The organism is Desulfatiglans anilini DSM 4660 (assembly GCF_000422285.1).
Taxonomy (GTDB): Bacteria; Desulfobacterota; DSM-4660; order Desulfatiglandales; family Desulfatiglandaceae; genus Desulfatiglans; species Desulfatiglans anilini.
This window is the reverse complement of sequence record NZ_AULM01000026.1, coordinates 1-55,326: the sequence shown is the minus strand read 5'-3', so window position 1 is coordinate 55,326 and position 55,326 is coordinate 1. Positions and strand designations below refer to the sequence as shown.

Sequence of the window (55,326 nt, the reverse complement as noted above, 5' to 3'; positions counted from 1 at the left end):
CGCCTGGTCGCCTCCTGCATCTACGAGATCTCCGAAGGGCTGGTGGTCGAAACGGATACCCCGCGCGTGCAGAACGTGCGCAGGCTGGTCATGGAGCTCCTGCTGGCGCGCAACCCCAAACACCCGGCGCTGCTTGCCATGGCGTCCCGAGTGGGGGTTCCCTCCTCGCGCTTCCCGGCCGAGGTGAAGGGATGCATCCTTTGCGGCCAGTGTGTCAGGGCCTGCCGCGAGGTCGTTGGCGTCTCCGCCATCGGGTTTGCAGGCAGGGGGGTGCACCGCGAGGTGACGACGCCGTTCGGTGAAGCGCCCGCGGACTGCATCGCATGCGGTTCATGTGCGTATGTCTGTCCGGTGGATGTGATTCGCATGGAGCAAAAGGACGGCGTTCGAAGGATATGGAATACGGACTTCGAAATGGTCCGGTGCGAAGCCACCGGGCGGGATATCGCACCGAAAAAACAACTGGAGTACATTTCCAGGATGACCGGGCTTTCCGTGGAGCATCTGGCGGCCCGCCACTGCAGGTGAACGTCCCCCGGTAGAACGAAGAAGGGGGCATCGGAAAGACAGATTTTTTCAAGCAGAGGGGACAGATTTATTTTTCGTGGGCGAGAAATAGATCTGTCCTTTTTTATGCGCTTATCGTCCTTCTTGATTCTGTTTGCCGAATAGCGGTATGGTTCTATGATGGGTAGCAGACATGGGGGCCGATGTCCACAAGGAGGAGAAGGGCATGGTGCCCCTATAATGGGTAGCAGACACTTACGGAGGCTCAGTTCTTGATGATACATTCGAAAGGAGGTAAAAAGGCGAGGTCATGCCGATTGCTTTCAAAAAGATCAAGGATTGTATGCGGCTGAAGAACCCCTTCAAGGGGTTTTCGATGGATGAAATCCCTTTCGAGATTCGCTGGGACCCCCTGACGGGCCACTCCACGCGGATCTTCGACCTGCCCTACCGGCCCATTCAGAGGCCGGATTTCGATGAACTGGTCAGAAGATCGCTCGAGACGCCCTGCCCCTTCTGTCCGGAATCGGTCGCGGCGTCGACGCCCCTCTATCCGGACGAACTCCTCCCCGGCGGAAGGATCCGCGAAGGGGACGCGTGGCTGTTCCCGAACCTTTTGCCCCTGGACCGCTACGCCGCGGTGTGCGTCATGGGGAGGGACCATTATATCGGACCCGGGGGCTTCACCCCGGCGATCATCAGGGACGGGTTCACGGCCGCGCGGAGCTTCGTTCGAAGTGTGGTCCGGCACGACCGGGATGTCCGGTTCTTCTCGATCAACTGGAACTACATGCCGCCCTCCGGATCGAGCATTGTCCACCCGCATCTCCAGGTGAACTGCGGGGAGGTCCCCACCGCGCAGCTCGGTGCGCAGACGGCGGAAAGCCTGGCCTATTTCCAGGAAAACGGCCGCCTGTTCTGGGATGACTTCATGGATGCCGAGAGGGCCTTCGGCGAGCGTTTTCTGGCGGAGATCGGCCCGACCTTCTGGACTTTGAACTTCGCCCCCCAGGGTGCGCTCCCGGATCTGTGGTGCATTTTCAAGCAGTGCCGGACGCTGCTGGAATGGAAGGATGAGGAGCGGGACGCCTTCCTGGAGGGGCTCGTGGCCGCTCTGCGGTATTTCGATCAGGAGGGCCTTTACAGCTTCAACGTGTCGGTGTTTTCGGGCAGGGAAAACGAGCACTTCCGCGTGAATGCCCGGGTTACGCCGCGCCTTCTCCTGCGGGAGATCGGGAACAGCGACCAGACATACGCGCAGGTGCTCCATCGGGAGCCCTGCTCCCTCCGGCCTCCGGAATCCGTCCGGGACACCGTGTCGAAGGCTTTCGAAGAGGCCCTTTCCGGGCTGTGAGATTCCACTGAAACGTTGGGAGGAGGGAGTGGATATGTTTTTCGAACTGCGTCAGTACCGTATCAAGGATGGCAAGCGGGAGCGCTGGGTCCGGCTGATGGAAGAGAAGATCATCCCCTTTCAGGTGTCGAAAGGCATGGTCTTCGTAGGCAGTTTTGTGGCTTTGGACGAGCCGGATCTCTACATCTGGATCCGCCGGTTCGAGAGTGAAGAAGAGGCCGAACGCCTCTATGAAGAGGTGTATCAGAGCGATTACTGGAAGACGGAAATCGCCCCGCTGGCCAAAGAGATGCTCGACCGCGACAAGATGGTGATCACCCGGATGAGCGCGACGGACAAATCCGTCATCCGTTGAGAAAGGAGCCATGACAAGCGGGGTTGCACTGGGTATTGCCCGATGCATGCTCGTGGGGATCCGGGGCGTTTCGAACTTTTTTCAGAGGAGGAAATCCTTGTGAATCGGATGGCCAACGAAGCGTACGCCTCCGTCGACATCTCCGATGCCGATGTCATGGAGGCCATGAAGGCGATGCAGGGCTATATCGACATCACTCCGGCCGATTTCAGGGAGGTCTACCAGGTGGCGTACGGCCTTGCGAGAGATCGTGTCATGAAAGGCTTGAAGGCCGGGCAGATCATGAGGACCCCGGTTCATGTGATCGAGACGGGTCAGGGGCTGGTCGAGGCGGCGGCCCTGCTGGCCCGGGAAGGGATCTCCGGGGCCCCCGTGGTCGATCGCGACGGCCGGGTCGTCGGCGTGGTTTCGGAAAAAGACTTCCTCCGAAAGATGGGCGCGGAGCCCGGGGGGTCCTTCATGCAGGTCATCGCCCTGTGTCTGCAGAACAAGGGGTGTGTGGCCGCTCCGATGCTCAAACGGACCGCGGGGGAAATCATGACGTCGCCGGCCGTTACTGCCACGGTGGATATCTCCATGGCGGACATATCGGCACTGCTGAGCGAGAAGGGCATCAATCGGCTCCCGATCGTGGGGGGCGACGGCAGACCCGTCGGCATCGTCACCCGCTCGGACCTAATCGAGGCCTTCTGCAGGATCGAATAAGGGATGGGGAAAATGAGCTATTTCACTAAAATGCGCGGGCATACCCAGAGCCCCCCCGCCGTCGGTCCTGCAGAGGTCCTGTGGTCCTGGGTCGGCAGTTTCCTGGGGATCTCGGCGGTAGGGCTGATCCACTATAAACTCCTGGACCACACGTCGCTGATCATGATCATCGGGTCCTTCGGGGCCTCCGCCGTGCTCATTTACGGCGCCATCCGCAGCCCGCTGGCCCAGCCGAGGAACTTGATCGGCGGCCATGTCCTGTCGGCGGCGATCGGGGTGACGGCCTTTCAGTTTTTGGGAGGAGAGACCTGGCTCACCGCAGCGGCCGCCGTTTCGACGGCCATCGCGGTGATGCACGTGACCAAGACCCTTCACCCTCCAGGGGGCGCTACGGCGCTGATCGCGGTGATCGGCGGCGATTCGGTGCATGGGCTGGGCTATCTCTACGTACTCGTACCGAGCGCCTTGGGTGCGGCGGTCATGCTGACCGTGGCCCTGATCGTCAACAATATACCCAAGAACCGGCGATACCCTGAATTCTGGATGTGAAGCTCGAAGCCTGACCGCATCGAATCCTGAAACCTTAACCCATGCTGGTATGAGGGCAGCATTGAGGAGGTTTGATGATGCACAAGAGACTTATCAAGGAAAAGATCTATTGGATGGGTGCCATCGATTGGGACAGGCGCCTTTTTGACTCGCTCATCCCGCTCCCGGACGGCACGACCTACAATGCCTATCTGGTCGAAGGCAGCGAAAAGACCGCTTTGCTGGACACGGTCGATCCACCCATGGCCGATGCCTGGGCGGCGCTCCTGGAGGATATCCCGAAACTGGACTTCATCGTCTCGCATCATGCGGAACAGGATCATTCCGGCAGCATCCCTCTCGTGCTCCAGAAGTTTCCCGAGGCGAAGGTGGTTGTTTCTCCCAAGGCCAAACCCATGTTGATCGATCTGCTGAAGATACCCGAAAGCGCCTTCTTGACGATGGAAGACGGTGCGACCTTGTCTCTGGGGGACAAGACGCTCCGGTTCCTGCACACGCCCTGGGTCCACTGGCCGGAGACCATGGTGACCTACCTGGAGGAGGACCGGATCCTTTTCAGCTGCGATTTTTTCGGGTCTCACATCGCGACGGCCGATCTGTACGTCACCGACGAGGGGCGTGTGTACGAGGCGGCCAAACGGTATTTCGCCGAGATCATGATGCCTTTCAGGAACGTGATCGAAAAGAACCTGGAAAAGCTCGCCCCGTATGATATCCAGATGATCGCCCCCAGCCACGGACAGATTCACGATCGTCCGGCCTGGATCATGGATGCCTACCGGCAGTGGGTAAGCGGTCCGCCGCGCAATCTGGTCGTTCTACCCTTTGTATCGATGCACGGGAGCACGAGGCAGATGGTCGATTACCTGGCCTCGACCCTCGTCAAGAAAGGGGTGCGGGTGGAGCTGTTCAATCTGCCTGTCACCGACATCGGAAAACTGGCCATGGCCTTGGTGGATGCCGCCACCGTCGTTGTGGGTACTCCGACCGTTCTGGCCGGTCCGCACCCGCTTGCGGCTTATGCCACCTTCCTGGCCAACGCCCTCAGGCCGAGGGTGCAGTTCCTTTCGATTATCGGCTCCTACGGGTGGGGAGGGAAAACCGTCGAGACCCTGGCGGGCATGATCCCCAATCTGAAGGTGGAGGTGTTGGAGCCCATTCTGGCCAAAGGGCTTGTTTCGGAGAGCCACATCGAGGCTTTGGAGCGCATGGCCGATACCATCGCCCGGAAGCATGAAGAGAAAGGTTTCGTTTGATCCCGGAACGACGTTTATCTTGAAAGAGGATCGCGGAGCCCGGACGGTTTTCAGAAACCGGCCGGGCCCCGGTCAATGGGTTTCCACACCAAAAATGCGGATATTTTGTGGATACCGGGAAGTATATTGGATTGGGTGCAGCGGCCGGCCCGCCGCTGCACCCAATGCCTTTCCGTCGAAGCGATTTTCCCAGCTAGTATCCATCCGGAAATGATTTCCCGGCAGAACCCGGTTCCCAATCCGGAAATGAGGATTTTTCTTCACACCCTTCGGGTGCTCAGTCCCACCCCTGCGGGGCGGGTCCTTGTTTGGCAAATACCAAGGAAATAAATCGTTTGCGTGGAGGCGACCTGCTGGTCCCCGCACAAGCAAACGTGCAGATTGGCGCCGAGATCGGCCGAAAAGACCATTTCCGGATGGAAACCAGCCAAAATTTTTCCTAAGAGGGAGCGCAGCGGGCCTGCAGTCGGGTTTGGCCCATACAGGGGATGAAGATGCAGAAAAATGTAGGATTCCTTTCGGATGCCCTCCTCTCCATGGGCTATGGGGTGATTGTCTGCGACAGGGAGGGAAATGTCGTCAGCCTCAATGCCATGGCCGAATCGCTGACGGGCTGGCCTGCGGCCCGGGCGGCCGGATGCCCCGTAAGCGAGGTCTTTCGAATTGTCGACCCAGATACCCGCGCCCCGGTTGATGACCCCGTCGCGCGGGTAATGCGCGGCGAGGCTGTCCGGGAACTGAGCGGCCGCCGCGTTCTCGTCTCGAGAGAGGGGCGTGAGTCCCGGATCTCCAGCAGCTGCGCTGCCGTCTGTGAGGGCGAGGGTGATATCACAGGGACTGTGTTGATGTTCAGCGATGCAACCGAGGAATACGAGCGCCAGAAGGAGGTTCAGGAAAACGAGCGCTTTTTGAGAACGGCCATCGACGCACTGTCCCACCCCTTTGCCGTCATCGATCCGGAGAGCTATCGGATTGAGATGGCGAATCAAGCCTATGGCGGATGGGCCGTGGTAGGGAAAACCTGCTATGCCGTGTCCCATCATCGGGAAAGCCCATGCAGCGGGAAGGACCATGTGTGCCCCGTCGATGCGGTTCGCAGGACACTGCATCCCGCCACCATGAGACACACGCATTACGACGCGCGAGGGATGGCCCGTCAAATCGAAATTCACGCGCATCCTGTCATTGATGAGCAGGGGCGTCTGGTGCGGGTTGTCGAACACTCGCTCGATATCACAGGGCGGCAGATGGCAGACGAACAGCTCCGGAGGAGCGAGACCCGGCTCAAGAGTCTTGTGAAGATATTGGAGGATCCGTCGGATACGGTCCAGGAGTTTCTCGACCATGCCCTGCACGAAGTCGTTCATCTCACAGAAAGCAAAATCGGATATATTTATTTCTATGATGAAGACCGCAGGCAGTTCGTCTTGAATACCTGGTCGAAGGATGTCATGCAGGAGTGCAGCGTCGCCGATCCGAAGACGGTCTACGACCTGGATAGGACCGGTATCTGGGGCGAGGCCGTCCGGCAGCGGCGGCCGATCCTGGTGAATGATTTCCAGGCGGAGAATCCGCTCAAGAGGGGGTATCCCCCGGGTCATGTCCATATCGAAAAATTTCTGACCATACCGATCTTCAGGGGAGATCAAATCATCGCGGTGGTGGGTGTGGCCAACAAGGCCGCCGACTATGACGAGTCGGACGCGATGCAGCTCAAGCTGCTGATGGATGCGGTATGGAAGTCGATCGATGTCAAACTGGCCGAAGAGGCCCTGCGGGAAAGCGAAGAGAAATACCGCCTGCTCGTGGACCATTCATCCGATTTGATATGGAGCCTGACGCCGGAAGGCGTCTTCACCTACGCTTCGCCCTCATGGCTCAAGATAACGGGACGCGATCCTGTCGAGGTCATCGGGAAATCGTTTCGTTCATTCGTTCATCCGGAAGACATCCAAATCTGCGCCGAATATCTTTCTCAGGTCGTTGAAGGCAAGACGTCTCTCCCCCATCCGGAATACCGGGTCAGACACGCCGACGGATCCTGGCATTGGCACAGTGCCGCAGGCAGCCTCGTAAAGGATGAGAACGGTGCCTTCAAGTCTTTTGTGGGCGTCTCGAGGGATATCACCGAGCGTAAAAACGTGGAGCAGGCTTTACTGGAGAGTGAAGAGCGTTTCAACAAGCTCGCCGAACAGAGCAGGACGGTCACTTGGGAGGTCGACGCCGAGGGTTTGTACACCTTTTTGAGTCCTCTGGCGGAAAATATCCTGGGCTACAAACCCGAAGAACTGGTCGGCAGGAAGTATTTTTACGACATTTGCCTGCCTGCCGATCAGGAAAAGGTCAAGGAATTCGGTCTGAGGGTGATGCGCCGCCGGGAGTCGCTGACCAACTTTGAAAATCGGCTCGTCACCAGGGATGGGCGGCCCTTTTGGGTGATGCGTAGCGGCATGACCTTGGTGGGGGCGGAAGGGGAAGTCCTTGGCTTCAGGGGTTCGGATACGGATATCGACGAGCGGATGCAATACGAGCGAAAACTTCTCAAAGCCAACCGCCAGTTCGAGGAGGCGACCGCCCGCGCCAACGAAATGGCCATGCACGCCGAGACCGCGAATCGAGCCAAAAGCGAATTCCTTGCCAACATGAGTCATGAGATTCGAACCCCTCTGAATGGAATCATAGGGATGACCGGGCTGCTGCTGGATACGGAACTGACAGCGGATCAGCAGCGCTATGCGGAGGTGGTGCGTGAAAGCGGGGAGTCGCTCCTGACCCTCATCAACGACATCCTCGATTTTTCGAAGATCGAAGCCAACAAACTCGATTTGGAGGAGGTCGACTTCAATCTGGTCGGCCTGCTGGATGATTTGACCGCCAACCTGGCTGTGCGGGCTCATGAAAAGGGGCTCGAGCTGCTTTGCAGCTGGGAGGAGCAGGTTCCCAAGATGCTGCGAGGCGACCCGGGGAGGCTTCGCCAGATCATCACCAATCTGGCCGGCAATGCCATCAAATTCACAGCGAGGGGGGAAGTTTCGATCCGCGTCAGCGTAACCTCGGAGTCGGACGAGGAGGCGACGCTGTGCTTCACGGTGCGGGACACAGGGATCGGTATCCCGGAAAACAAACTGGAACTCATCTTTCAGAAATTCAGCCAGGTAGATGCTTCGACCACGCGCCTCTACGGCGGCAGCGGTTTGGGGCTGGCCATAGCGAAGCAGCTGGTTGAGATGATGGGAGGGAGGATGGGGGTCAACAGCCGGGAGGGCAAGGGATCTGAGTTCTGGTTCACGGTGGACCTGCGTAAACAGCCGGAGCAAGGGGAACAGGAGCCGCCCGTTTATTCCGACCTGCGGGGGGTGAGGGTCCTGGTAGTGGATGACAACACCACCGGACGAGAGATTCTGACAGGGCGGTTGACCTCCTGGGGCATGCGGCCGGAGGAGTCGAAGGACGGCCCAGCGGCTATTGAGGCCCTGTTGCAGGCCAAGGAGGAAGGGGATCCGTTCCGTTTGGCGGTTATCGATATGCAGATGCCGGGTCTGGACGGAGAAACATTGGGCAGGATGATTCTGGCCGATGAACGGCTGGCCGATACCCGCCTGGTGATGCTCACCTCTCTGGGGAGCCGGGGAGATGCCCGGCGCTTTGCGAAGGCCGGGTTTGCCGCTTACCTGACCAAGCCCGTTCGCAACGAAGAGCTGCAGGTAGCGTTGTCTTTGTCGTTGATGGAGCGTTTGGGGGCGTTTGTGAAGCACCGGCCTATCACCACACGGCATTCGGCGCGTGAAGCGCTGATGATTTTTGCCGATCGTCCGGTGCGCATCCTGTTGGCCGAGGACAACGCCACCAACCGGCAGGTGGCTTTGGGCATCCTTAAAAAGCTGGGGCTGAAGGCCGATGCCGTTGCCAATGGCGCCGAGGCGATCGAAGCCTTGGAGCAGGTCGTTTACGACCTGGTGCTGATGGATGTCCAGATGCCGGTGATGGACGGTCTGGAGGCCACCAGGGCGATCCGCAGCTCCAGAAACCTGTCTGGCCCGAACACAGTCCCCATCATCGCCATGACGGCCCATGCCATGGCGGGGGACCGGGAAAGATGCCTGGCCGCCGGCATGAACGACTATGTGGCGAAGCCCGTGGGGCATTTGGCCCTGGCCGAAGTCCTCGAAAAGTGGCTGGCGGATGATGCGAGCAGGAGGGCAAAGACGCATCCAGGGGAGGGAGCGAAAGAAACGGAAAAACCGTCCCCTTCTGAGATGTCCGTTTGGGACAGGAGTGGCCTCCTCGATCGGTTGATGGGAGACCACGATCTGATGGAGGAGATTGCCGAGGCCTTTTTGTTGGACATCCCGCAGCAGATTCAACGTCTTGGAACGTTTCTTGAGAGCCGGGACGGTCCCGGTGCGGAGCGGTGGGCCCATACGATCAAAGGGGCCGCCGCGAGTGTGGGTGCAGAGGCGATACGGCATGAGGCCATGGAGATCGAAAAATCCGTTGGCAGAGGTGATGTGGACGCGGCACGGTCTCGATTGGCGGTGCTCGAAGATCGGTTGCGGGAAACGAAAGCAGTCATGGAGGCTTTCCTGAGCGAAAGATGATCGAGCCCTTGTCCAACACCCATCAGACGCGGCGAACCATAAGCGGCTGTATTGGACGCCTCCCGTTTCGTTAGGCTCGCTCCCATCTGGAAATGATTTCCCGGTAGAACCCGGTTTCCAATCCGGAAATGGTCTTTTTGGCCAATCTCGGCGTCAATCTACACGTTTGCTTGTGCGGCGACCTGCAGGTCGCTTCCGCGCGAACGCTTGATTTCCTTGATATGGGCCAAAAATCCTCATTTCCGGGTGGAAACTAGGCTCAGGCCCTTCGCTCAAGAAAATCGGAGCTGAATCCGGTCTCCGGTGCTTCCTCCGATCCGTTCCGCTCCTGGAAGGCCGCAAGCCTTTGTTTCCAACCGATAGTGGCGTTGACGAAATCTTCCATCATCGATTCGAAAAGGCGTCCGTCAACCGCCGCGATAGGTTTCTTTGCGGCCAGGATGATTTGTTTCGATTGTTTGTCGATGCCAAAGGTAGCCCCATGGGTCCCGCGGAAAAAGAAATTCGCTTCGAGGAGCATCTCGCAGAGGGCTTGGTGATCCGTTTCGGGCAGGTCTGCGATGCAGGCGTAAAAGAAGAATTCCTCCGAGCGTGGGGCGAATTCGATGTTGACGATGTGACCGTCAAACTCCAGGCAGCAGTACCCGTCTTCGTCCAGGTCGAGATCGGGAATCCCGATGGTTTCTCCGAATCTCTTGATCAGGGCATTGAAACGTTCCATTGAAGTTTTCCTTTAGGCAACGGATATGTTACATCCTGTGGGTAATGAAATCATGCGCATTGAGATTCAGCTTTTGTCGTGAGGAGGGTTTACATCCAGCCGCCTACGATTAAGCAAGAGATATGCCGGAAGACAAAACCGTTTTCATTTCCACCCCCGGCCCGAAACGCTTGCGGGTTGTCCGCCTTTGCTGCAACGCTATAATGGCGGGTTGCACAGGTATATGTGCATCGCTTTTTGAATATCCTCATGTTTCCCTGCTGTTGCCAGAGCATGGTCCTGCGATGCCGACAGGCTCCCTTGTGTGAAGAGTGAAAGGTCCGTGAGACTGTGATGGCTAGAACAGAAGCGTTCGACGCGTTTACCGATGCCTACGAGGATTGGTTCGACAGGCATCCTGCTTTTTATCACCTGGAACTCGAAGCGGTGCGCAGGCTGATTCCTCCCCTTGGCGCAAGAGGCATGGAGGTAGGCATCGGATCCGGGAAGTTCGCTGTCCCATTCGGTGTGAAGATCGGGGTCGACCCCTCTGAAAAGATGTCTGAGAAGGCCAGGGTGCTTGGCCTCGATGTCTGCCGGGGCGTGGCCGAGGCCCTGCCGTTCCGCACCGGTGTCTTCGATTTCGTGCTGATGGTGACCACGATTTGCTTCGTGGACGACATCCTTGCAACGTTCAGGGAGGCTGCGCGGGTCTTGAAGCGCGAGGGCTCCATCATCGTGGGTTTCGTGGACAGGCTGAGCGAACTCGGCAGAAGATATGCAGCCCACAAGGGAGAAAGCCGGTTTTACCGGGAGGCGACGTTCTTCTCGACCGACGAGGTGATGGAACATTTGCGGGAGACGGACTTCGACCCCGTGGAGATAAAACAGACCCTGATCCCGGGGGGGCTGCCCGGAACCGTGGAGGACGGGTTCGGAAAGGGCGCTTTTATCGCCATCAAGGCCGTGAAAAGGGGCTCCCGCGGATAAAAAGGCCAGGCTTTGACGAGATGGAGTCCTGCGGCGCGCCGTTACGCATGTCTGCGCAGTGATCACCACCCGGGCCGCCTGGGAGCGCGCTCTTCACAGCCGCTCCCAGGCCATCCGCCGACTCTAGGCGTGGACGTTGGCCAGTTCCTCGGCCATGCGCTTCCTGCTTTCGAGATCCGCTATGCGGTAAAGGACCATGATCTGGTTCTGGCTCGGGCCGGAGCCCTGATAGGTCCCGACCCCATGGAGTCCGGCGACCCAGTTCTGCAGGAACCGGATGATCCGCATCCGTTTGTGCGCCGGCGCCGCCGCGCCGAGATACTTCATGACGTAGTCCCTCGTTTCCGGGTTGTCGAGCTCCTTTTCGCTCGGCATGGTCACGGAGACGCCGCCGGCGATGTCCCCGGCGAGGGCCATGACCTCCCAGAAGCCGTCGTTGGTGTTGAGTTTGGCGATGTTGCTCATCGCCTCATCAGGCATGAAGACGCCCGAGCCGGCCGGCTCTTCTTTTCCCATGAAGGCGGCGGCCGTCGCGCAGGCGAGGGACGTGTCGTTCAACTGGAGCATCCGGGTGATCTTCTGGGCGATGTGCGAGACGTTGGGGAGGCCGTTGTATTCGGCGATCAACTGGGTCGCGCCGATGATCAGGTCCATGAAACCCACCTTGCAGGCCCCGCCGCAGTTCATCCGGTGGGTCTTGGCGAACCGGGTGATGAACTTCTGGGTGTACTCCACCTCACCGCACATGAAGACCCGTTCCCAGGGGACGAATACCCGGTCGAACACGACGAGGCACGTTTCGCGCTGTCCATAGACCGGGTTGCCGATCACCCGCAGGTCCGATTCGGACTCCCGCTCCGTGCTGAAGGCGTTGTATTGGCCGATGTAGGTCACCCCCTCGGCCCCGTTCGGGATCACGAACGCCAGGGCATAGTCCTCCTCGCCCTTTCGGCATGAGATCCCCGGCAGCACCAGCGTTTCGTCCGCCGCGTAAGCGCCTGTCGCATGCTGTTTCGCCCCGCTCACCACGATTCCGTCGGGCCGTTTTTCGACGACGTGGACATAGTAGTCGGGGTCCTGTTCGAGGGGCCGCTTGCTGCGATCCCCTTTCGGGTCGGTGACGGAGCCGCTCACCACCAGGTCGTTCTCCTGGGCATACTTCAGGTAGGCGTTGAAGCGCTGGTGGTATTCAGTGCCCTTGTCCTGATCGATCTCCCAGGTGGTCGAGGCGAGGGAGGGGAGCATCTCGTTGCCAGGGCAGCGGTAGTTGCAAGTGCCGAGCTTCTGGCTGCTCAGGCGCGCCATGTCGAGGCGCTTGAGGAGGTCCTCGCGGCTCTGGTGGATGTGCAGGGCCCGGCTGACCGGTTCTCCGGTCAGGTGCGAGACGCTCTGCATGGTGTCCTGGTAACGGGGATCCAGGGTCAGCTCGTAAACGCGCGCGGTCGCCTCGATGACGCTCCGGGTGACGGGGTGCGCGTTCAGGTCCTCGACCTTCCTGCCCCCGATGAAAAGCTTCGGCCTCAGTTTGGACACACGCTCCCGATACTCCTGTTCGGACTTGATAGCCATTTTCCCCTCCGCTTTGAGATGGACCGGACAATCGCTGTTGATTTGCCGATTTGCGGCGACACACCGCGAATCGCGTGCTGAATCTCTGAATTCATGTTGTTCAGGAAGGAAAGTCACCGAAATGCCGTGGCGAAGATTTAAATACTCAGGAAAGCGCTATAACCGACTGCCGGGTTTGCGTCAAGCGAAAAGGGGAAGAGCGTCAAGGCGCCTCTGTCCGGTCTGCCTCCGGAGATAGTCTCTTTCCCCGATGGCGGCGTCAATCTGCGCATTTGCTGCCGCAGCGCTTTACCACTAGCTTTTGCGCAAATGGTTGATTTATTTTAGAGTGATATAAGAATCCTCATTCTTGGCTCAGAGATGCAGCCGTGTTGGATAGTCGTTTCCAGGTCGGCCCTATGCACTGTCTACACTGAAATGACAATCCGGCGCGGCCGGGTTTTTAATCCGAAAAGAGCGTTTGTTTCGCAGGCGTCTTTGATCTGCACAGGAGAACTCGAAGAGGATACGGAACCGGTTTCGGTGATTACGGACCGATGCAGCAGCGTGTGGCAAGCGATTGGAAAATTTAAAAACGGATAATGCTTGACAATGATCATAGCAAAGGATAGCTTAAACACAGTAAACGGCTTTTTCCCAGGTAGACATGACAATAGCGTGAACCCCGGAATCGTTCCGGGGTTTTTTTTTGACCTTCAGAAAGAGAAAGAAGAATTTGATGGGTTTTGAAACATTTGGTTTGAATCGCAATCTGATGGCCGCAGTGGCGGCCGCGGGTTACACCACCCCCACTCCAATCCAGAAACAAGCCATCCCCTTGGTGATGCAGGGACGCGACGTCCTGGGGTTGGCCCAGACCGGCACCGGCAAGACCGCCGCGTTTGCGCTGCCCGTTCTGCAACGGTTTCTGCAGGCAAAGCCCGGCCCGGTGCGTGCCCTGGTCGTGGCTCCCACGCGCGAACTCGCCGAACAGATCCACGGAGAATTCCAGACCCTCGCGCGCGGGACTCGGATCCGCAGCACGGCAGTCTATGGCGGCGTCGGCTTCAACCCGCAGGCCTCGGCCTTCAAACGGGGGGTCGAGGTGGTCATCGCCTGCCCTGGCCGGCTCCTGGACCACCTCCGTCAAGGCACCCTGGATCTGGCGCATGTCGAAGTGCTGATCCTCGATGAGGCTGACTACCTGTTCGATATGGGCTTCCTGCCGGATGTCCGGCGGATTATCGGATATCTTCCGTCCAGGAGGCAGAATCTGCTCTTTTCCGCGACGATGCCAACCGAGATCAAACGCCTCGCCGGCGAGGTCCTGCGCGACCCGGCCACCTGCCGGATCGGGGCCGATGCGCCTGCCCATACGGTGAGCCACGCCCTCTACCCGGTCGCCCAGCATCTCAAGACGGCCCTGTTGATGGAACTGCTGGTCCAGGTTGGGAGCGGGCCTGTCCTCGTCTTCACCCGCACCAAGCACAGGGCGAAGCGTCTGGGCGAGCAGCTGGCCAAGGCCGGGCACCGGTCGGCCTCGCTGCAGGGGAACCTCTCTCAGGGGCGCCGTCAGGCGGCGCTGGACGGATTTCGCAGCGGCAGGTTCCAGGTCCTGGTGGCGACCGATATCGTCGCGCGCGGGATCGATATTTCCAAGGTGTCGCACGTGATCAACTACGACGTGCCGTCCACCCCGGAGGCCTACATCCACCGGATCGGGCGCACGGGGCGTGCCGGCTGCAGCGGTGCCGCCCTCACCCTCGTCACCCGGGAAGACAAGAGTGTGGTGTGCTCCATCGACCGGGTGATCGGGTCCCCGATCGAACGGCGGACCTTGAAAGACTTCGATTATGATCGCCCCGTGTCAGTGAGCGCAGATGTCCGGCCCCGGACGGGGCGTGGGTCTTTTCCCCGGCGAGGTGAATTCGATGCGCACGCCGGCAGGCACGGAAAGGCCGCCGGTGACAGGCCGAAGGCTTCGGCCGGGCGCAGGTAGGATCTGTCTGAAAAAGGATCCGGATCACCGTCTGCTGCAGCGACAGGTACACAAAAGCCCGTTTATGTGCTAATCCATTCCATCGGGACAGAGTTCGTCCCCCTCGGCCCAGGGGCGCTTGAGAGATCCCTTTTTCTGCGTATCAAAGGGTTTCTCGCCCCAGTCCCGCCTTGGCCGGAACGCCTTCAAGGGAGTGGATGGAACCGTGAAACACAAGGACGATGCAGGTGATCTGCGCAGGGAGATAGGCCTCTTTTCGGCTACCGTGCTCGTCATCGCCAATATGGTGGGCACGGGCATTTTCACGACCTCGGGCTTCATCATGGCCGAGGTCGGCTCGGCCAGGGCACTGCTCCTCTGCTGGCTCTGCGGCGGCGTGTTCGCCCTGTGCGGCGCCCTCTGCTACGGGGAGCTTGGGGCCCGCTATCCCCGGGCGGGCGGGGAATACACCTTTCTGAAGGAGAGCTTCGGCAAGGGTGTGGGGTTCCTCTCCGGTTGGATCTCTTTGATCGTGGGTTTTTCGGCCCCGATCGCCGCAGCGGCGATCGCCTTCGCCACCTACGCCTTCGACGCCTTCTCCATTCCCACGGGCGAACCATTGCTGAGCATCGCCGTGCGGGGTGTTCGCCTGGTCGAGGTTTCTCCTCTGACGGCGACGGCGATCGGGGTCGTGGTCCTTTTTTCCCTGGTCCACTACCAGAGCCTGGTGGCCGGCAGGAATGTACAGAACGGGCTGACCCTGTTCAAGATCGCCCTGATCGCAGCATTCATCCTGGGCGGGTTCTTTTTCGGGAAGGGATCGGCCTCGCATTATGCCGTCGAGGCCGGCGAGCCCTTGTCGGCCGAGGCATTCGCCGTGGCCCTCATCTTCGTCTCGTTCGCCTACAGCGGCTGGAACGCGGCGGCCTACATCGGGGCGGAGATCATCCGGCCGCAGCGCAACATCCCGATTGCCCTGATCTCCGGGACCATCGTCGTCATTGGCCTGTACCTGCTGCTGAACGGGGTTTATCTGTATGCCTTGCCGCCTGCGGAGATGTATGGGGTGCTCGAGATCGGCGCCCGTTCCGCCGTGGCCCTGTTCGGCCCCGGCATCAGCCGGGTCTTCAGCGGGGCGGTGGCGCTGGGCATCCTCTCGGTCCTGAGCGCGATGATCCTGACCGGTCCACGGATCTACTACGCTATGGCTCGGGACGGGGTCTTTTTCAGCTTGTTTGCGAGACTAAACCCGGCGCGCAGGACGCCGGCCGCTTCTATATTTTTGCAGGCGGTGCTGGCCGTGTTGATGGTGCTTTCCGCCTCGTTCGAGACCCTGCTGATCTACATCGGCTTTACGCTGTCATTGTGCGCGATGCTGACCGTCATCGGCCTGATGCGCATCCGCCGGCGCGCGCCCGCCCCTGAAGACCTCTACAGGACCTTCGGCTATCCCGTGACTCCCCTGCTTTTCATCCTGGGAAACGCCTGGATCATCTTCTTCTCTCTCAAGAGCCGGCCGGTGGCGGCCCTGTTCGGCCTTGGCACCATCGCCGCCGGGATGGGGGTCTACCGCCTCTTCGCCCGGCGGATATCCTAGCAGGCCGGGAAAAAACGCCGTTTTTAACGACCTCCGCACAACGGATTTTTCGACACGCCGTCAGGCGCAGACCTCCTACTCGTAGCGCAGGGCCTCGATTGGGTCCAGCCGGGCGGCCTTGCGGGCGGGGAAATAGCCGAAGAGGATCCCGATGGCCCCAGAGAAGACGACGGCGACGACGAGGATGCCGTAGTTCGGTACGAAGGGGATCTGGAGGATTCGGGCCCCGAGGGCCGCGGCGCCCAGCCCGACTCCGATGCCGAGCAATCCGCCGAAGGAGGACAGGACCATGGCCTCCACGAGGAACTGGAGGAGGACCTCGCGTTCCAGTGCGCCGATCGCCAGCCGGATCCCAATCTCCCGGGTGCGCTCCGTCACCGACACCAGCATGATGTTCATGATGCCGATGCCGCCGACCAGGAGGCTCACGGCCGCCACGGCGCCCAGGAGCCCGGTCAGGACCCGCGTGGTTCCGGTCAGGGTGTTGAGGATCTCCCGCATGTTGCTGACATGGGAATTGTCGTCGTCTCCGGGCGCTAGGCGCCGTCTCTCCCGGAGCAGGTTCTGGATGTCGGCGATCTTGCGCTCGGTCGAGACGCCGTCCGCGGCGGACACGTAAATCGCGCTGACATCCGTGTTGCCGACGACACGCCGGTGCAGGGTCTTCAGCGGGATCAAGACGAAGTCGTCCTGGTCGGTTCCAAAGGAGGATTGCCCCTTGGATTCGAGGACCCCGATGACCTGGCAGGCCAGTTTCTGGAGGCGGATGGTGGCGCCGAGCGGATCCTGCGCGCCGAAGAGCTGGTTCTTCACGGTCGATCCCAGGATGACGACGGCCTTGCCCGCGCGCATTTCCCTGTCGGTGAAGGACCGCCCCGAGGCGATCGTCCAGTTGCGGACGTGGAGGAATTGGTTGGTGCTGCCCGTTATGGCGGTAGACCAATTGCGGTTCCCGTAGATGGCCTGGGTCGCCGCGTTCGCCACCGGTGCTGCGGCCGCAAGCCCCGAGATCTCCCGCTTGATCGCCTCGGCATCCGCCGCCGTGAAGAGCGGGGCCTCCGAGCGGACGCCGCCGGGGCCGCGGAAGCCCTGTCCCGGACGAACCTGGAGGAGGTTGGTGCCGAGGCTCGATATCTGCTGGGTGACTTGAGCGGTGGCTCCTCCGCCGAGGGTGACCATCGTGATGACGGCCCCGACTCCCACAATGATCCCGATCATGGTCAGGATCGACCGGAGCAGATTGCGGCGGATGGCGCGCCCCGCCAGAAGGATCGTTTCCCACAGCATCAGGCTGGATTCCTTTCCGTTTCGATGGAGGCGATGCGTCCGTCCCGGAAGAGGATCCGCCGTTCGGCGTACGCGGCCATGTCGGCCTCATGGGTCACCATGACGATGGTCAGACCCCGGCTTCGGTTGAAGGACTGCAGAAGCTCCATGACCTCGCGGCTCAGGGCCGAATCCAGGTTTCCCGTCGGCTCGTCGGCCAGCAGCACCTTGGGCTCCGTCACGATGGCCCGGGTGATGGCGACACGCTGCTGCTGGCCCCCGGAGAGTTCGGCCGGCGTGTGGGACTCCCACCCGCTCAAACCGACGGCGGCCAGAGCGCGCAGCGCCAGTTCACGGCGCCGGGCGGCCGGGACGCGGCGGTAGATCAGCGGGAGTTCGACGTTTTCGAGGGCCGAGGTGCGGCTCAGAAGATTGAAGCCCTGGAAAACGAACCCCAGGTCATGGCGCCGCAGAAGCGCCCGCTGGTCCCGGGTCAGCCTTGCCACATCGACGCCGTCGAAGAGGAAGACCCCGCTGCTGGGCGTGTCCAGGCAGCCCAGGATATTCATGCAGGTGGACTTGCCCGATCCGCTCGGACCCATGACGGCGACGAATTCCCCCGGGTGGATGGCGAGGTCAATGCCCTTGAGGGCCTGCATGGCCGCGCTGCCCGAACCGTAAGTCTTGGTGACGTTGGTCAGCCGGATGATGGGTTCGAGCATGGTTTCAGCGGCTGCGGCGTTTCGGCTCATCGCTTTTTCTCCAGCTGCTCGACGACGAGTTCCATCCCCGGCCGCACGTCGCCTGCGATCAGTGCGGTCATCAGGCCGTCGGTCAATCCGACCGTCACCGGAATAGCGGTCGGCACCCCATTTTCGATGATCCAGACCTGCTGGTCCTTTTTGTTGTCGGTCTGTTGCTTGATCTTTTTGGGGGAAGACCTCGGAGGGCGCGGCAGGATCTTCTGGAGGATTCCGCCGCTGCTTGCAGAGGTTCCCGCCCCATCCGGGTCGGAGGGCTGGAAACGGAGCGCGGCGTTGGGGACCAGCAGCGCTTCCTTCACCTCCGCCACGACGATGTCGGCTGTCGCGGTCATCCCCGGCCGCAGGGTCAGGTCGTGGTTGTCCACGGTCAACACCGTCTCGTAGGTGACGACGCCGTCGACGGTCTGCGAGGCGAAGCGGACCTGCCGGACGCTTGCCGGAAACCGGCGGTCCGGGTAGGCGTCCACCGTGAAATCGGCCGTTTGTCCGGCGTGCACCAGGCCCACGTCGGCCTCGTCGACATCGATGTGCAGTTCCATGCGGGTGAGGTCCTCCGCCAAAATGAACAGGACCGGGGCTTGAAGGGAGGCCGCCACGGTCTGTCCGGGCTCCACGGAGCGGCTGAGGACCATGCCGTCGATCGGTGAGCGGATGACCGCCTTCGACAGGTCGGTTTCGTTGATCTCCAGGTTGGCCTGGGCCTGGGAAATGGCCGCTCGGCACACCGCCTCCAGGGCCTTGGCGCGCTCCAGCGCCGCCTCGGCGGCGTCCAGATCCTGCCGGGAGACCGCCCGCCCGCCGCTCAGACTGCTGACATGCTTCAGCCTTGCCACGTTGCTCCGTGATTCCCCCACCGTGGCCTGGGCTTCGAGCAGGGCGGAGCGGGCCGAGGCGAGGGAGGCCTTCGACTGCAGCACCTGGGCCTTGAGGCGGGCGGTGTCCAGGTGAGCAAGGACCTGTCCGGCCTGCACGCGGTCGTTGTAGTCCACTTCAACCGTCCTCACGGTGCCCGAAAGCTCGCTGCCGATCTCGACCTGGTTGGTCGGCTCGAGATTCCCGGTGGCGGAGACCGTGACCGTAATCCCGCCTGACCGCGCGGGCTGCGTCTTGTATTGTACGCCCTCCGCTTTTCGGACGGCGGTGATCTTGAGAACCACCAGCGCCGAGAGGACGGCCAGGAATGCCCAGATCATCCACCATCGGAAGCGTCCGCGGGTCCGCCGGTCGTCGTCAAGGCCGGGAAGCCTCGCGGCAGGCAGAGGGTCGCGGGCAGTCTGATTTTCGGAGACGATGTCTTTCATGAAGGATTTCCACCCCGTGCTTCCTTGGAGGCAAGGGCATCCCACCCTCCCCCCAGCGCCTTGTAGATCCTCACCAGGTCGGCTGCGACGTTTCCGGCACTTTGGGCCATCTGGTCCTCGAAACCCAGATGGGAACGCTCAGCCTCGAGCACACTGACGAAGTCGGTCAGCCCTGCCTCATACTTGATCCGGGAAAGCTCGACGGCCTTCCGGGCGGCCTCGACCGCCCGCGCGAGGGTGCGCTTCCGTTCCAGTTCGTCCTGATAGGCCTGGAGGGCGTTTTCGACCTCCTCGAGTGCGCCGAGGACAGTCGCTTCGTACTGGCAGAGAGCCTGCTCCTGAAGGGCTGACTGCACTTCGATGTTGCTGCGTATCGCTCCGGCATCGAAGAGGGGCCAGCTCAGGCTGGGGCCGATGCTGCGGGCGAGGCTGCGGGCGTCGAAAAGGTTCCCGGCCGAGAGGGACTCGAGTCCGATGCTCCCGAAGAGCCTGAGACGCGGGTACAGATCCGCCGTCGCGGCGCCGATCCGCGCCGTCTGGGCCGCAAGGGAGCGCTCGGCGCGTCGGATGTCCGGCCGCTGGCGAAGGGTTTCGGCCGGCACCCCCACTGCGATCTCGGCGGGCGGGGCAGGGACCGGTTCCACGGCATCGAGCCTCCGGTGAAGTTCACCGGGCGCAGACCCTGTCAAGACGGCCAGACGATTCTTGGCCGACTCGATCGCGGTGCGCAGCGACGGGATCTGTGAGCGGGTGCTCTCCAGGTTGTAGCGGGATTGTTCTACCGCCAGTTCATCGGTCAATCCGGCCTGCCGGCGCAGTTGGGCTAGATCCGCCGTTTCCTGCTGCGCGGTGAGGTTTTCCTCCGTTACGCGGAGCCTTGCCTGAACCGTGCGCAGGTCCAGGTAGTTCAAGGCGATCTCGGCCAGCAGCGTGACCAGGACATCGCGGAGATTCTCCTCCTCGGCCTCCAGTTCGGCTGAAGCGGCTTCGGCCGTGCGGCGGTTCCCGCCGAAAAGATCCAGTTCCCACGAGGCATCGAAGCCGAGGCTATAGAGCTCCGTCGTGCCCCCGCCGCCGCGGTTTTCGCTGCCTTGGCTCCAGGTAGCACTGCCGGCCGTGTCGACGCCGGGCCACAGGCTGGCCCCGGCGGCGGTGAGCTGGGCGCGGGCCTCGCGTATCCTCGCTCGTGCTGTCTTGATATCGAGGTTGCGGGCGATGCCCTGGTCGATGAGGCCGCAGAGGATCGGATCTTCCAGTGTCATCCACCACTGCGACAGTGTCGGAACGTCAGGGGTCTTCGGGCTCAAGCCTTCGTCGAGGCGGGTGTTCCAGGCGGCAGGCGAAGCGGCCTCGGGTCTGACATAATCCGGCCCCACGGCGGCGCACGCGGGGAGCAGGAGCAAAACCGCCGGGATCAGCAGCAGGACCGTCCCAAGCGCACTGCCGCCGCTCGGTTTGTGGAATGTCCTCATCATTCGGGCCCCGTTTTCCCTGGCTCCGCCTGGACGAAGTGATCCATTTTCTCGTTCATCCTCCATTTCACACCGATCGCCTCCCGAGGCTGCGGTTAAAAAACAGGCCGGTGGCTTACAGCCCCGTTTGCGGAATGGAAAGGGCTTCGCTCCCTTGCACAGGTTCTGTGTGCCAGGTGCAACCCGCTCTCCAATCCAGAAACGGCGGCTTTTTTTGGGCGGCATAGGCTCAAAAACGACCTCGGTCGCGGGGCACGAGAGAGGCGGCCTCTTCCTGGGTGATGGTGCCATTCTCCAGACCGGCCTCGACCAGTTTCTGCATGAGGGCCCGACGTTCGGCACGGCGGTTTTTCCGTTCCTGGATCAGGGTCAACTGGTCTGAAGTCAGGTACCCCATTTCATTGAGTTTATAGAGTAGCGCACGATGCCTGATCTCCATGGCACTCCGAAAGGCCTTCGGTTCGATGCCGTATTCGGCCAGCAGCAGATAAGGCCGTTTACGGTCGAGTTTCTGCCGGATGATCTCCTGCGGCTGACCGCTTAGTTCGGCTATCGCTTCGACGGCCAGGTTCTGGTTGACGAAGCGCATGCAGAGCTCGGCGCCGTCCTTTTTATGGCGGTGGATGCAGGGGCCTTTTCGTCCTTCCAGATCTGGTCCTTTAAACGCTGCCGCGTTCAGGGGGATCGCAATCAGAAGGGCGAGAAACGCAATGAGAGTGGCGATAGGGATCCTGTGCTTCATGACAACCTCCTTGCTCAAGGTGCGGCCGCGGGATGGTTCACGATCCATGATCACGGCCAGGGTTTCGAGTCCGGGGCGGGTCCCGGATCGGCCAATATCAAGGCAATCAAGCGTTTGCGCGGTGGCGGTGTCATGGCCGCCGCACAAGCGAAGGTGCAGGTTGACGCCGAGATTGGCCAAAAAGACCATTTCCGAATGGGAAGAAGATAGCCTCCGATTGTGAAGAGACTATGGAGCCGGGATGTCAATTGCATAGAGAGGAGTACGCCCGGAAATGGGGAGAAAGCATGAAGAAGGGATGGGGAGTTCGGGGAGCGGCCGAATTGACTTGAAATCGTGACGGACAAGGCCTAATTCTCAAAGCTGCAAGCGGGGCGTTCCAGGATCTTCTTTCCAGAGGGCCCCATGCCGGCGGATCAACCCCGAGGAATACCCGATGCGATTGGTTTACAAGACATTTTTTGCCTTTCTGGCGACGGCCCTGGCGGCGGTGGTCATGATCGCCGTGCTCCAGGTCTACCTGTCCCACCGCTTCGGCGATTACATCAATCAAGCGGCCCTTGAAACAATGGACGACCTGGTCACCGAGCTGGCCGACGTCTATCGGGTGGATGGAAATTGGACGGCCTTCACGTCCGAGCCGGATCGCTGGCGGGCTACGTTGCGGCGCTTCGGCTCCCAGAGCGACCCTGAGCCGAAGGAGCGTCAGGGGGCGCGACCGGGAGAAGACCTGCCGGAGGCCACAGCGCAGGAGGACAAACGATTGGACGAGACGACGGGGCAGCGCCTGCCCTCGCCGTACCGCTGGATGTTGAAGGGGCTCGTCCTGTTCGATTCAGACCGCAAGGCGGTTGCCGGAAGGCTTGCCGGCCGCGACCCGGCGACCTATGCGATGCGTGAGATCCGCGTCGACGGGGTTCCAGCCGGGTGGGTGGGCCTGCCACGGCGCGAGCGTCCACACACCCCGCTGGAGGCCGACTTCAGAAAGGCGCAGTCAAGGGCATTCCTGCTGGTGGGGGGCGGCGTTCTCCTGCTCGTCGGGCTGGCTTCCCTGCTTTTCTCCAAGCACATCCTGAGGCCGATCGGCCGCCTGGCCAAGGGGACCCGTTCTCTTGCGGACTTCGATTTCGACGCGCGGATCGAGGTCGACACCAGGGATGAGCTTGGACAGCTCGCGGAGGACTTCAACCGAATGGCGGATACGCTCCGGAAATATGAAGAGATGCGCCGGCAGTGGGTGGCGGATATTTCCCACGAGCTGCGGACACCCCTGGCGGTCCTGCGGGGGGAGATCGAGGCTTTGCAGGACGGGATCCGGAAGGCGAACCGGGATACCCTTCAATCCCTGCATGCCGAGATCGTCCGCCTCGGCAAGATGGTGGACGATCTGCACCTTCTCTCGCTGGCCGATTCCCAGGCCCTGATGCAGCACAACGCCCCTGTTCGGCCGGTTGAGGTCCTGGAGAAGGCTGCCGCCGGCTTCCTGCCGCTCTTTGACCGTGAGGGCATCGGGCTCTCGTTGGATGTGCAGGGCTGCAGGGATTTTGTCACGCAGGGGGACGAACATCGTCTGGCGCAGCTTTACGGAAACCTCTTGGAAAACACCCTCCGCTACACGGATGCCCCCGGGCTATTGACGATTACGGGGCGGGAGGAGGGCGGTCAACTGTTGCTGTGCTTCGAGGACACCCCGCCGGGCGTTCCCGAAGAAGCCCTCGGGAGGCTTTTCGACCGCCTCTACCGGGTCGACAAATCCAGAAGCCGTGAACTGGGCGGGAGCGGCTTGGGCCTGGCTATTTGCCGTCAGATCGTCCTTGCTCACGGCGGTGCGATTCGCGCCGAGCACAGCCCGGCAGGCGGGCTGCTCATCCGCATGACCTTTCCGCGCGCTCCGAAGCGGGCGGCGGGGAGCGCTGAAAAGAGGTAGGGAAATGGCCCGGAACCAGGTTCTGATCGTAGAAGACGAGCGGAAAATCGCGCAGATCTTGTCGGATTACCTCACGGCGGCGGGGTTTACAGCCTCGATCCTGCACCGGGGCGATCAGGTGATCGCGCAGGTCAGAAGAGAGCCCCCGGCGCTGATCCTGCTCGATATCATGCTTCCCGGAATGGAAGGAACCGATATTTGCCGTGAGATCAGGCGATTCTCTGCGGTTCCGATCATCATGATCACCGCCAGGGTGGAGGAGATCGAGCGCATTGTCGGCCTGGAACTCGGGGCCGACGACTATATCTGCAAGCCGTTCAGCCCGCGTGAGGTCGTGGCACGGGTCAAGGCTGTGCTGCGCAGGACACGCGCCGAACCGGGCCGGTCCGCCCCGCTGGAGGCTGGCCCCATCTTCCTGGACGAGGCCAGACGCGAAGCGAGCGCGGCCGGACACCCCCTGAATCTCACCCCCAGCGAGTTCGGGCTCCTGAAGATTCTGATGGCGCAGCCAGGGCGCGTATTTTCCCGCAACGAACTCATCAACCGCGTTCAGGGCTACGCCTTCGACGGTTACGACCGCACCATCGACACGCACATCAAAAATCTCCGCAAAAAGATCGCCGCAGGGATCCCTGATCAGGAGGTGATCCGGACGGTCTATGGGGTTGGCTACAAGTTCAGCCTGGAGCCTGAAGACCTCTGAGCCGGCCGTGCCGTTCGGCGCCGCCCGGACGGCTCCCTGGATGCATTGAAGAGATTCTTTTTGCCTGGACCGGCTGAGATGCCATCCACCGTTTTTCCCCTTCGGAATAGGGTCAGGCCTGCTCCTTGCGTCGAACCGAAAAGCCTCTCAGACGCATCGCCCAACTCTTTTCCGTATTTGAACCCTTCTGAAAAAGACCGCCAGAGGTTCGAAGGAAAGAGACGCGAATCGCAGTCGGTTTTTGCCGGCGAGTGTAATCCACCCGAAAAAAGTGTTGACAACCTCTGAAAATTTAAATTACATATTGAGGAAAATTTAAAATGAGCGCTCGAAATAAATTGAGCGGTCTTTTCGGTTTTTCATTTCCGGGCCAAGAAATAGGCCGCTTCAATGTTTCGACCCATTGAGCTATGTCATCTTGAGGGGAGGTCGGCGTGAAACTTAAGGATAGAGTCGCCATTGTGACAGGCGCCAGCCGGGGGATCGGCAGGGCAATCGCAGCGGGTTTTGCCAAAGAGGGTGCGAATGTGGTCGTGGCTGCGCGGAGTGCGAACCAGAAGCATGAAAGGCTTCCCGGTACTATCTATGAAACCGCTGAAGAGGTCGAGAAGCACGGTCGCCGCGCATTGCCCGTTCAATGCGATGTGACGGACGAGAACAGCGTCCAGGCGATGGTCGATGCGGCGCTCAAGGAATTCGGGCGCATAGACATCCTTGTGAACAATGCCGGTGTGGCATTCTATTTTCCAGTTGTGGAGACGCCTCTCAGGAAATGGGAGATCGTAATCGACGTCAACCTGAAGGGCGTCTTTCTGTGCAGCAAGGCCGTGCTCTCTTCGATGATCGAGAGGCGGAGCGGATCGATCATCAATATCTCTTCGCTCGCCGCCGACGAGCGGGATGAAGGCACCGTCCCGACAGGCGTGGCCTATGCCGTAGCGAAGGCTGCGGTCGATCGGTTTACATGGGGTCTGGCTACGGAGGTTGGAAAGCACAATATAGCCGTCAATTGCATTAAACCCAAAAATGTCGTCAGCACCGAGGGGATGCGTTTCTGGGTGCCGGAAAAGGATCGGCAAGGCTGGGAGCCGCCGGACAGAATGGTGAAATGCGCCGTTTTTCTGGCAGCACAGCATGCAGGTTCGGTTACAGGGACTGTCGCGACGGATCACGAGCTATGTGCGTGGCACGGCTTATAACAACCTATCTTTGAAACGAAGGAGACGATCATGGCAATCAAGACACCCCAGGAGTACATCGAGAGCCTCAAGGACGGGCGGGTTGTATATTGTAACGGCGAAAAGGTGCCGGATGTGACCGAACACCCGGTTTTGAAGGTCTGCAGGGACTGGGTGGCCATGGACTATGTGTTGAATAATGATCCCCGGTTCCAGGACCTGTTGACCGATGTCAACGAGGACGGGGAAAGGGTGAGTTTTGCCCTGATGCCGCAGCGCACGAAGGAGGACTTGCTGCGTCTGCGCGAGGTCGTCAAACTGTGGGCGAGGGTATGTTTCGGCAAGCCCCCTGGTGCGAAATTCGTGGCCAAGGACGGCCTCAATGCGTTGACGGTCGTAAGCAGGAGGGTCGACACAAAGTACGGTACGCACTACGCGGAAAATGTCGAAGCCTACCGGAGACACCTTCAACAAAACGATCTGGCGTTCGCAATGGGGCTGACGGATACCAAAGGGGATCGGAGTCTTCGTCCGCATCAGCAGGAACACCCCGATTATTATGTGCATATCGTGGAAGAGCGGGAGGACGGCATCGTCGTCAGCGGAGCGAAAACGCACATCAGCCAGGCACCGCTCTGCAATGAAATCCTGATCGCACCCTGTCGTGCCATGACAGAAAACGACAAGGCCTATGCCGTGGCATTCGGTGTGCCAGTGAACGCCGAGGGCCTGACGCTCGTTTCGGCGGAGCCGGAGATTGCCGCAGATACGAACCTCTTCGATCATCCGATTGCCGGGAGCGTCTTTATCAACGACGCCACGATCCTTTTTGACCGCGTTTTTATTCCGAATGATCGAATTTTTCTTAAAGGGGAGTGGGAATTCGCTGGCCAAGTGGCCTACATGTTCGCCAATTTCCACCGCCTCAGCGCCGAGACTTATAAGGCGATGGAACTCGAACTCTTCACCGGCGCCGCGACGCTCATGGCGGAGTACAACGGCATAGAAAAGGCGCCCCACGTTCGGGAGAAATTGACTTGGCTGGTGATGTACACAGAGGCGGTAGAAGTTCTGGGACGGGCTGCATGCGAATATTGCAACGCCGAGTCCGATTCGGACCTGGTCTACCCGAACCCTATGTATGCCAACATCTGCAAATTTTATTTTGCGGATAACTGGCATCAGGCCACCAAATACATTCAGGATATCGCCGGTGGGATCGTGGCTACTTGTCCTTCCGCAAAGGATTTCTTCCATCCTGAGATTCACGAGGTGCTCAAAAAGGTGCTCGGCGGGAAAGCAGGAATCCCTACGGAAGACAGACTCCGCATGGTGAAGCTCGTCCGGGATCTCACTTCTTCCTACGAAGATGTCCTCACGATCCACGCCGAGGGTTCTCTGGAGGCACAGAAGCTGTCGATCCTGGTCCTTGGCGATATGAAGCGTTACAAGGCGGCCGCCATGCGGGCAGCAGGCATAAAGAACCCGGATAGACATCCGGTCTTCGATTCCCTTCCGCAATTTCCACCTGAATTGTAGGGAGAGCACCCGGCCGCATTGCAAGGGCCGGATAGATTTTCACCGATGAAAAAGAAGACGGGAATGAAAATAGGCAGAATCGGCATCGTCGGATGCGGGGTCATGGGATCTGGGATTGCGCAGCTATGCGCGCAGAGAGGGCATTCCGTCATTGTCTCCGAAGCGAGCGAGGCAACTCTTGCCAAAGGCATGGAGCGCATACGTTCAGCTTTGTCCCGACTCGTTGAGAAGGGCAAGTTATCCCAGTCAGACAAATCCGAGACCCTCGGAAGGATCGTCAGTACCAGTCGATGGGAAGGATTTGATGCCTGTGACCTCGTGATCGAGGCGGTGACCGAGGACCTTGAACTCAAGAAACACATTTTCGAGATGCTGGATCGTATTTGTCCAGAGAAAACGATCCTGGCCACCAACACGTCGGTCTTGTCCGTCATCGAGATCGCAAAAGTGACTTCGAGGCCTCATCAGGTGCTGGGGACGCATTTTCTGACGCCCCCTGACATCATTCCACTGCTGGAACTTGTGAGGACGCTGAAGACGGATCCCGAGATTGTGCGCAGGATGGCAGCCTTTGGCGAACACATCGGGAAAAAGGTGGTGGTCTCGAACGATCGTCCGGGCTTTATCGTCAATCGCATTCTGACCGCGATTCTCCTGAACGCGGTCCGTTTACTGGATGAAGGGGTCGCAGGCAAAGAAGACATCGAAGCCGCGGTCAAAACCGGCTTGGGGCTCCCCATGGGGCCGTTCGAGCTGATGGACCTGATCGGCCTGGATACCCTCGCTCTGGGCACAGATGCCATGTTTCGTGAATTGAACGATCCGCAGTATGCCTGTCCGGTCAGGATCAGACGTATGGTCAGTGCGGGGTGGCTGGGACGGAAGTCCGGAAAAGGTTTCTACGAATATGACGTCTGAGGAGGATCCTGGCTTTCTGCCCGGTGGCTGAGGCTTCGAGTTTTGGGGTGTTCATGATAGGACCTGAGGAAAACCGTTGATTTATCTTTGGAGGTTAACTATTATTCAGAGCAATCGATCTAATTTTTGGGTGCATCATGAGCAAGAAAAGCGATTCTTTCGAGAGATGTTGGGAAGGCCATATTGAAGAGTTGATCAAGATTTCGGCCAAGAAAGCCAGTGCGGTCGAATCAAAGCATCGTCAGATAGTTGAAGGTGCATGCCGTGTATTTTTCAAGAAGGGCTTTCACCCGACATCGATGCGGGAAATCGCGGAAGCCGCGGGAATGTCTATGGGACAAATGTATCATTATATATCGTCCAAAGACGACGTTCTCTTTCTGATTCACAAGCATATGCAGACGTCATGGTACCAGAGGTTGACAGATGCCGAGATTGAAGAAATTGACGATGCAACAAAGAAGCTTGAATCGGCTCTGAAAGAATCTCTAGTATTTATTGTTGAAAATAAGGATCTGATTCAGTTTATTTACACGGAAAGCAAATATTTGGCAAAAAACCATTTGAAAGTTGTACTAGAGATGGATAATCGCAATGTCGTTGAATATTGGCGTGATCTCATCAGGAATGCGTCAAAACAGCAAGCAATTGATATAGATATTGATTTTTCTGCCAATTTGATTGCCTATATTGTTGTATTTTTAGCCCTCAGAGGTTGGAATCTAAAAAGCAGACCGGTAAGAGATTCGGTCGAGTTCATGGTAGATTTTAGTTTCAAAGGCCTTGGGCTGTCACGGCCGAGGACGCTGTAATGGTCGATGGATTGAAAAAATGCTTTTTTTGTCAAAAAATTAATTCGAGCGATCCAAATATTTGAGAAACACGGAATGGATTTTGGAGGGGAGAAATATGGAGAACCTGTCGCAAAAGGTCTGGCCGCCACTCGTCCCGAAGATCCTGCAAGTCGAGAAACCGGTATCTGAATATCTTCGGGAGTGGGCCGAGTTTTCTCCTGATCGGATTGCGCTGAGATTCTACGGGCGGGATATCAGCTATGCAGAACTGAACGAGAGCATCGATCGGTTTGCTCAAGGTCTCTTGGCTTTGGGGCTCGAGAAAGGGGACCGCGTTGCCCTTTTCATGCAAAATTGTCCGCAATTTGTCATCACCTACTTTGGTATCCTCAGGGCCGGCGGCGTGGTTGTCTGCCTGAATCCCATGTTCAAACAGGCTGAACTGGAATACGAGATCAGCGATGCGGGAAGTGAAATTCTTATAAGCCTCGACTCTTTATATCCGGAAGTCGAGAAAATCGAATCGCAAATTCAACTGAAGCATGTGATTCTGACTTCACTGAAAGATTATATGCCTTCCGACCCTATTCTCCCTTTCCCTAAAGATTCTCTGGAAAGAGAAATGACCTATAAAGGTGCAATCAGTTTTCTGGATTTTATACAAAACGCCCCTGCAACCCCCACCAACAATATAACCAATCTCGATGATCTGGCCCTTCTGCAATATACTGGTGGAACCATGGGGCTGCCCAAAGGGGCCATGCTGACTCATTATAATTTATCCTATGCTTGTGTGGGCACCGTACATTGGTACAGGCACAGATACGACGATGTCCATCTGGGTGTGACGCCATTTTTCCATATCATGGGGATGCAGCAGTTGATGTGTACGCCGCTGATTTCCGGAGGGCAGATAGTCGTTTTGACGCGTTTTGATGCGGAGGTCACAGCGCGGGCGATTGAGTTGTATCGGTGTACGTACTGGGTGACAGCGACGACCAGTTTGATTGCCTTTCTCGAAACGCCCGGGATTGAACGATACGATTTCGGCTCTTTGCGATGCCTTTGGAGCGGGGGGACGCCGATCTCGGTTGAGATACAAGTCAAAATCAAGGATTTGGCTCCGAATGCGATTATCGGCGAAGGCTATGGATTGACGGAATGCGTGTCGCAGGGGGGCGCGATCACTCCGCTCCTTCGCTACAAGCCCGGCTTTGTAGGCATCCCGCAATTGAGTCAAATGAAGATCGTAGACCTCGAAAACGGCGAGAAAGAACTTGCCCCTGGAGAAGAGGGGGAAATCGTCATCAAGGGCCCGACGGTCTGCGCGGGATATTGGAACAGGCCCGAGGAGACGCAGTTGACCTTCCGCAATGGATGGCTTTATACGGGCGATATCGGAATGCTTGATGAAGAGGGTTATCTCAAAATTGTAGGAAGGAAAAAGGAATTGATCAAGTGCAGCGGCTATAGTGTTTTCCCGAGCGAAGTCGAAAATTTGTTGTTTAAATTGCCTGCAGTCGCAGATGTTGCCGTGGTCGGTGTTCAGGATCCTTACAGGGGTGAGAGCCCAAAAGCTTATATTATTTTGAAAGCGGAGTATAAGAACAAGATTGATGAAAAAGATGTCATCGCATGGTGCAAAGAGAATATGGCGACTTACAAACGGCCTAGAGAGGTTGAATTCCGAGATGATTTGCCTAGAAGTGCCGCTGGAAAGATATTGAGGCGGGTTTTGCTTGAAGAGAGTAAAAAAATATGAAAGGGGGCTTATTGAGCGGTGTGGGAAACATTGGTTCGTAATTTTATTTTTAGGGGCGTCAACGAAAGGAGGCATGATATGCGGATGAAAAAAAGATGGTTCTTATTTGCTCTCGTTGCAATGGTGTTCTGCGGTTTGACACAGATCGCTGATGCTGCTGATTCTCCAAAGAAAATTACGTTGAAATTACAGGCTCATCTGATTCCTTCTGACACTGAACGTACCATGGGGAAATTTGCGAAGGCTGTCTCGGAATTGTCCGAAGGGCAGATCGAGATCAAACTTTTCGGCGTTGGTTCGATCGTCCCCATGGAGGAGGTTTTGAATGCCGTTGGGCAGGGCACCCTGGAGATGGCCCTGATAGCCGAAGGGTACTGGCACAAGCTTGTTCCCGTGAGCGAGGTCGCTGGGTTGCCTTTCGCCTTCAAAAATATCTACGAGGCCAAATATTTCATGTTCGACAGAGGGTACAGTGACCTTCTGAAGGAGGGCTACGCAAAGCATAACGTTTATCACATCCCGTACGAGGCGTATCCGGTGGGTCTCATGACGCGGAAGCCGGTTACGAAGGCTGAGGATCTGAAAGGCATGAAGCTTCGCGCGTACGGTGTCATGGCCGAATGGCTGACGGAGCTGGGGGCTTCAACGATGTATATTCCGGGAGGTGAACTCTATACCGCTTTGGCGACGGGGGTCGTCGACGGGCTGCATTGGGGAGATGCAGGCCCCATGTACATCATGAAATTTCATGAGGTTTTGAAAAATTACATGAAACCGGAGCCCATCGTGGGGGGATGGAACAACCTCCTGATCAATATGGATGTCTGGAAGCGTTTGACTCCAGTGCAGCAGAACATTATCGAGACCGCCGCCATGGCGTTTGGCAGTTCCAGATCGGTTGATTATACGAGGGTCATCGCCGAGACATCGCTTCACAAGATGGTTGCGGAGTGGAATGTCAGCGTCAATACGTTGCCTGAGACCGAGGTTGAAAAGATGAAAGCTGCCGCCATGGTCATCTGGGACAAGATGGCGAAAAAGGATCCGGCCAATGCGAAAGCGATCGATATGATGAAAGAGCTCCTCAAGGAACTCGGTTACATCGAATAATGAGATCTTGAAGGGATGTATGGAGCCTATGTCCATGCATCCTTTCGAGAGTTTTTTCCGTACAGCGCTTATCCAAAACGAGCAGATTTTGTGGCCGGAAGTGATGGGGTTTTCTTCACACGCTGCGCGCGCTCAGTCCCGCCCCTTTGGGGTGTGTCCTGTTTCATGCGATATCAAGTGTATCTCGCGTTTGTAGGGAGGAGACCTGTGGTGCTCGCTTTACAGACAAGTGCTTAGATTGAAAGGCCCACATTGGGAAAAAGGCCATCTCCGGATGGAAATGACGGAGCGACCATGAGACGACTTGATCGGTGTTTGCGTTTGATTGAATCAGTCAGCGAATGGACAGGCAAGGCTGTTAGTTTTTTAATCTTTGGGCTGGCGGTTGTGGTCGGGTACGGGGTTGTCGCGAGATACGTCTTCAAAAGCCCGACGGTCTGGGGACATGAGGTGTCAGCCATGCTTTTCGGCACTTTCATTGTTGTAGGGGGTGCGTATACGGCAATGCGGGGCGGGCACGTGAATATGGATCTTGTTCAGAGAGCTCTTCCTACGCGCATTCGGGCGGCAGTGGATATCCTCACTTTCTTTGTTGCGTTTTTTTTCGTGGGGGTTTTGCTGTGGAAGGGAGGGGCAACGGCGTGGAAATCCCTGCTAATGCTCGAGCGTGCCTCGACCCAGTGGGGGCCTCCGATTTTTCCGATCCGAATGGTTTTGCCGCTAGGGGCCTTACTCCTTTTGCTTCAACTTCTAGTCAAATTGATTCGTGACATCCGTGCACTCATTACCGAAAGGGGAGCAGACCAATGGAAGTCGGAAGCATAACCGCCCTTCTTTTTTTGTCGCTGGTGGTCGGTCTTCTAACGGGGCTCCCGCTCGTTTACATACTGGGTGGGCTGTCGGTCATCTTCAACTATTTCTTTCTGGGGCCGGCGTCTCTCTTCATGATCTCGTCCACGGCTTATGGGGTGATGAGCAATTTCATCCTGATCTCGATACCCCTCTTTGTGTTCATGGGGATCGTTTTACAGCACTCCGGCATCGCCGAGGCCCTCTATGAGATGATGTACAAGTGGATCGGGGGGATTCGAGGCGGGCTTGCCATGGGGACGGTCATCATCTGCACCTTCTTCGCTGCGATGTCGGGAATCAGCGGGGCTGCAACCGTGGCGATGGGAGTGATTGCGTTGCCTTCCATGCTGAAACACCAGTACAAGAAAGACCTTGCGGTGGGGTGCATTTCAGCGGGAGGGGCCCTGGGGATTCTCATCCCGCCTAGCGTGCTGATGATCGTTTACGGCGTCTTTGCAGGAGAGTCCATCGGCGCCCTGTTTGCCGGCGGAGTGCTGCCGGGCGGCCTTCTGGCTCTGATGTACATCATCTATATCGGCGTGCGGTCCTATATAAATCCGTCACTTGGACCATCACTGCCGAAAGAGGAGAGGGCGAGTTGGCGGGAGAAACTCGTGTCCCTCAGAGCCGTTATTCTTCCCATCATCCTGATTCTTCTTGTGCTCGGGGTCATCTTCAAGGGCGTCGCCACCCCTACGGAGGCGGCCGCTATCGGCGCACTCGGGGCGCTTTTCTGTGCGCTGATTTCGCGTAACCTGAACTGGAATATCTTCAAACAGGCATCCTATCAATCACTCTCCCTTTCTTGCATGATCATATGGATCATCATCGGAGGGACATGTCTGACGTCCACCTACACCGCTCTTGGCGCGGTGGATTTTATCAGTGAGACGGTCGCTTCGTTTGATGTGTCCCGCTATGTAATTCTGATCGGCATTCAGATTTTTCTAATTTTTCTAGGCATGCTGCTGGACCCCGGTGGAATCATCATGATATGCACGCCGGTGTTCGTGCCGCTTATCAAGACCCTGGGGTTCGATCCCGTGTGGTTTGGGGTTCTGTTTATCATCAATATGGAGATGTCCTATCTGACACCACCCCTCGGATTCAATCTGTTTTATATGAAAAGCATTGTCCCAGATTCAATCACCATGGTGGATATTTATAAATCGGTTTTTCCTTTTGTGGCTATTCAGGCGCTTTGCCTTTTAATTATTATTCTGTTCCCTGATCTGGTGACTTGGCTACCTAATCTATTGATAAAATGATTATAGATTATATTTTAATACGTCGAATATCATCTCATATATGATTAACAATTGAGTTGATAATTTTAAAATCAAGTCTATCAATTTTCATGTATTCGAGAATAGATAGTTGATTACTTTTTTAAAACTACTTTTTTATGGAATTTTTGAAGAGATAGTGAACAAAAGCCGACTCAATGCTTTATTTTGAATAGTGTGAGCTTCTTCTGCCGATATATGGGGGTGTGAGCATGAAAAATAGTCTGTTGGATGGCAAGAGAATTCTCATTGTCGATGATGAAGTAGATGTTCTGGAAACTTTGTCGGATTTTCTTTCGATGTGTGACATTACAACTGCTCAGACCTTTGAAGAAGCTAAGCAGAATATTGAAACAAAGCACTTTGATATTGCTGTTTTGGATATTATGGGCGTTGATGGATATAAGCTCTTGGAGCTAGCCCGAGAAAAGCAGATCATTCCGGTCATGTTGACAGCCAATGCGCTGAGTGTACAGGATACGATGAAATCGTTTCAGGATGGTGCTGTTTCCTACGTTCCTAAGGAGGAAATGAACCAGATTGAAACGATCCTGAATGAAGTGTTGGAAGCGCAGCAAAAGGGCAAGGGTTTTATGAGGCGTTGGCTTGAACGGTTTGATCATTATTACGAAAAAAAGTTTGGATCCGACTGGAAAAAGGAAAATAAGGAATTTTGGGAACGGTTCGGTTATTGGGTTTAGCCATCCGAAACAGGTCATTTCACTGACTCAGATGAAGTCGCATGCTTATATCTGCAAACAGTTTCCATCCGGAAATGGTCTTTTTGGCCAATCTCGGCGTCAATCTGCATGTTTGCTTGTGCGGCGACCTGCAGGTCGCCTCCGCACAAATGCTTGATTTGCTTGATATTTGGCAAAAATTTTCATTTCCGGATTGGAAACCGGGTTCTACTGGGAAATCATTTCCGGATGGGAACAAACTATACACGGGGTTGATTCCCCAGAGCGGAGATCTCAGCACAATCCGCCTGAGGGTGTTCCTGATCGGCCATGGCGCTCGGAAGTGTTTCAAGTCGGAAAATGGGAGATCTGGACGCGGGTTTCGAGCTCTACAGACACCGGGATGAAAAGGATTATTTACTGATGAACGTGAATATTGAAAACCCTGTGAGTGGGGTACGGGTCCTGACCATTGACAGACCTCCCGTAAACGCCTTGAACGAAGAAATAGTGGATGAGCTGAGAGATGCCGTCAAAGCGGCTATGCTTGATGGTCGTGTCCGGGTCCTGGTTATAACGGGGGCCGGGAAAATCTTTGTTGCCGGTGCCGACTTGGACAGGTTGCTGGCTGCGGATATGGACGCCGGCCGGAAGATGGCCGATGGCGTCAAGGGATTGCATCGGGAGATGAGGCAGGGTGGAAAGCCCGTGATCGCTGCTATCAACGGCATGGCCGCCGGTGGCGGGCTCGAGTTGGCGATGGCGTGTGACGTCCGGATCGCCGATCAGAATGCCCGCATGGGGTTGCCCGAGGTGACTCTGGGAGTGCTCCCAGGGGCCGGCGGAACGCAGATGCTTCCGCGCCTGGTAGGTGCCGGAAAGGCCATGGAGATGATGTTTACGGGGATGATCATCGATGCGAACGATGCACTGCAGCTCGGTTTGGTCGAGCAGGTGGCAATCGTTGAATCTGCATTGGATCTGGCCTTGAAAATGGCCGCTAGGATGGTGAAAAATGCCCCTCTCGCCATATCGGAGATAAAGGCCGCCGTCTATGACACTATGTCTCTTCCTCTGGATCAAGGACTGGCGGAGGAAACCGGGCGGTTTGCGCGTCTTTGCAGGACTGCGGACAAAAACGAAGGGATTACGGCCTTCAAATCGCGGCGAACGGCTGTGTTCAAGGGAATTTGAGGCTAGTTGTATACATTCCGGAAAGAGTCTTTTTTGCCAGTCTCGGCCTCAGTCTGCACGCTTCCTTGTCCAAAGGCTTAGCGGCCACCTCTGTGCAATAGATTGTTTTTTCTCTGACATTGGGGACATCCGGAATCCACCTCTGCAGGGTGAGAGTGGAAGGGTGTGAAAATGATCCTCAGTTCCGGATGGATGCTACAAAAGACAATAAAAGTTATCTTTATAAAAATAGTAATATTATGATTTCAAATTTTTTTATGTAGATAAAGAATTTAACTCTAAATATTTCAATGTTTATATATTAAATAATTTAAAAATCATTATTTGAAAAGCCAAATTTTCTCTATAATGCACTAAAAAAATTAAAATGTGAAAATGCTGGAGGAATGACTGTAATGGATTTCAATTTAACGCGTGAACAAAAAGAAATAAAGAAGGCCGCCAGGGAATTTGCGGAGGGTGAATTCCCGAAGGTAGCCAAAGAGTGCGATCGGGAGGAGAAAACCAGTCTTGAACTGATCAAGATGGCTTGCGAACTCGGATTCGTGGGGTTATTCATCGACGAGGCCTACGGCGGCGGCGGTTACGGGTATCTCGAAAACGCCCTGGTGACGGAAGAGTTCTGGCGGGTCGACCCAGGGCTGGGGGGCGCCACTCTTTGCCCCTGTTTTGGCGCCGAGATGATCCTTCTCTTCGGCACGGAGGAGCAGAAGAAAAAGTTGCTCATGCCGATCTGCAAGGGGGAGGCCATCAGTGCGGTGGCCGCCACCGAGCCGGATGCGGGGAGCGATGTCCTCTCTGTCGCGACACGGGCGGAAAAGAGCGGAGACAAGTATATCGTCAACGGTTCCAAGATGTTTATATCCAATGGAAACATCGCAGATTTCTTCGTGACGTTGTGCTTGACCAATCCGGATGCCGGGTCCCGGCACGAGAGGCACAGTGTGATGGTCATCGAGGCGTCGCGGCCTGGGATCAGCCGCAGCAAGTTGAGGGGCAAGCTCGGCATCCGGGCGCACGACACGGCCGAGATCGTTTTCGACAACGTCGAGGTGCTCGCCGAAAACTTGATCGGTGAAGAGGGTAGCGGGTTCAAATCTTTCATGGCGTTTTTCAATCGCTCCCGGTCGTATGTGGCTGCGCAGGGCGTGGGCGTTGCACAGGGGGCCCTGGAGATGGCTCTGAAGCATGTCAAGCAGAGGCGGCAGTTCGGTACGACCCTGTCTACGTTCCAGATGGTGCAGGGGAAGCTGGCTGAGATGGCGACCTTGACCGAGGCGGCAAGAAACCTTGTCTACAAGGCGGCGTGGAAGCTCGACAGGGGAGAGCTTGAAGAAATGTTGATCTCGATGGCCAAGTGGTTCGCCGGAGAGACAGGGGTGCGGGTCGTCGATGAATCCCTTCAGTTGCACGGCGGATACGGTTTCATGGACGAGTACGACATCAGCCGTTTCTATCGGGACGCGAAGATCGTCGAGATCTATGAGGGCAGCAAGGAGATCGAAAAGCTCATTATCGCCAAAAGGCTTCTCAAGGGAAACGGCTTGAAGGTCATGGGCTGGTAGTTCACCGCACTGAAGAGGGATTGGCGGAAGTGACAGAATGTAATCGTTGAAAGCGAGGAAAGGATATGTCAATAGCTAAGAACGAACCTGTGATCGTATCGGCGGTGAGGACCCCGATAGGCGATTTCGGCGGATCTCTGCGTGCGCTGTTGCAGGAGCAGTTGGCCGTCACGGTTTTGAAGGAAGTCTGCGAACGGGTGAATTTTCCGAAAGAACGATTGGATGACGTTTATTGGGGGGTGGCGATGCCGCGGAGCGACGAAAACGGGCTGGCGCGCGGTGCGGTCTTAAAGGCCGGCATCCCTGAGCATGTCTCGGCAGTGCACGTCAACCGCGCTTGCTGCTCTTCCATGGAAGCGATCCGCATCGCCGCCATGGCGATCCGACTCGGGGAAGGCGAGGCGCTGATTGCGGGCGGCGGTGAGAGCATGAGCAACGTCTCCTACAGCATCAAAAACGCCCGGTGGGGGTTGCGCCTCCGGCATCAGGAACTCTCCGACGGGATCTGGGACGGCTTGACCGATCACCACTCGGGGCTCATTATGGGTATGACCGCCGAAAACGTGGCTGAAAAGTACGGCGTCTCCAGGGAGGACCAGGACGAATTCGCTTTTGTCAGCCAGATGAGGGCCAAAAGGGCGTTGGAAAGTGAGCGGTTCAAGGACGAAATCGTTCCTGTGGTGATTCCGGGTAAGAGGGGCAAACCCGATATCGTGGTGGATACCGACGAGCATCCGAGGCCTGAAACGACCCTCGAAGAGTTGCATAAACTGCCGCCCGCCTTCAAGGAGGGAGGGACCGTCACGCCGGGAAACTCCTCCGGTCTGAACGACGGGGCGAGCGCCGTCCTGGTGCTTTCGAAGCGCATGGCGGACGAGTGCGGAATGAAAAGACAGTGGTGGGTGGTAGGCTCGGCGGCTGTCGGTGTGGACCCGCGTTATATGGGGATCGGGCCGATTTATGCCATCCGCAAACTCTTAAAGCAGACCGGGCTTTCGCTTGAAGAAATGGAGCTGTTCGAGATCAACGAGGCCTTCGCGGCCCCTTCAGTGGCCGTAGAACGGGAACTCGGACTGAACCGGGAGATCGTCAATGTCAATGGGAGCGGGATAGCCTTGGGCCATCCGATCGGAAACACAGGTTGCCGTATTGTTGTAAGCTTGATCCACGAGATGGAAAAGCGGGGTCTGAAGCGGGGGATGGCTTCCTTGTGTGGGGGAGGCGGACACGGCCAGGCCATCATCGTCGAGCGTGCGGAGTAACAGGCTGTTGATGCAAAAGACATACTGCTTCGCCCGGCTTATCCCCGGGCGGGAGGCGCTATAAGAGATGAACGAAGAGCGCAGAGAGCGGGAAAGACATATCATAAACCTGATGGTCAACGGCCGATCCTATGATCTGCCGGTTGGGGACGCCCACGGCGCAGTCGCACCGGCGCACACTTTGGCGCAGACGTTGCGGGAGACCCTGGGTCTGACCGGGACCAAGGTCGGGTGCGACCAGGGGGCGTGCGGGGCCTGCACGGTTTTGATGGACGGAAAGCCGGTGCTGTCCTGCGTGACCCTGACAGTCGAATGTCACGGCCGCTGCATTGAAACCGTAGAGGGGCTCGAAGACGGCGCGACCGGCCGGCTGCACCCTCTTCAGCAGGCCTTCATCGACAACACGGCCTTTCAGTGCGGTTTTTGCACGCCGGGCATTCTGATGAGCTCCAAGGCCCTGCTCGAGAGAGATCCGGCCCCCGGAGAAGACGCCGTGAAGCAGGCCCTGGCTGGGCACTATTGCCGCTGTATCTCCCACTACGAGGTGGTCCAGGCCGTGCTGGATGCCGCTCAATCGGGGAGGTCATATGACTGAGCACTACAGGCATATTGGAAGAGAGACCCCCCGCAAGGACGCCAGGGACATCGTCACCGGGAGGGCTCGATACATCGATGATATCGTGCGGCCGGGGATGCTCCACGGGAAGGTTCTCCGCAGCCCCCTGGCGCATGCCGAGATCAAACGGATCGACTGCAGCCGTGCGAGGGCACTCCCGGGCGTCAAGGCGGTGCTGACCCATGAAGATGTGCCGGACTTGGCGTGGGGCATCCCCAAGCACATGAAAGTGCTCGACCGGAAGGTCCGGTATGTGGGGGACGCGGTGGCGGTGGTTGCGGCAGAGACCCTCGATGCGGCCGATGCCGCGCTGGAGGCGATCGAAGTCGAATATGAGCCGCTCCCGGCGGTCTACGACGCCGCGGCGGCAATCGAGGTGGACAGCCCGCCGATCTACAGCCAGTATCCCCGCAACACCTATCCCGGAGACCCGCCTGTATTCGAGCCGAAACTACTTAACGGCGTACGCATGGGGGAGGTCGAGAAGGGGTTCGCCGAGGCGGATTTCGTCGTCGAGGGGGTCTGCGGTTACGAGATATTTCCGAACCCCCTGCCTCCCGAACCGCCTGGGGTGATCGCCGAGTGGGAGACCGAGGACCGCCTGACGATCTACACCCCGTCACAATCCATCGCTTTCAACCGCTTCATCGGAATCCCGTTCATCGGCATGGCGGATATGCGGGCGGTTAGCACCCAGTGCGGCGGCAGCTACGGCACCAAAAACGCCAATATGACACCGGTCGGCTATGCCGCCCTGCTGGCCCGGGCGACAGGCCGGCCCGTCAAGGTCTATTACACCAAGGAAGAGCATTTCCACGCCTACTCGCTGAGGCTGGGGTCCCGCGTTCGGGCGAGGGTGGGGATCAAGCGGGATGGGACGCTCACCGCGGTTTCGGGCGAATGGTTCGTCAACACAGGATCGGGTTCGGAGTCGGGCCCTTTCCAGATCGCCGTCGGATGCGGAGAGCTGCAACTGGTTCTGCGCTGCGCCCATTGGGACCTGAAGACGCGCCTCGTCTGCACCAATCGTTCTCCTTCAGGGATCGTTCGAGGGTACGGCGGGCAGGAACTGGAAAGCTCGATCCTGCCGGTCGTATCCATCGCCATGGAGAAAGCCGGTGTCGATCCGGTAGCCTTTTTCAGAAAGAATATCGTCAAGGCCGGGGACGGCTATTTCTGGCGCGAGGGCAACTGGTGGTCCTACCGGGGCATCGATTTTTCCAAGGCCATCGACCGGGGCGCAGAAGCCTTCAACTGGAAGGAGAAGTGGCGCGGCTGGGGGAAATACACCTTGGCCGAGGGCTCGAAGAGACGGGGCGTAGGGGTCGGCGTCCACAGCAATGCCGATGTCGGTGAGGATTCCTCCGAAGCCCTCGTCAAGCTGACGCCGGACGGGCGGACCACGGTGTTTTGCTGCGTCTCCGAATCCGGTCCGGGGCAGCGGAGCAGCCTCTGCAAGATGGCGGCCGAAGTGTTGAACCTTCCGCTCGAACGGGTGAATCTATCCCCGCCGGATACCCATGTCAACCCCTTCGAGTTCGGTCTGATGGGGTCACGGGGCACTTACGCCGTCGGGTCCGCAGTGATCAACGCCGCCGAGGATGCGCGGCGCAGGCTCTTGGAGATGGCCGCTCCCATGCTCCATGCGACGCCCGAACAGCTCGAGACCAAAGACGGTATGGTGTACCGGGTAGGCCGCCCCGACGAGCGCATCCACTGGCGGCGGATCATGGGCTTGACACGCACCTGTGTGGGCGAAGGCCGCTTCGACCCGGATTATTCGCTCTGCAATTTTCTGATGACTTTCGTCGAAGTGGAGGTCGATACGGAAACGGGCGTCGTGGAGCTGCTCTGTGTGGTCAACGCCACGGACTGCGGCCGGATCATCTCCCCGAAGGCCCTCGAGGGGCAGCTGCATGGTGCCTTGGGCTCCGCGGGGTTGGACACCGCCATTTTCGAGGAAACAGTCCTGGACGAAAGATCCGGGCGGATCTTGAACGGCAACATGGTGGATTACAAGTGGCGCACCTTTGCCGACTTGCCGAATTTCAAGAACATCATCCTGGAGACCCCTGCCCCGAGCCACCGCTTCGGCGCTGTGGGCGTAGGCGAAATCGCCACCTCACCGGGCCCGAGCGCCGTGCTCATGGCCGTGTACAACGCCATCGGCGCGAGGGTGATGGATTACCCCGTGACCTCGGACAAGGTCCTGAAGGCCTTGGGTAAGATATAATCGGGAGACCCTATGTTGAAACCTTTCAGACATATCGATGCCCAAACGGTTGCCGAGGCGATCGAACTGAAAAATGCCCACCGCGGAAAGGCGCGGTTCCTCGCCGGGGGGACCGACCTCCTCGGGCTGCTCAAGACCCGGGCCGAGCCCGACTATCCGGAGCTCCTGATCAACATCAAGAGGATCCCCGGGTTGGATGCCATCGAGACAGACGGCGACGGCGCCCGGATTGGGGCCCTAACTCCGCTTGCCGACATCGTTGAATCGCCTTTGCTGAGGCGGGATTACTCGATCTTGGCTGACGCCGCCGAATCGGTCGGGATGCCGCAGATCCGCTACATGGGCACGATCGGCGGCAATCTGGCCCAGGAGACGCGCTGCTGGTATTACCGATACCCCCACGAAATCGGCGGCCGGATCCTGTGCCGGAGGAAAGGGGAAGGGCCGTGCCTGGCTGTCACCGGCGACAACCGGTATCACGCCCTCTTCGGAGGCAAACGGTGCTTTGCGGTCTGCCCATCGGACACCGCGGTCGCCCTGGCCGCCCTGGGTGCACAGATTCGGATCGCCGGGCCCGACGGGGGACGCAGCCTCGATGCGGGCGCATTCTACGATGCCTTGGGCAATGCGTTGGCCCCTGGGGAAATCGTGACGGAGATCCTCATTCCCCGCCCGCCGTCCGGGAGCAGACAGGTGTTTCTCAAGCACAGGGTCAGGGGTTCGATCGATTTTGCGGTTGCAAGCGTGGGAGTGGTCCTTGCCCTGAAACACGGTGTTTGCTCCTTTGTCCGCATCGTGCTGGGCGCGGTGGCGCCTGGACCCTACAGGGCGCTGAAGGCCGAAGAATTCCTTCGGGGAAAGCCGATCGATGCCGGCACCGCGGAGAGCACAGCCGCAGCAGCCTTGGAGGGCGCTGTGCCCCTGAGCCGGAACGTATACAAAATCGAGATCGCCAAAGCTTTAGTGAAAAGGGCGCTTTCGAGGGATGGAAGAAATGGCCTTTGATACCGCTCTGACGCGGATGCTCGGCATCCGGTATCCCATCATTCAGGGGGCCTTCGGGCCGAAGGGGATGGGCACCTCCCGGATCGCGGTGCCGGTTTCCGAGGCTGGCGGTCTGGGGATCATGACCTCGATTTCCTATAAGGATCCAGATGAATTCCAGCAGGATATCCGGGATGCCAAGACCCGGACCGAAAAGCCGTTCGGGGTCAATTTCTCCCTCTTCAAGGACCGCGGGATCCTGGAGGACCACCACGAGGCGTATGTCAAGATCGCCCTCGAGGAGGGGGTGTGGATCATCTTCACCTCGGCTTACGACGGATCGGCGATCGGACGGCGGTGCAAGGCCGAGGGGTGTATCTGGATCCACAAGTGCGCGGCCATCGAGCACGCCGTTTCGACCGCCCGAAAGGGGGCGGACGCCATCGTGCTGGTAGGTTTCGAGGGGACCGGCTTCAAAAGCCCGCTCCAGAACTCCACCTTGATCAATATCACGGCGACCCGGAAGCTGATCGACACGCCCCTGATCGCAGCCGGCGGCATTGGCGACGCCCGCGGCTTCGTCGGCGCGCTCGCCATGGGCGCTGCGGCCGTCTATCTGGGAACGGCGATGATGGCGACGCAGGAGTTTCAGGCCTCCGGGGCGCTGAAGCGGGCCATCGTCGAACAGAGCGTCCTGGATGCGGACTACCGCCGCAAGGTTTATCAGATGGGGCATGGCATCAAGCACTCGCTGGCCTCGACGGTGATCGAATCGATACCGACCGTGGACCAGTTCATACGGAACATGATCGAAGAATCCGAAGAAATCATCGCGGGACTGGCCCGCATGAACTTATCGAAAGGCGGAGAGAATGCGTCAACTTAATGGAGTCGGGGTTTTGGGTGCAGGGCAGATGGGGGCCGAGATCGCGCTTTGCTTCGCGGCCTGCGGAGTGAGTGTCGTGATGCGCGAGCCGGACTTGCCGTTGGCTGAGCAGGGAAAGGCTAAAATCGGGAAGGTTCTGGACAAGGCGGTCGCCAAGGGGCGGTTCCCGGCCGAGGAGCGGGATGCGGTATTGGCTCGTATCGTGCCGACGGCCGACTATAAGGCGTTTGTTGACGTGGATCTGGTGGTCGAGGCGGTTTTTGAAAACATCGAACTGAAAAAGAGCGTCCTCGAAGAGGCTGACGAGGTCTGCAAGCGCGAATGCATCATCGCCACCAACACCTCCTCCATTCCGATTACCTTGCTATCGACCGCGGTCGGTGAAAACAGACGTCCACTGTTCATAGGAATGCATTTTTTCGCTCCCGCTTTCACTATGAAGCTGGTAGAAGTGATCCCGGGGCTGGAGAGCGGCGGGGAAACCATCGATTTTGCGATGGAGGCCTGTCGAATCATTGGCAAGACGGCGGTGCGTGTCAAGGATACGGCGGGCTTTGTAGTCAACCGGATGCTGTTCGCTATGTTCGGGGAGGCCGTGAGGCTCGTGGATGAAGGCGTCGCCTCATGTGAGGATATCGATGCGGCCTGTAGATTGGGATTGGGGCATCCGCTTGGGCCTTTCGCCCTGATGGACATGGCGGATCTCGGTATGGCACTCAACGTAGGCAATCTGTTGAAGGAGGCCCACGGAGACCGGTTCCGCTTCGGAGACGCGCTCAAGCAGCGCGTGTACGCCGGCCATATCGGGAAAAAATGCGGCAGAGGCTGGTACCGGTACGCATAAAAGCGCAAATATTTTTATCCCGTAGATGGTCAGCAACCGGAATAGGTTCCCTGCTGAAGGGTGAAAACAGACTCGACCCGCCTTCTGAACGGCCGAAGCATGTGAAGAAAAATTCCCATTTGCCGACTGAAGATCTTGTCGTGCCGGATGCTCTTTTCCGGATGGGTGTTGTGTGGTGGATTCAACTTGTTTCCGGGAATCGACGTGCGGATTCCTGCTGCCTAAGCGGAGCCATTGGATATGTCATATCAGCAAATAACCTACAGCGTTGAAAAAAATATCCTGACCATTACGTTGAACCGCCCTGAAAAGCGCAATGCTTGGACGTGGGTGATGGCCAACGAACTCAGGGATGCGATGCTCAGGGCCGAGCGTGACCGTGATGTCCGGGTGGTCGTGCTGACGGGCGCCGGAAATGCCTTTTGTTCGGGCGCCGACCTGGATGAATTGAAAGATGCAGGGAATCTTCTGCAAGAGGTGTTGAGAGAGGACAATCAGGATGCACCTGAGAAACAGGTGTCCATTCTGATGAAGACGAAGACGGATGAAGAACTCGATCCGGAAAACCCGTCCGGCAAGCGGGGGGATTTCCGGAAGCGGTTCTCTTATTTCCTCGGCGTCGATAAACCGGTCATAGCGGCGGTCAACGGGCCTGCTGTCGGTCTGGGCTTTGTGGTCGGTCTTTATTGCGACATCCGGTTTGCATCGGACCAGGCGAGGTTTTCGACGGCCTTTTCCCGGCGCGGTTTGATCGCCGAGCACGGCATCAGTTGGATCCTGCCGAGGATTGCAGGCCTGGCGAACGCCCTGGATCTGCTTTTCTCCGCAAGGATGATCGACGCCTCGGAGGCCTTGAGCATGGGCCTGGTGAGCCGGGTGTTTCCCCAGGGCGAATTCATGGCGCGCGTGAAGGATTATGCCTCCGTCCTTGCGACGGAGGTCTCCCCCCGGTCGCTTGGCGTCATGAAACGGCAGGTCTACCGTGCGCAGTTTCAGACCCTGGCCGAGGCCTGGCAGGAGGCGGATGCCGAGATGCTGCTTAGTTTTCGCTCTGAGGATGCCAAAGAGGGCGTCGCGCACTTCCTGGAGAAGCGTGCGCCGGACTTCACCGGGAGATAGTTTTTCGACATATGCCTTCGAGCACAGGCGTCAGTCGATCTTCAGGATGCGGCCCCTGTAGGAGAAGGGATCGGAGATCTCCCATGAAACCGCCTCCTGGTTGTAATCCGTGATGCAGCGGCGCTCGAGCTTGTCGAAGGGGGTTCTGCCCGGGTCGGCCAGGATGACGGCGGTTTTTTCGGTCCGGTTGGCCCGGCGTATCAGTTTGTGCCACGGGGATACCAGCTCGTCCCAGAAGCAGATGTCCGCACCCATGACGATATCGAAAGCCTGCAGATCGTCTTGTGTGAGGTCCGCTATTCCGAGGCGGAGCGTCCTGATGTCGACGTCGTTCGCCTGGGCCTGAATCTGCAGGAAGGGGAACACCTCTGCGTCGATATCCATGCAGGTGACCTTTGCGGCCAAATTCTTGGCGCAGTAAATCCCGGCCAATCCCCAGCCGCAGCCGACATCCAGGATATTCAGGCCGCCCGGCAGGTGCTGGTGCTGGATGAAGTCGATCAGCATCCAGCTTGATTTCCAGATGCGAAACCCGTGGACGGTGGGGGAATGGTCGCGTTTGATTCTCCGGATCGACCGGTGTACGGGTTTCAGGATCCTCAGGTCGTGGGAGTGGATCTCCAGTTTTTCTGCCTTTTTCATCGGTTCGATTACCCTCAGGGGCCGGGTGAATGAAGATCCAAGTCGGGTGTTGCAGGATCCCCTGGCTTTTCAAAGACCAAAAAAAGACGCCTCCCTTGTACAAGGGAAGCGTCTGGAGTGCTGGGGAAAAAATCAGCGCTCGACTACATTGACGGCAGCCGGGCCCTTTTTGCCTTCTTCGATATCAAACGAGACATGAGCACCTTCTCGCAGGGACTTGAATCCGCTGCCTGCAATCCCTGAATGGTGCACGAAAACATCGGGACCGTTTTCCTGCTCGATGAAGCCGAAGCCTTTGCTGTCATTAAACCACTTGACCGTTCCATTCGCCATGGTGACAACCTCCTTTCGCGAAAATTTCTCGCAGTTCCAAACTTCAGGTGCCACTCTTGACAAATGGATTGTTTCCTGAAAAGAACTTCGAAATCTTAATATTGTCAAAAATTATACCTGATTTTTTAAGAAAAGCAAGCATTATTTTATAAAAATTGTTTTTATTTTTGATCCTGAGGGTTTGCCGCTTCGATCGAGTGTCGTGCAGATGGCATTCGGGACGGCCTTTTTTGCCCATTTCCGCGTCAATTCGTGCCTGTGCGTCGGCGGTCTGGAGGTCCCTTCCGCGTCATAGGCCATCGTCCATCTGGGCGGCTCAAGGGCCGGCGCGATGAACCAGAAGCCACAATCCGCCGGATTCCAGGATCGTGGCGGCATCGGGCGGAATCGCCGCTACGGCGAGCATTCCTTCCAACTCATCCCTCGAGATCCATTTTTTGCCGAGGCGATAGTTGAGTTCCCTGGATTCCTCGGCGATGGGATCGATCTGTTCCTTGGGGGTCAGCGGGCCGAATCCGCCCCCTATGAGCGCCTGCCCGCCGGGCCGGAGCACATCGAATATCCCGGGCAGCATGGTGGGGGTCAGGAAAAAAAAGGCCCCCCGGAAGACGACCAGGTCGAAGGCCGCCTGGAACGGAGGCTGTGTCAGTTCTCCGATCACCCATGCGCCGCCCGTTGGAAACGCCTGCCGAAGATGCGGGAGCAGATAACTTTCCCGGAGGAGGCAGACCGGCGCCATTTCCGGGCGCTTCTTACGAATCGCCGCGCTGATCCCGCCGGAGAAGGGGCCGAGTTCGAGCACTCGCCCGGATCTCTCAGGGCACCAGGGCGCGATCCAATCCGCCAGGTGGGGGTAAATGGGGCCCCACAAACGGTTGAGGCGGTCGATCAGGGTCGGGTCCATGATGTTCGTTCCAGTGTTTTCAGCGCGCGTGTCTCGTCGAGGCCAGGGGTTCGTTGCGGCCTTTCAAGCGGCGCCGGTCCCGGTCAGGACTACAAGGTGGACCTTCCTCGGGCCGTGAACGCCGTAGACGATATGGAGTTCGATGTCAGCGGTCTTGCTCGGGCCCGTGATGAAGGTGAGGTTCGGTCCCAGCCCCTCGCGGCGGATCTCTGGGTGCCATTTGAGGACCGTGTAAAGCTCCTCGAAATCGGCCAGGATCTGACCTGGTTCGATGACTGCCACGTGCACGTCGGGTGCGAGGGAGACCGCACGGGGCTGCCCGGCCCGGCTTCGAAGGACGAGGGTTGCGCTTTGAGCGACACAGAAATCGGCGGAGGTGACGCCTATGCAGGCCAGACCGAGTGCCTCCCGTATGCGGGCCCGGCGTTCGTCTTGGCTGAGCCCGCCAAGCGCCGGGTCCTGCAGGTCGACGGGAAAGAAGGGAATTCCCAGGCCGGCCAGTCGATGTTTCAGATCGAGCGGGTCGAGCAGGGGATGGCGCCAGCAGAGGATCCCACGACGGGAGGCAGGGTGCTCCGGGTGGTCGACGGCGATCTGATGGATGACGTCAGCCGCCTCCTGAAACCCTTCGACCGGGTGCACCTCCAGGTTGATGGCCCGCCCCTCCTCCATCAGCCGCTCGAGCAAGGCCAGACGATCCTTCCCTTCACGGTTGGCGATCCGGTCAAGGACCCTGAGGGTCTCTTCCGGCGGCGCGCCTTCCGGCTGCAGGGTCGTGTGCGCCCTGCGGCTCTCTGCACCCAAAGCCTGTCGCACCCTGCTCAGAAATAGGTTCTCCGGGTCGTTCATGATCGCTTTTGATCCTTGCAATGATCCCCCTTCTCGATTCTTCAAGGGGGCTATGGGGGATTCATAGCCCTGCGCGACGGGCTGCGTGCCAGGAACCGTCTGCGGGCGAGCGGTGGCATGTCCCGTGAAAGGGTCCAGCCGTCGAAGGGGGCTGGAAGCCTGCGGATCATTCCGGTTCGGCGCGGCAAAAGGCGCTGCGCGAACGATGCAGCCCGCATGAAAAGGTGATAGACACGGGGGTTGCAGGCCATGCGGGCCCAGGCCTTGTAGGCCAGTTTCTCCGCGATGGGCGCCGGGCGGGTTTCCCATGCGGGGTCGCCTTCCGCGAGGCGCGCGCGGAGTTCGAGGAGCAGCTTCGGGATCCGGATGTGGACCGGACAGGCGTCTTCGCACGCACCGCAGAGGGTTTCCCCCTGACAGAGGTGTCTTCCACGTTCGATCCCCCAGAGCAGCGGGGTGATGACGGCGCCGATGGGGCCGGAGTAAATCGACCCGTAGGCGTGTCCGCCGATCTTGCGGTAGATGGGGCAGACGTTCAGGCAGGCGCTGCAGCGGATGCAGCAGAGGATCTCCCGGAAGACCGGGTCGGCGAGAATGCGGCTCCGGCCGTTGTCGACGATCACGACGTAGAAGTGTTCGGGGCCGTCCTCGAAATCAGGCGATCGGGGTCCGCCAACGTAGCTCACGTAGGTGGCCATCTTCTGGGAGGTGGCCCCGGTGGAAAGCAGGCGGAGCAAGACATCGTGGTCCTCCAGCCGGGCGGCGATGCGCTCCATCCCCATGAGGGCGACGTGGACCTTCGGAAGGGTGGTGGCCATGCGCACGTTGCCTTCGTTCGACAGGATGGTGATGTGTCCGGTTTCAGCGCAGGCCAGATTGCACCCGGAGATGCCCATGTCGGCCTTGAAGAATTTATCGCGCAGGGCGCGGCGGGCGGCGAGGGTCAGGGTCGGTGGGTCTTCGGAATAGGGGATTCCCAGGTGTTCGGTGAACAGGGCCCCGATCTCCCGGCGCGTCATGTGCATGGCCGGCCCCAGGATATGCGAGGGCCTGTCGCCCGCCAGTTGCACGATGTACTCCCCGAGATCGGTTTCCATGACCTCGATGCCGGCTTCGACAAGGGCGGGGTTGAGGCCGATCTCTTCGCTCAGCATGGATTTGCCTTTGACGATCCGGCGGACCGCGTGGCGTTGAGCGATCCCGAGCACGTGGGCCACCGCCGTTTGCGCGTCCGGGGCGTAGAGGACGTGTCCGCCGTGTTCTCTCACACCCTCAGCGAAGGCGGCGAGGAGGATATCCAGGTTTTCGATTGCCGCCATGCGGAGGTCGTGCGCGGTGTCGCGCAGGCCGGGACCTTCGGGCAGGGCTTGATAGGCCCGGGCTGTCGCCGGTCCGAGCCGGTTCTGCATGTCGGCCATGGCTGCCTGCAGGACAGGGTTGGACAGGCCCCGGCGTGCGGCGTCTTTATAGTCTTGCGGGGTTGGATGCCGCACGGACGTGCTCCTCGGTTGAATCCAGGATGCGGGCGATATGGATGGCCTTTACACGGGAGCCTATACGGCTCAGCCGGCCCTGGATGTTCATGAGACAGCCGCTGTCGCAGCCGGCCACTGCGTCGGCGCCGCTGGCCAGGATGAGTTCGACCTTTTCCTGGACGAGGGCGGTCGAGATCTCAGGGTATTTGAAGGAAAAGGCGCCCCCGAACCCGCAGCATCGATCCGAATCCGCCATTTCCACGAACTCTGCCCCGCGGAGGCTCCGCAGCAGCCGGCGGGGTTGTTCGCGGATCCCCAGGCCGCGCGCCAGCTGGCACGAATCGTGGTATGTGATTCTGCCTTCGAAGGCGGCCCCTACATCCTCGACACGCAAGATGTCCACCAGAAACTCGCTAAACTCGAAGGTGCGCGCCGCCGTCTCCCTAGCCCGGGGCTCCCATGTACGGTCCCCCCGAAAAAGATCCGGGTAGTGGCGGCGCACCATGTGGACGCAGGAGCCGGATGGGCTGACGATGGGCAGGCCTTCTTCGAAGCACTGCAGGAAGCGTTTGGCGAGGCGCCTGGCCTCCTGACGGTACCCGGCGTTGAAGGCGGGTTGACCGCAGCACGTCTGGCGTTCGGGGCAGATCACACGCAGCCCCAGCCGTTCGAGAACGTTCTGCACCGCTTCCCCGGTCTCAGTGGAGATCAGGTCCACCAGGCATGGGACAAATAACAGGACCGTGGTTGGAGACGCCATTTTGCAAATGTCCTTGGGGGTCGATGCCGGCTGCACCCGGCGGCGGCTCGACGGCCGCTCAGCGGAGGCAGCGGAAACTATACCAGATGCTCCGGGGAATACAAACTGAAATTCCCGGGGGTTTTTAGAGGACGAACCTTCCAGTCGTGCATCAGGCTAAGGCGAGGCGCCGGGTCCTGCCGGATGGGACGGGACGGCTGGTCTTTCCCTGCGGGATGCTTTTTGCCGCACGGCTGCATCTTGAGAAGACCGCAGGAAAATAAAAAATGACACTTGGAAGGGGTTCTTTTGAAAAAGAGGCGGGAGCCGGGAGCCGTGTCCTCCAGCAGCGGAAGGACACGGCTCAGAACCGATCATGCGGTCAATTCCATCAGTTCGAGATCGAAATGGAGGGTTTTGCCGGCCAATGGATGATTGGCATCCAGGGTCACGGTCTCCCCTTCGACGGCGCTGATGATCACGGGGATCGGCTGGCCCTGCATATTCTGAAGCTGAAGGCGCTGTCCGATCTCCGGTTCGATATCGGCCGGAAAGTCGGTCTTGCTGACCGTCACTTTCAACTCTTCTTTGGGATGTCCGTAGCCTTCTTCAGGCGAAATGGTGACGGTTTTGGATTCCCCCACCTGCATGCCGAGGACACCCTGCTCGAAGCCCTGAATCAGCTGCCCTTCACCCAGGGTAAATTCAAGGGGTTCCCGCCCGTTGGAACTGTCAAAGACAGTTCCATCTTCCAGCCTGCCGGTGTAGTGAACTTTTGCTTTGTCGCCGTTTTTTGCCTTGGTCATTGAATCCTCCCTAAAATTTTTGACTTAATGTAATATAATAAAGAGAAAATATAATTAATCAAGTCCTGTGGGGAATATTCATCTCGGTCCGATCCCCTGGGGACTGGCTCCCGGATGAGAAGTATCGACGATCCTTCTTTTTCCGGATATGGACGGTTAGGCAACCGCCTGTAGGTTTTCATCCGGGGAAACCGGAGTCTGAGGCGATAGCGGGATACGATGAAGACGCCGTCATAGTCGAAAAGGCAAGCTTTACTTATTCGCTGTGATGATTAGATTTTTTGTTATTAACCTTTTCTGGGAGGGGTCGGCCATGTACTCGAAAACGGTGATGGATCATTTCAAAAGCCCGCGGAATGTGGGCGTCATCGAAAACCCGGACGGCTTCGGGGAGGTGGGCAATCCCCTATGCGGCGACATGATGAGCATCTATTTGAAAATCAAGGATGAACGGATCGACGATATCAAATTCCAGACGTTCGGGTGCGGCGCCGCCATCGCCGTATCCAGCATGCTGACGGAGATGGCCAAGGGAAAAACCATCGAAGAGGCCAAAAAGATCTCGAACAAGGATGTGGCCGCGGCGCTCGAAGGGCTGCCCAAGAACAAGCTGCATTGCTCCAACCTCGGCGCGGATGCGCTTCATCAGGCCATCAAGGATTATGAAGACCGGAAGGCAGGGATGGAGCCGAAGGTTCCGAAGCGGAGCGAGAAACACGAACATACCCATGGCGATCACTGCTACTGCCCCTACTGTGATGCCGAGGTCCCCGAGGGGGTGACCTTCTGTAAGGCGTGTCAGACGGATCTGACTGCCGAGCACTGAACCTTGAAAGGAAGGGAGGGAAACCGATGAAGATCGTCAACCTGGATCATCTATCGGCCAATCAGCTTCTGCCCGAGGTGCAGGACGCGATGATCGGCGTAATGAGGGAGACCTTCGGAAACCCCTCGAGTCAGCATCGCCTCGGGGATGGTGCGGCCGAGGCGCTCGAAGCGGCGCGCGGACGTGTGGCAAGGTTGATCAACAGCGCTCTGGAAAAAGAGGTGGTTTTCACATCCAGCGGGACCGAATCCATCAATCATGCCATCAAGGGCGTAGCGTTCGCGAAGGCGGACAAAGGCAGGCACATCGTCACCTCCAATATAGAACACAATGCCGTCCTTCGAAGTCTTCGCCGGCTCAAACTGATGGATTACCAGGTGACGTCCGTACCCGTGGACTCCGACGGCCGGGTGAATCCGGATGATGTGGCGAGGGCCCTCAAAGACGAGACCATCCTCGTGAGCATCATGCACAGCAACAATGAGATCGGAACGCTGCAGCCCATAAGGGAAATCGCCGCCATTACGAGGGAGCGAAAGATCACGTTCCACAGCGACGCCGTGGACTCTGTCGGTGTCATCCCTGTGGATGTGCAGGATCTCGGGGTCGATCTCTTGAGCTTCGCGTCCAATACCTTTTACGGTCCGGCCGGGGTCGGGGGCTTGTACATCCGCCGCGGAACGAGCATCTGGCCGCTGCTTGACGGCGGTGTTCAGGAGAATAACAAGCGAGCTGGGACGGAGAATCTCATTGGTATCGTCGGGATGGGCATGGCCGCGGAACTGGCCCTCCGAGATATGTCCCGGCGCACCGAGCATGCAGCCGGGCTGAAGCATTTCCTCCTGAAGGAACTGCCGAATTACATCGATGAGTTCATCATCAACGGCCATCCCGAGTTCAGTCTGCCGAATCTCCTGTCCGTCTCAGTGAAGTACATCGAGGGGGAGAGCGTTGTGCTGATGCTGGATGAGGAGGGCATCGCGGTCTCGACCCGTTCCGCATGCGCCGCGGGGGCGCTGCAGGCCTCCCACGTGCTGCTTTCGATCGGGCGGGAGTTCGCGGATGCCCAGGGTACCCTGGTGATCACTTTCGGCATCGAGAATACGGAGGAGCACATCGTCCGTTTCTTGGAGGCACTGAGGGGTGCGGTCACGACCTTGCGGGACATTTCACCGCTCTATCCCAATAAACAGCCGGCCTGATCCTTTTGGCCACAAAGGCTCAGGGGCCGCCCACGCTTTCGAGCTTCGACTGCAGGGAGGACGCCGAAAGGGTCCCCCTGGTGACGTCGATGGGCTTGCCGTCCTTGAAAAAGACCAGTGTGGGGGTGCTCTTGATCTCGTATTTTTCGCTGGTGATCGGATTGTCGTCCACGTCGAGCTTGTAGACATGCACCTTTCCCTCGTTGGCGGCGGCAAACGCTTCAAGGGCCGGGGCCAACGAGTGGCAGGTTCCGCAGCGCGGCGACCAGAAATCGACGAGACAGATAGTCTTGGACTCCAAGACGGCTTCGGTGAATGCGGCATCGGTCAAATCGGTGACGGGCGTTTTCATTGTAATTCTTTCGGTTCGATCCTTCTTTTGCTGGAATATCCAGCTGTTGTGAGAGTACGGATGCTGAGTGGTTTGAGGTTCCTAGGGAAATGTGCGTGGACGTCAGCCTCCATTCTACTAAGCCGACCCTTCCTTCTGCAATCGAAAACACGGGCGGTTATCACGGGCTGGGCTGCAATAGCGGTTTCCCTGGTTTCCTAAAGGGATTATAATCTTTACAAAGAAGGGGAGCGGATGACAATATTCAGCATCCACCTGTTTGCTTCGTCCGCTGGGATGGTGTTCAGGCCGGCTTCGGCTTTCGAGCGATAGGAGCCTTCGGTTGTCAGCCATCCGGGGATTCTCCCTGAACGGTTGGATGGCGCAGGTGCGGCCGGTGAATAAAGAGCGGCATCTCAGGATTGGAGACCTGCTCCCGGACGATCGTGATTGGCCGATGGTAGCGAGGTTGGGAACAGGCAGGCAAGAATCCTTTTTCGAGGAGGTGGAGTATGGAAGTCAAAAAGATCCTCTGGCCCACGGATTTCTCCGAAAACGCCGCCAAGGCGCTGCCGTATGTGACGGCGCTGTCGGAAAAATTCCAGACCGAGGTGCATGTCCTGTATGTGATTCCCGAGCTGGGGCTGCATGAGCCGTGGTATGGGGAGTTCGACCGTTCGCACATCGACAAGATTCACGAGTGGGAACGGAATACAGCCGCAAAAAGGCTGGATGAGATTTGCGATACGTATCTCAAAGGGTGTCGGCTTTACGTCAAACACGTCGCCCTGGGTGATCCCGCGGACGAGATCCTGAAGATGATCAGCGAAGAAAAGGTCGATATGGTCGTCATGGCGACGCGCGGGCGGAAGGGGCATTTTTTCTTCGGCAGCGTGGCTGACAAGGTGCTCAAGCATTCGCCTGTCAGCGTTGTGACAGTGCCGATCAAGGATTGACGAAGGAAGAGCGGACGCGTCCTGCCTCGAGGCGGGACGCGTCCAGGCGTTTTATTCGATGACTACGATCGCGCCGGGCGCACACTCCCGTGCTGCTCGGCGTACGGCCTCCTCGAGATGCGCGGGCACGGTGTCCACCTGAACAACGGACAGCATTTTGTCCTCATCATAAGCGAAGACATCCGGACAGACCTTGTTGCAGTTCCGGTCTCCCATACACAAATCTGGATCGATCTTGACCTTCATTGGCTTCTCCTTTGTCTGTTCATCAAGCGACCGTGATCAGTTGACATAGCCTTTCGGTTCCTGCCCGTAGAGCTTCTCTTCGAGCCAGGCGCGGACCTCTTCGTCGATGGCGTAAACGCCTTTACGACGGGCTATGCGGGAAAGATAGGCTTTCCTGAGCGCCTCCGGCATGTCGATCCTGGCCAATTCCACAGCCGCCTCCGAGTTCCTTTCGATGAGGTATATCTTGGGCGGCTCTTCCCATGTGTTGACGACAAAATATCGCGATACGTCATTTTTCGAACGGATCAGGTTTTTTCCGTGCGTCCAGTTGTTCCCCCACTCCAGATAAAGAGTGACCGCCTCCTCGGGTGTCATATCCCAGTCGATGACTTCGATGAGATCATTGCGCTTTTTGATGTCTTCGAGTCCCAGCATGTCCCGTCCCTCCTCTCATTTCATCCGGAATCGATGGTTTGCCCGGATTGATTGCCTGTCGGATATTTTGATTTCTTTAAAACTAGTAACTGTTCCTGATTTTACAATCCGTTCCTGGTTTTTTTTGTTTCCATGAGAGGCATCTTCGGGGATTGAGCAGCAAGCGCGGGTCGGGTACGGTTCCAGCCCGCGTGATCGCCGGGCGACGGGTGGGGTCCGGCCGCGTGGCTGGAAAAAACCTATTCGATCGGAATATTTAGAACCTCTGCCCCGTCGCATCGAGGCGCCGGGGGAGCAGACTGGGGGGATTTTTCCGTTGACTTTGATAGGGGTGACGATGTTATCTACAGTTTCCATCCGGAAATGGTCTTTTTGGCCAATCTCGGCGTCAATCTGCACGTTTGCTTGTGCGGCGACCTGCAGGTCGCCTCCGCGCAAACGCTTGATTTCCTTGATATTGGCCAAA

Annotated in this window: 51 protein-coding genes; 33 read left to right on the top strand and 18 right to left on the bottom strand. The window is 58.3% G+C overall.

Annotation, left to right across the window (positions count from 1 at the left end; translation table 11 throughout):
• The 7 genes from H567_RS25330 to H567_RS25320 form a co-directional block, all read left to right on the top strand.
• Positions 1-528: 4Fe-4S dicluster domain-containing protein (locus H567_RS25330; protein WP_035254702.1), on the top strand; the 528-nt coding region annotated here is incomplete at its 5' end.
• 289 nt (positions 529-817) lie between these two features.
• A complete protein-coding gene (locus H567_RS25325; protein ID WP_051185000.1) occupies positions 818-1,861 on the top strand; it encodes a hypothetical protein in 1,044 nt (347 codons plus the stop codon).
• 34 nt (positions 1,862-1,895) lie between these two features.
• Positions 1,896-2,216, top strand: coding sequence for an NIPSNAP family protein (locus tag H567_RS0115620; protein ID WP_028322122.1), 321 nt, complete (start codon positions 1,896-1,898; stop codon positions 2,214-2,216).
• A 108-nt stretch (positions 2,217-2,324) separates the two neighbouring features.
• Positions 2,325-2,921 (top strand): CBS domain-containing protein, encoded by a 597-nt coding sequence (locus H567_RS0115615; RefSeq protein ID WP_028322121.1) that lies wholly within the window; start codon positions 2,325-2,327, stop codon positions 2,919-2,921.
• A 12-nt stretch (positions 2,922-2,933) separates the two neighbouring features.
• Positions 2,934-3,470 carry an HPP family protein gene (locus H567_RS0115610; protein WP_028322120.1) on the top strand — a complete coding sequence of 179 codons (537 nt, stop codon included), beginning with the start codon at positions 2,934-2,936 and terminating at the stop codon, positions 3,468-3,470.
• A 77-nt stretch (positions 3,471-3,547) separates the two neighbouring features.
• Positions 3,548-4,726, top strand: coding sequence for an FprA family A-type flavoprotein (locus H567_RS0115605; protein WP_028322119.1), 1,179 nt, complete (start codon positions 3,548-3,550; stop codon positions 4,724-4,726).
• Between the two features lie 494 nt (positions 4,727-5,220).
• Positions 5,221-9,324, top strand: coding sequence for a PAS domain S-box protein (locus H567_RS25320; RefSeq protein ID WP_051184999.1), 4,104 nt, complete (start codon positions 5,221-5,223; stop codon positions 9,322-9,324).
• Positions 9,325-9,583: 259 nt separating this feature from the next.
• Here H567_RS25320 and H567_RS0115590 read toward each other — a convergent pair whose 3' ends face one another.
• Positions 9,584-10,045 (bottom strand): type III secretion system chaperone, encoded by a 462-nt coding sequence (locus H567_RS0115590; protein WP_028322118.1) that lies wholly within the window; start codon positions 10,043-10,045, stop codon positions 9,584-9,586.
• Positions 10,046-10,378: 333 nt separating this feature from the next.
• Between H567_RS0115590 and H567_RS0115585 the strand changes: the two genes are divergently transcribed.
• A complete protein-coding gene (locus tag H567_RS0115585) occupies positions 10,379-11,014 on the top strand; it encodes a class I SAM-dependent methyltransferase (protein WP_028322117.1) in 636 nt (211 codons plus the stop codon).
• Between the two features lie 123 nt (positions 11,015-11,137).
• On the opposite strand, the gene H567_RS0115580 is transcribed toward H567_RS0115585, so the two are convergent.
• Positions 11,138-12,583, bottom strand: coding sequence for a 4-hydroxyphenylacetate 3-hydroxylase N-terminal domain-containing protein (locus H567_RS0115580; protein WP_153306219.1), 1,446 nt, complete (start codon positions 12,581-12,583; stop codon positions 11,138-11,140).
• A gap of 718 nt (positions 12,584-13,301) precedes the next feature.
• Here H567_RS0115580 and H567_RS25315 point away from each other — a divergent pair.
• Together H567_RS25315 and H567_RS25310 are read left to right on the top strand one after the other, a co-directional pair.
• The gene (locus H567_RS25315) at positions 13,302-14,561 is read left to right on the top strand and encodes a DEAD/DEAH box helicase (RefSeq protein WP_051184997.1); all 1,260 of its coding nucleotides are present in this window, start codon (positions 13,302-13,304) and stop codon (positions 14,559-14,561) included.
• A gap of 205 nt (positions 14,562-14,766) precedes the next feature.
• A complete protein-coding gene (locus H567_RS25310; protein WP_035254721.1) occupies positions 14,767-16,137 on the top strand; it encodes an APC family permease in 1,371 nt (456 codons plus the stop codon).
• A 75-nt stretch (positions 16,138-16,212) separates the two neighbouring features.
• Here the strand turns inward: H567_RS25310 and H567_RS0115560 are convergent, their stop codons facing one another.
• The 5 genes from H567_RS0115560 to H567_RS0115540 form a co-directional block, all read right to left on the bottom strand.
• Complete coding sequence (locus H567_RS0115560) at positions 16,213-17,424, bottom strand: ABC transporter permease (RefSeq protein WP_028322115.1); 1,212 nt, start codon at positions 17,422-17,424, stop codon at positions 16,213-16,215.
• Complete coding sequence (locus H567_RS0115555; protein ID WP_244155490.1) at positions 17,424-18,155, bottom strand: ABC transporter ATP-binding protein; 732 nt, start codon at positions 18,153-18,155, stop codon at positions 17,424-17,426. The genes H567_RS0115560 and H567_RS0115555 overlap by 1 nt, the downstream gene beginning before the upstream one ends.
• A complete protein-coding gene (locus H567_RS0115550; protein WP_051184995.1) occupies positions 18,152-19,468 on the bottom strand; it encodes an efflux RND transporter periplasmic adaptor subunit in 1,317 nt (438 codons plus the stop codon). Before H567_RS0115550 ends, H567_RS0115555 begins: the two co-directional genes overlap by 4 nt.
• Positions 19,465-20,943 carry an efflux transporter outer membrane subunit gene (locus tag H567_RS0115545; protein WP_208598397.1) on the bottom strand — a complete coding sequence of 493 codons (1,479 nt, stop codon included), beginning with the start codon at positions 20,941-20,943 and terminating at the stop codon, positions 19,465-19,467. The genes H567_RS0115550 and H567_RS0115545 overlap by 4 nt, the downstream gene beginning before the upstream one ends.
• A gap of 226 nt (positions 20,944-21,169) precedes the next feature.
• Positions 21,170-21,862, bottom strand: a complete 693-nt coding sequence (locus H567_RS0115540) for a hypothetical protein (RefSeq protein ID WP_153306218.1) — start codon at positions 21,860-21,862, stop codon at positions 21,170-21,172.
• 256 nt (positions 21,863-22,118) lie between these two features.
• On the opposite strand from H567_RS0115540, the gene H567_RS0115535 reads away from it, so the two are divergent.
• From H567_RS0115535 to H567_RS0115435, 20 genes are all read left to right on the top strand, one after another.
• Positions 22,119-23,609, top strand: coding sequence for an ATP-binding protein (locus H567_RS0115535; protein ID WP_028322110.1), 1,491 nt, complete (start codon positions 22,119-22,121; stop codon positions 23,607-23,609).
• Between the two features lie 4 nt (positions 23,610-23,613).
• A complete protein-coding gene (locus H567_RS0115530; protein ID WP_028322109.1) occupies positions 23,614-24,312 on the top strand; it encodes a response regulator in 699 nt (232 codons plus the stop codon).
• A gap of 434 nt (positions 24,313-24,746) precedes the next feature.
• Positions 24,747-25,511 carry an SDR family NAD(P)-dependent oxidoreductase gene (locus tag H567_RS25305; RefSeq protein ID WP_084517389.1) on the top strand — a complete coding sequence of 255 codons (765 nt, stop codon included), beginning with the start codon at positions 24,747-24,749 and terminating at the stop codon, positions 25,509-25,511.
• Between the two features lie 30 nt (positions 25,512-25,541).
• Positions 25,542-27,029, top strand: a complete 1,488-nt coding sequence (locus tag H567_RS0115520; protein ID WP_028322108.1) for a 4-hydroxyphenylacetate 3-hydroxylase N-terminal domain-containing protein — start codon at positions 25,542-25,544, stop codon at positions 27,027-27,029.
• A 63-nt stretch (positions 27,030-27,092) separates the two neighbouring features.
• On the top strand, positions 27,093-27,947 hold the full coding sequence (locus H567_RS0115515) for a 3-hydroxyacyl-CoA dehydrogenase family protein (RefSeq protein ID WP_028322107.1): 855 nt from the start codon (positions 27,093-27,095) through the stop codon (positions 27,945-27,947).
• A gap of 137 nt (positions 27,948-28,084) precedes the next feature.
• Complete coding sequence (locus H567_RS0115510) at positions 28,085-28,759, top strand: TetR/AcrR family transcriptional regulator (RefSeq protein ID WP_051184991.1); 675 nt, start codon at positions 28,085-28,087, stop codon at positions 28,757-28,759.
• A 97-nt stretch (positions 28,760-28,856) separates the two neighbouring features.
• Complete coding sequence (locus H567_RS0115505) at positions 28,857-30,503, top strand: AMP-binding protein (protein WP_028322105.1); 1,647 nt, start codon at positions 28,857-28,859, stop codon at positions 30,501-30,503.
• Between the two features lie 225 nt (positions 30,504-30,728).
• Positions 30,729-31,613, top strand: coding sequence for a TRAP transporter substrate-binding protein DctP (dctP, locus tag H567_RS0115500; RefSeq protein WP_028322104.1), 885 nt, complete (start codon positions 30,729-30,731; stop codon positions 31,611-31,613).
• A gap of 294 nt (positions 31,614-31,907) precedes the next feature.
• Entirely contained in the window at positions 31,908-32,438 is a 531-nt protein-coding gene (locus H567_RS0115495; RefSeq protein WP_028322103.1) for a TRAP transporter small permease subunit, read from the top strand.
• Positions 32,420-33,733 carry a TRAP transporter large permease gene (locus H567_RS0115490; protein WP_028322102.1) on the top strand — a complete coding sequence of 438 codons (1,314 nt, stop codon included), beginning with the start codon at positions 32,420-32,422 and terminating at the stop codon, positions 33,731-33,733. Before H567_RS0115495 ends, H567_RS0115490 begins: the two co-directional genes overlap by 19 nt.
• A gap of 230 nt (positions 33,734-33,963) precedes the next feature.
• Positions 33,964-34,452, top strand: a complete 489-nt coding sequence (locus H567_RS0115485; protein ID WP_028322101.1) for a response regulator — start codon at positions 33,964-33,966, stop codon at positions 34,450-34,452.
• A gap of 402 nt (positions 34,453-34,854) precedes the next feature.
• Complete coding sequence (locus H567_RS0115475; RefSeq protein WP_028322100.1) at positions 34,855-35,625, top strand: enoyl-CoA hydratase/isomerase family protein; 771 nt, start codon at positions 34,855-34,857, stop codon at positions 35,623-35,625.
• A 395-nt stretch (positions 35,626-36,020) separates the two neighbouring features.
• Complete coding sequence (locus H567_RS0115470; RefSeq protein ID WP_028322099.1) at positions 36,021-37,190, top strand: acyl-CoA dehydrogenase family protein; 1,170 nt, start codon at positions 36,021-36,023, stop codon at positions 37,188-37,190.
• A 65-nt stretch (positions 37,191-37,255) separates the two neighbouring features.
• Positions 37,256-38,452, top strand: coding sequence for a thiolase family protein (locus H567_RS0115465; protein ID WP_084517383.1), 1,197 nt, complete (start codon positions 37,256-37,258; stop codon positions 38,450-38,452).
• Between the two features lie 67 nt (positions 38,453-38,519).
• The gene (locus H567_RS0115460; RefSeq protein ID WP_051184989.1) at positions 38,520-39,047 is read left to right on the top strand and encodes a (2Fe-2S)-binding protein; all 528 of its coding nucleotides are present in this window, start codon (positions 38,520-38,522) and stop codon (positions 39,045-39,047) included.
• On the top strand, positions 39,040-41,301 hold the full coding sequence (locus tag H567_RS0115455; RefSeq protein WP_028322096.1) for a xanthine dehydrogenase family protein molybdopterin-binding subunit: 2,262 nt from the start codon (positions 39,040-39,042) through the stop codon (positions 41,299-41,301). The genes H567_RS0115460 and H567_RS0115455 overlap by 8 nt, the downstream gene beginning before the upstream one ends.
• A 12-nt stretch (positions 41,302-41,313) precedes the next feature.
• Complete coding sequence (locus H567_RS0115450; protein WP_028322095.1) at positions 41,314-42,306, top strand: FAD binding domain-containing protein; 993 nt, start codon at positions 41,314-41,316, stop codon at positions 42,304-42,306.
• A complete protein-coding gene (locus H567_RS0115445; RefSeq protein WP_028322094.1) occupies positions 42,296-43,171 on the top strand; it encodes an NAD(P)H-dependent flavin oxidoreductase in 876 nt (291 codons plus the stop codon). The genes H567_RS0115450 and H567_RS0115445 overlap by 11 nt, the downstream gene beginning before the upstream one ends.
• On the top strand, positions 43,158-44,015 hold the full coding sequence (locus H567_RS0115440; RefSeq protein WP_028322093.1) for a 3-hydroxyacyl-CoA dehydrogenase family protein: 858 nt from the start codon (positions 43,158-43,160) through the stop codon (positions 44,013-44,015). The genes H567_RS0115445 and H567_RS0115440 overlap by 14 nt, the downstream gene beginning before the upstream one ends.
• Positions 44,016-44,255: 240 nt before the next feature.
• Positions 44,256-45,134: an enoyl-CoA hydratase gene (locus H567_RS0115435; RefSeq protein WP_028322092.1), complete on the top strand. Its 879-nt coding sequence runs from the start codon at positions 44,256-44,258 to the stop codon at positions 45,132-45,134.
• Between the two features lie 30 nt (positions 45,135-45,164).
• On the opposite strand, the gene H567_RS25300 is transcribed toward H567_RS0115435, so the two are convergent.
• The 7 genes from H567_RS25300 to H567_RS0115400 all read right to left on the bottom strand — a co-directional run bounded on the left by H567_RS25300 (position 45,165) and on the right by H567_RS0115400 (position 50,882).
• Positions 45,165-45,776 (bottom strand): class I SAM-dependent methyltransferase, encoded by a 612-nt coding sequence (locus tag H567_RS25300; RefSeq protein WP_051184987.1) that lies wholly within the window; start codon positions 45,774-45,776, stop codon positions 45,165-45,167.
• 132 nt (positions 45,777-45,908) lie between these two features.
• On the bottom strand, positions 45,909-46,109 hold the full coding sequence (locus H567_RS0115425; RefSeq protein WP_028322091.1) for a cold-shock protein: 201 nt from the start codon (positions 46,107-46,109) through the stop codon (positions 45,909-45,911).
• A gap of 316 nt (positions 46,110-46,425) precedes the next feature.
• On the bottom strand, positions 46,426-47,013 hold the full coding sequence (locus H567_RS27360; protein ID WP_028322090.1) for a class I SAM-dependent methyltransferase: 588 nt from the start codon (positions 47,011-47,013) through the stop codon (positions 46,426-46,428).
• 63 nt (positions 47,014-47,076) lie between these two features.
• Positions 47,077-47,883 (bottom strand): LutC/YkgG family protein, encoded by an 807-nt coding sequence (locus H567_RS27355; RefSeq protein WP_153306216.1) that lies wholly within the window; start codon positions 47,881-47,883, stop codon positions 47,077-47,079.
• 29 nt (positions 47,884-47,912) lie between these two features.
• Complete coding sequence (locus H567_RS25285) at positions 47,913-49,355, bottom strand: LutB/LldF family L-lactate oxidation iron-sulfur protein (RefSeq protein ID WP_051184983.1); 1,443 nt, start codon at positions 49,353-49,355, stop codon at positions 47,913-47,915.
• The gene (locus tag H567_RS25280) at positions 49,327-50,097 is read right to left on the bottom strand and encodes a (Fe-S)-binding protein (protein ID WP_051184981.1); all 771 of its coding nucleotides are present in this window, start codon (positions 50,095-50,097) and stop codon (positions 49,327-49,329) included. The genes H567_RS25285 and H567_RS25280 overlap by 29 nt, the downstream gene beginning before the upstream one ends.
• Positions 50,098-50,450: 353 nt before the next feature.
• Positions 50,451-50,882 (bottom strand): FKBP-type peptidyl-prolyl cis-trans isomerase, encoded by a 432-nt coding sequence (locus tag H567_RS0115400; protein WP_028322089.1) that lies wholly within the window; start codon positions 50,880-50,882, stop codon positions 50,451-50,453.
• Between the two features lie 313 nt (positions 50,883-51,195).
• On the opposite strand from H567_RS0115400, the gene nifU reads away from it, so the two are divergent.
• Together nifU and H567_RS0115390 are read left to right on the top strand one after the other, a co-directional pair.
• Positions 51,196-51,708: a Fe-S cluster assembly scaffold protein NifU gene (gene nifU, locus H567_RS0115395; RefSeq protein WP_028322088.1), complete on the top strand. Its 513-nt coding sequence runs from the start codon at positions 51,196-51,198 to the stop codon at positions 51,706-51,708.
• A 26-nt stretch (positions 51,709-51,734) separates the two neighbouring features.
• Positions 51,735-52,910 (top strand): cysteine desulfurase family protein, encoded by a 1,176-nt coding sequence (locus H567_RS0115390; RefSeq protein ID WP_028322087.1) that lies wholly within the window; start codon positions 51,735-51,737, stop codon positions 52,908-52,910.
• Between the two features lie 19 nt (positions 52,911-52,929).
• Here H567_RS0115390 and H567_RS0115385 read toward each other — a convergent pair whose 3' ends face one another.
• On the bottom strand, positions 52,930-53,262 hold the full coding sequence (locus H567_RS0115385; protein WP_028322086.1) for a thioredoxin family protein: 333 nt from the start codon (positions 53,260-53,262) through the stop codon (positions 52,930-52,932).
• 491 nt (positions 53,263-53,753) lie between these two features.
• Here H567_RS0115385 and H567_RS0115380 point away from each other — a divergent pair, with 491 nt between their 5' ends.
• Positions 53,754-54,197, top strand: coding sequence for a universal stress protein (locus tag H567_RS0115380; RefSeq protein ID WP_028322085.1), 444 nt, complete (start codon positions 53,754-53,756; stop codon positions 54,195-54,197).
• A 51-nt stretch (positions 54,198-54,248) separates the two neighbouring features.
• Here H567_RS0115380 and H567_RS0115375 read toward each other — a convergent pair whose 3' ends face one another.
• The 3 genes from H567_RS0115375 to H567_RS29045 all read right to left on the bottom strand — a co-directional run.
• Entirely contained in the window at positions 54,249-54,443 is a 195-nt protein-coding gene (locus H567_RS0115375) for a ferredoxin (protein WP_028322084.1), read from the bottom strand.
• A gap of 36 nt (positions 54,444-54,479) precedes the next feature.
• Positions 54,480-54,860, bottom strand: coding sequence for a DVU0772 family protein (locus tag H567_RS0115370; RefSeq protein WP_208598396.1), 381 nt, complete (start codon positions 54,858-54,860; stop codon positions 54,480-54,482).
• A gap of 15 nt (positions 54,861-54,875) precedes the next feature.
• On the bottom strand, positions 54,876-55,326 hold a 451-nt coding region (locus H567_RS29045; RefSeq protein WP_161626635.1), incomplete at its 5' end, for a hypothetical protein.

Bases quoted from the DNA above. Each gene is read 5' to 3' on its own strand.
- H567_RS25325 (WP_051185000.1), top strand. From the start codon at position 818: ATGCCGATTGCTTTCAAAAAGATCAAGGATTGTATGCGGCTGAAGAAC.
- H567_RS0115620 (WP_028322122.1), top strand. From the start codon at position 1,896: ATGTTTTTCGAACTGCGTCAGTACCGTATCAAGGATGGCAAGCGGGAG.
- H567_RS0115615 (WP_028322121.1), top strand. From the start codon at position 2,325: ATGGCCAACGAAGCGTACGCCTCCGTCGACATCTCCGATGCCGATGTC.
- H567_RS0115610 (WP_028322120.1), top strand. From the start codon at position 2,934: ATGAGCTATTTCACTAAAATGCGCGGGCATACCCAGAGCCCCCCCGCC.
- H567_RS0115605 (WP_028322119.1), top strand. From the start codon at position 3,548: ATGCACAAGAGACTTATCAAGGAAAAGATCTATTGGATGGGTGCCATC.
- H567_RS25320 (WP_051184999.1), top strand. From the start codon at position 5,221: ATGCAGAAAAATGTAGGATTCCTTTCGGATGCCCTCCTCTCCATGGGC.
- H567_RS0115590 (WP_028322118.1), bottom strand. From the start codon at position 10,045: ATGGAACGTTTCAATGCCCTGATCAAGAGATTCGGAGAAACCATCGGG.
- H567_RS0115585 (WP_028322117.1), top strand. From the start codon at position 10,379: ATGGCTAGAACAGAAGCGTTCGACGCGTTTACCGATGCCTACGAGGAT.
- H567_RS0115580 (WP_153306219.1), bottom strand. From the start codon at position 12,583: ATGGCTATCAAGTCCGAACAGGAGTATCGGGAGCGTGTGTCCAAACTG.
- H567_RS25315 (WP_051184997.1), top strand. From the start codon at position 13,302: ATGGGTTTTGAAACATTTGGTTTGAATCGCAATCTGATGGCCGCAGTG.
- H567_RS0115560 (WP_028322115.1), bottom strand. From the start codon at position 17,424: ATGCTGTGGGAAACGATCCTTCTGGCGGGGCGCGCCATCCGCCGCAAT.
- H567_RS0115555 (WP_244155490.1), bottom strand. From the start codon at position 18,155: ATGAGCCGAAACGCCGCAGCCGCTGAAACCATGCTCGAACCCATCATC.
- H567_RS0115550 (WP_051184995.1), bottom strand. From the start codon at position 19,468: ATGAAAGACATCGTCTCCGAAAATCAGACTGCCCGCGACCCTCTGCCT.
- H567_RS0115545 (WP_208598397.1), bottom strand. From the start codon at position 20,943: ATGATGAGGACATTCCACAAACCGAGCGGCGGCAGTGCGCTTGGGACG.
- H567_RS0115535 (WP_028322110.1), top strand. From the start codon at position 22,119: ATGCGATTGGTTTACAAGACATTTTTTGCCTTTCTGGCGACGGCCCTG.
- H567_RS0115530 (WP_028322109.1), top strand. From the start codon at position 23,614: ATGGCCCGGAACCAGGTTCTGATCGTAGAAGACGAGCGGAAAATCGCG.
- H567_RS0115520 (WP_028322108.1), top strand. From the start codon at position 25,542: ATGGCAATCAAGACACCCCAGGAGTACATCGAGAGCCTCAAGGACGGG.
- H567_RS0115515 (WP_028322107.1), top strand. From the start codon at position 27,093: ATGAAAATAGGCAGAATCGGCATCGTCGGATGCGGGGTCATGGGATCT.
- H567_RS0115510 (WP_051184991.1), top strand. From the start codon at position 28,085: ATGAGCAAGAAAAGCGATTCTTTCGAGAGATGTTGGGAAGGCCATATT.
- H567_RS0115505 (WP_028322105.1), top strand. From the start codon at position 28,857: ATGGAGAACCTGTCGCAAAAGGTCTGGCCGCCACTCGTCCCGAAGATC.
- dctP (WP_028322104.1), top strand. From the start codon at position 30,729: ATGGGGAAATTTGCGAAGGCTGTCTCGGAATTGTCCGAAGGGCAGATC.
- H567_RS0115495 (WP_028322103.1), top strand. From the start codon at position 31,908: ATGAGACGACTTGATCGGTGTTTGCGTTTGATTGAATCAGTCAGCGAA.
- H567_RS0115490 (WP_028322102.1), top strand. From the start codon at position 32,420: ATGGAAGTCGGAAGCATAACCGCCCTTCTTTTTTTGTCGCTGGTGGTC.
- H567_RS0115485 (WP_028322101.1), top strand. From the start codon at position 33,964: ATGAAAAATAGTCTGTTGGATGGCAAGAGAATTCTCATTGTCGATGAT.
- H567_RS0115475 (WP_028322100.1), top strand. From the start codon at position 34,855: ATGAACGTGAATATTGAAAACCCTGTGAGTGGGGTACGGGTCCTGACC.
- H567_RS0115470 (WP_028322099.1), top strand. From the start codon at position 36,021: ATGGATTTCAATTTAACGCGTGAACAAAAAGAAATAAAGAAGGCCGCC.
- H567_RS0115465 (WP_084517383.1), top strand. From the start codon at position 37,256: ATGTCAATAGCTAAGAACGAACCTGTGATCGTATCGGCGGTGAGGACC.
- H567_RS0115460 (WP_051184989.1), top strand. From the start codon at position 38,520: ATGAACGAAGAGCGCAGAGAGCGGGAAAGACATATCATAAACCTGATG.
- H567_RS0115455 (WP_028322096.1), top strand. From the start codon at position 39,040: ATGACTGAGCACTACAGGCATATTGGAAGAGAGACCCCCCGCAAGGAC.
- H567_RS0115450 (WP_028322095.1), top strand. From the start codon at position 41,314: ATGTTGAAACCTTTCAGACATATCGATGCCCAAACGGTTGCCGAGGCG.
- H567_RS0115445 (WP_028322094.1), top strand. From the start codon at position 42,296: ATGGCCTTTGATACCGCTCTGACGCGGATGCTCGGCATCCGGTATCCC.
- H567_RS0115440 (WP_028322093.1), top strand. From the start codon at position 43,158: ATGCGTCAACTTAATGGAGTCGGGGTTTTGGGTGCAGGGCAGATGGGG.
- H567_RS0115435 (WP_028322092.1), top strand. From the start codon at position 44,256: ATGTCATATCAGCAAATAACCTACAGCGTTGAAAAAAATATCCTGACC.
- H567_RS25300 (WP_051184987.1), bottom strand. From the start codon at position 45,776: ATGAAAAAGGCAGAAAAACTGGAGATCCACTCCCACGACCTGAGGATC.
- H567_RS0115425 (WP_028322091.1), bottom strand. From the start codon at position 46,109: ATGGCGAATGGAACGGTCAAGTGGTTTAATGACAGCAAAGGCTTCGGC.
- H567_RS27360 (WP_028322090.1), bottom strand. From the start codon at position 47,013: ATGGACCCGACCCTGATCGACCGCCTCAACCGTTTGTGGGGCCCCATT.
- H567_RS25280 (WP_051184981.1), bottom strand. From the start codon at position 50,097: ATGGCGTCTCCAACCACGGTCCTGTTATTTGTCCCATGCCTGGTGGAC.
- H567_RS0115400 (WP_028322089.1), bottom strand. From the start codon at position 50,882: ATGACCAAGGCAAAAAACGGCGACAAAGCAAAAGTTCACTACACCGGC.
- nifU (WP_028322088.1), top strand. From the start codon at position 51,196: ATGTACTCGAAAACGGTGATGGATCATTTCAAAAGCCCGCGGAATGTG.
- H567_RS0115390 (WP_028322087.1), top strand. From the start codon at position 51,735: ATGAAGATCGTCAACCTGGATCATCTATCGGCCAATCAGCTTCTGCCC.
- H567_RS0115385 (WP_028322086.1), bottom strand. From the start codon at position 53,262: ATGAAAACGCCCGTCACCGATTTGACCGATGCCGCATTCACCGAAGCC.
- H567_RS0115380 (WP_028322085.1), top strand. From the start codon at position 53,754: ATGGAAGTCAAAAAGATCCTCTGGCCCACGGATTTCTCCGAAAACGCC.
- H567_RS0115375 (WP_028322084.1), bottom strand. From the start codon at position 54,443: ATGAAGGTCAAGATCGATCCAGATTTGTGTATGGGAGACCGGAACTGC.
- H567_RS0115370 (WP_208598396.1), bottom strand. From the start codon at position 54,860: ATGCTGGGACTCGAAGACATCAAAAAGCGCAATGATCTCATCGAAGTC.